The following is a 55,294-nucleotide window of genomic DNA, read 5'->3' as shown; positions in this document are numbered from 1 at the left end:
CCGGATCCCGTCGCCGTCCTGTCCCGCTCCCCCGTGCGTGCCATCGGTCATCCCGCCCTCCCCTCGCGCGCGGCCTGCGGTGGCCGGGCGCGCCCGTGGGCACCCTAACCGACCGGGCCGACGCCCGGCCGCCGGTCGCCCAACCACCGCCGGAAGCGGCCGTGCGCGGGCCGACAACCATCCTCGATCGATCGGAAGGAGACCGATCCGAAGCCGAACACACCCGGCCCCGGCCGGAGTTGTCCCGGGTGTCTCCCGGGGACCCGAGGCACACCCGGGGCACACCCGGGGCACTCACTCGGAGTCGGCCGGCACCTGCTGCCCCACCGCTTCGAACAGCAGCTTCGCCGCCACCATCGCCCCGTCGGTGCGGATGCCGCCCGCCACGGCCTCCGCCCGAGCCCGGGTCTCGGGCGCCAGGGCCGTGGTGAGGGCGGCGGAGAGCGACTCGACGGTCGGCGTGGGGTCGAGGTGGGCCGCCCCGAGGCCCAACCGGGCCACCCGGGCGGCCCAGTACGGCTGGTCGGCGATCCGGGGGACGACCACCTGCGGCACGCCCGCCGCGGCCGCGGTGGTCGTGGTGCCCGCACCGCCGTGGTGGACGACGGCGGCCACCCGGCGGAACAGCGCCTGCTGGTTCACCTCACCGACGACGTGGCAGTCCTCGCCGTCGTCGACCGCGGCGAGCCCGGCCCAGCCGCGGGCGAGGATCACACGGCGGCCGTGCGCGCGGCCAGCTTCGACGGCCACCCTCGCGATGCCCTCGGGGGCGTGCGCGGCCATGCTGCCGAAGCCCACGTACACGGGCGGCTCGCCGGCGGCGAGGAACGCCTCCAGATCGTCCGGGAGCGGGCGGTCGTCGGGCAGGATCCACGCCCCGGTCGGCAGCACGTCGAGCTCCGTCATGCCCTCCGACGGGCACAGCACCGGGTCCGCCGCCAGCCACGGCCGCGCGGTGAAGACGTGGTCGCGGACGTTCTCCACCGGCGGCAGGCCGATCGCCGCCCGGTGGCTGTTGAGCGCCTCCTGGTACAGCCCGTTCACCCGCTGGGCGTCCTGCTCCCAGAGCTTCCGGTAGTCGGTCTCGCCCTCCGGGGAGGGCGTGCCCGGCCGCCGCCCGGGCGGGAAGTGCCGCGAGGGCAGTCCGAAGATCTGGAAGCACGCCAACACGTAGGGCAGGCCGAGCTTCTCGGCGACGTCCCGGGCACCGGCCGGCATCAGACCGGTCGCCAGCACCACGTCACAGCCCTCGGCCGCCGCGGTCAGCGTCTCGAAGCGCGCGGCGACGAGCTCCGGGGCGAGCCGGAAGGCGTCCTGCGCCGTCGGCGGCTTCGGTCCGGCCACCACCGAGTGCACCGTCGGGCCGAGCGGCACCGACTGCGCCCCCGCCCGCGCCAGCACAGCAGCGAACTCCTCGTCCGGCGGCACGCACACCCGCGCCTCCGCGCCCAGCCGCCGCAGCGCCGCCGCCAGCCCCGCCAGCGGCTCGACATCCCCCCGCGATCCCCACGACGTCATCAGTACGCGCATCTCACGTCTCCCGTTTCCGCAGGTCATGGCCTTACGGCCGGGATTGTGCGCCATCCCGGGGGCCTTGCCGCAAGCCCCCGGGCACGGTATAGCTTGATAGTGGCAGGAGGATTCAGTCCTCCCGCCCTTTTCTTTGGCCGCCCGGTCCTGCTCCTTCCCCCGAACCGGCCGCATCGGCGCATTTCCCCACCCGCCGCCTCCGCGCCGGGGGTTCCGCACACCGCAGCACCCCCGGCCCCACCGCCCCGGCCTCACTCCCGCCGACGACGCATCAGCACCGCGTACAGCACCGCCGCCACCGTCATGCCCGCCGGCAGTGCGAGGTCCGCCCCGGCCAGGGCGGCGAGCGGGCCGGTGTAGAGGGTGTCGACACCGAGGGCCGCGGCCGTGACACCGCCCCCGATGGCGATGGCGCCGGCCGGGTTGACGCCGCCGCGGTACCAGAAGGCGCTGCCGGGGCTCTCGTCGCCGAGCGCGCGGCCGTCGTAGCGGTTGCGGCGCAGCAGGATGTCGGTGGCGTAGACGGCGGTGCTGGGGCCGAGGAGGACGACGGTCAGCTGGAGCACGTTGCTGACGGTGTCGAGGAAGTTGGAGACCAGCAGGGCGTACAGCGTCAGCGACACCGCGACCGCGCCGTCCAGCAGCACGCTGCGGGTGCGCCGGATGCGGATGCCGACGGCCTGGAGGGCGAGGCCGGCGCTGTAGGCGGTGAGGGCGTTGACGGCGATGGTGCCGACCACGAGGGAGAGCAGGAAGACGGGGTCGAACCACCCGGGCAGGATCTGCCGGAGCGCCGCCTGGGGGTCGGTCATGTCGACGGCGGTGGCCCCGAGCACGCCGAGGCCGCCGACCACCACGCTGGGCAGGAAGCCGCCGAGGGCAGTCCAGCCGAGGACGGCGCGGGGGGCGGTGGTGGCGGGCAGGTAGCGGGAGAAGTCCGCGCTGGTGGTGTACGAGAGCGGGCCGGAGGCGATCAGCGTGATGCCGGCCAGGACGGCCGCCCAGAGCCGGCCGCCGGTGAGCGGTTCGGGCTGGCTCCAGCCGAGGTCGGCGTGGGTGACGATGGCGTAGCCGACCACCGCGAAGGCCGCGGTGAGGGCGAGCGTGATCGGCAGGTAGAGCCGGACGATCAGGGCGTGCCCGTACACGCTGATGGCGAGGGTGAGCACGACGATCGCGATCACGATGGTGATCTTGATCGGGACGGTCGGGGAGATCCCGGCCTCCTCGGCGAGCGAGAAGGCGGCGACGGCCGCCGCGGCGAGGTTCAGCGCGAAGTAGCAGACGGAGATCATCCAGCCGGTGACGGCGTTGTTCACCCGGTTGCCCCGGATGCCGTACATGGCGCGGGTGATCACCTCGCTGGGCGCGCCGGCGGCCGGTCCGGAGACCGCGAGCAGGCCGGTGCCCAGCCAGCACAGGTTGCCGAGGACGACCACGGCGAAGGCCTGCCAGGGGCCGAGTCCGCTGAGGACCAGGGCGCCGCCGACCACCAGGTTGAGGTAGTTGACGCTCGCGGCCGCCCAGACCGGGAACAGTTCGCGGGCGCGGCCGCGCCGCTCGTCCTCCGGGATGTGGTCGATGCCGTGGACCTCGACCCGCCCGCCGCGCTCCCGCTGGAGCGCGGTGCCCGGGGGTGGCGGGAGGTCCGGTGGGGTGTGGGGGTGGTCCGGGAGCGTGGACGCCATTGGGGGCCCTCCGTGGGGGTGTCGTGCCCACCTGCTTGCTTATTGGTCGCACACTCAATAGCATCCGGCACATGTCGTCAAGCGTTCAGCGCAAACGGGTCCGCAAGTCCGCCGAGGACCGCCGGGCGGAGATCGTCGGCGCCGCGGCCGAGGTCGCCCTCACCGAGGGCCTGGAGTGCATCACCCTGCGCCGGATCGCCGACCAGCTGGCCGTCCGGCCGGGCCTGATCAGCCACTACTTCCCCGCCGTCGAGGACCTCGTCGCCGAGGCCTTCGGCAGCGCCGCCACCGCCGAGCTGGAGGCGCTGCTGCCCACCGAGCCGCAGGACGGGTCCCCCCTGCGGCACCTCGTCCGCTTCTTCGCCCGCACCACCGGCCCGGCCTACGACGACATGAGCCGGCTCTGGCTCAACGCCCGCCACCTCAGCCGCTACCGCCCCGTCCTGCGCGAGCGCGTGCTCGACCAGGAGTCCGGCTGGCGCGGCCGGCTCGGCGGCGTGATCGCCGCCGGGGTCGAACAGGGCGAGTTCCGCACCGCGGACCCGGAGCTGACGGCCGTCCGGATCCTCGTCGTGATCGACGGCCTGGCCGTCCACGCCAACACCGGCCTGCGCGACCACCCGGCCTCCGCCACCCGGCTCGCCGCCGCCACCGCCGAACGCGAACTGGGCCTGGCCGACGGCGCGTTGGACCCCACGGCCCCCACGGAGCCTACGGACCCGACGGACCCGACGGACCCCACGTAGCCCGTGGCCGCGTCCGGCACCCCGCCGGACCTCACCCCCTCCTCACCCCCACCCCCACCCCCGCAGCACCGCTGGAGCCGAAGTGCGCACCTCCCTGGTCCTCCTCTCCGCCCGCCTGCTCGACCCCGCCTCCGGCGGCTTCCTCCCACAGACCGCCCTCGCCGTCGTGGACGGCCGGATCGCCGCCCTCGGCGACGACCGCACCGTCCGCGCGCTCGCCGGTCCCACGACCACCGTGATCGACCTCAAGGGCGCCGTGGTCACCCCCGGCCTGGTGGACGGCCACCTCCACCCGGTCACCGGCGCCGAGCTCACCCACGGCCTGGACCTCTCCGGCTGCACCGACCTGGCCGGCGTCCGCGCCGCCCTCGCCGCCGAGGTCGGCCGCCTAGCCCCCGGCACCTGGCTGCACGCCTGGGGCCTGGACCCGAACGTCTTCGGTGACCGGCCGGTCGAGTCCGCCGCGCTCGCGCCCGTCCTGGACGGCGTCCCGGCGCTGCTCCAGCTCTTCGACGCCCACTCCATGCTCGCCAGCCCGCGCGCCCTGGAGCTGGCCGGCGTGGACGGCCCGCGCACCTTCGACCAGGCCGCCGAAGTGGTCTGCGACGCCGCCGGCCGCCCCACCGGCCTGCTGCTGGAGGACGCCGCCTGCGAACTGGTCGAGCGCGCCGCCCCGCAGCCCACCCGCGCGGAGCGCCGCGAGCGCCTCGCCGCCGCGCTGCGGGCCATGGCCGCCACCGGTCTCACCGGCGGTCACGCGATGGACGCCAACGGCGACAGCCTCGACCTCTACGCCGAGCTGGACGCGGCGGGCGAGCTGCCACTGAGGCTGCGCGTCGCGCCCTGGTGCCAGCCCGGCGTGGACGCGGACGGGCTGGCCGCGCTGATCGCGCTGCAGGGCCGGGGCGGTCGGCTCTGGCGGGTGGCCGGCGTCAAGCTGTTCATGGACGGCACCATCGACAACGGCACCGCCTGGCTGGAGCACCCGGACCGCCAGGGAGAGTCCACCCACGCCTTCTGGCCGGACCCTGCGCACTACACCCACGTCATCCGGGAGCTGCACCGCGCGGGGGTGCCGACGGCCACTCACGCGATCGGCGACGCCGCCGTCCGGCACGCGCTCGACTCGATCGAGCAGGCGGCACACGGCGGCACGGCCAACGGCGGAAAGGCGCACGGCGGCTCCCCCATCCGCCACCGGATCGAGCACATCGAGACCGTCCCGGACGAGGTGGTCCGGCGCTTCGCCGAGCTGGGCGTGGTCGCCTCCATGCAGCCCACCCACTGCTGCGACTTCACCCGCGCCGACCACACCGACAACTGGTCCCGCCGCCTCGGCGAGGAGCGGGCCGACCGCGCCTGGCGCTGCCGGGACCTCTGGGACGCGGGCGCCACCGTCGTGCTGGGCTCGGACTGGCCGATCGCCCCCTACCCGCCCCTGGGCGTCATGGCGGGCGCCCGCCACCGCCGCCCCACCCGTGACCTGAGCCAGGCCCCGCACAACCCCGGCCAGGCGCTGACCGGTCTGGAGGCGCTGCTGGCGATGACCGCCCACCCCGCCCATGCGGCCGGCGAGGAGCAGCTGGCGGGCCGGATCACCGTCGGCCACCGCGCGGACCTCACCGTGTTCGCCGCCGACCCGCTCACCACCCCGGACACCGAACTGGCGGACGTGCCCGTCCTGCTGACCGTCCTGGACGGCCGCCCGACCCACCGGTCCGCCGCCCTCTGAACCGACCGCCGCGGGCCCGGGACCGCCCGCACAGCGGGGTGGTGGCGGCCCCCGGTGGCCCCGGCAGGACGCCGGGCGGCCCCTGCTCGGCGGGCCCGCGCCCCGGCCCCTCCGGCCCGGGCCACCGGATCGGCCGGGGGGCACAGCCCCAGGCCGATCCGGTGGCCTGCCTCAAGGCGCCGGCACCCCCGGCGTTCGAGGATCTCCTCACCGCCCCCGCACCGAGGCCGGGTCCACCAGTCGAGGAGCACCACGCATGACCGCACCCAGCGACGGCCGCCACCGCCCCCAACCGCCACCGTCACGGCCGCCGCCGTCCCGCCAGCCGACGCACCCTGCTCGCCGCCGCCGCGGCCGCCGCGTCGAGCGCCCTGCTCGCCCCGGCGGCGCGCGCCGACCAGTCGGCGGCCCGGCCCGGGCCGCCGACGGATCGTCCACCGTGGTCCGCGAACTCAACGCGCTCGCCCACCCGTTGCTGTCCACTGAGCCCGGGGGCCGGACGGGCGACCTGCGGCCGCTGAGCGCGCTGGTCGGCGACGCCGCGGTGGTGGGGCTCGGCGAGGCCACCCACGGCACCCACGAGTTCTTCACCATGAAGCAGCGGGCGTTCCGCCACCTCGTCGCGGAGAAGGGCTTCACCACCGTCGCGCTGGAGACGAGTTGGTCCGGGGGCTGCGGATCGACGACGACGTCCAGGGCCGCACCGGCGGCGACGCCCGGCAGCTGGTGAAGGACGCGATGGGTCGGTCCCCCTGGGAGCGCCGGGAGTTCGCCGACCTGATCGACCGGATGCGCGACCACAACCGCCACCGCCCGGGGCGCCGGGTCCACTGCGTCGGCGACGACCTGGACCTCCCCGCCATCGACGACCGGCTCTTCGACCGGGTGACCGCCTACGTGCGCGAGGCCGCGCCCGGCGTACAGCTGCCGCAGCTGGAGCAGCTGTACGCCGGGCTGCGCCCGTTCGACGGCGCCATCGGCTACCTCACCAGCGTCCGCTCGCCGGGCGCCGCCGCAACGCCACCGCGGCGCAGCGGACGCTGGAGCTGGTCACCGCCGCCGCCGGCGGGAACGGCCGCGGGAACGCGGGCGGCGGCGACGAGGCGTACGCGTCGGCGGTGCAGGACGCCCGGAGCATCCATCGCCCGGACCTTCGCCTTCAGCGCGGTGGACCCTGGAGGACGCCGCCGACCTGGCCGCGGTGCAGGAGCTCCGCGACCGGGCGATGGCTGACGACGTCCTGTGGTGGCATCGCCGCACCGGCGGGAAGGTGCTGCCGTCCGCGCACGACGGCCACGTCGGATACCGCAGCAGCAGGCCGGGGCTCCACCCCGGGCCCCAGGGCGAGTACCTGCGCGACGACCTCGGCGCGGGCTGCCTCGCCATGCGGGCTGCCTTCGACCGCGGCTCGTTCCTCACCAGGGGCGCCCCGTTCGCCCCCGACTGGAAGGTGGTCACCGTCCCCCCGGCCACCGCGGGCACGAACGAGCACCTCCTCGACCGGGTCCGTCCCCGTGACTACGACGTCGACCTGCGCTCCGCCCCGCCGGCCGCCCGCGCCCGGCTGGACACCGCCCGACCGACCTACGACGCCGGGACGGAGTTCCGCAGCGACCCGCTGCCGAGGCTGGCGATCGGCCCGGCCTACGACGCGCTGGTCCACCTCCGCGCGACCACCCCGGCCCGCCCGCTTCGAGCACCGTCGGCTGCCCCGCCGTTGCGGCTCCCCCGCCCTCCCGTCGGGCGAGGCCCGGCCACGGCGGGCGGGGCCGCGCCGCTCAGCCGGTGAACCGTCCGTCCCGCGCGACCACCCGCCCCGCGCGGACGACCAGTTCCCGCGCCGGCAGGTCGATCACCACCTGCGGCAGGCACTCGCCCGTCACCAGCATGAAGTCGGCGGGCGAGCCCGGCTCCAGGGTGGCGGCCGGCAGGTCCAGCAGTCCGGCGCCGCCGTCGGCCGCCAGGGCGAAGCAGTCGGCCAGCTGCTCGTCGGTGCGGGCGTCCGTGGTCCACCCGAGCAGGTGGGCACGGTGCAGCATGTCGGCGTTGCCGTACGGGCTCCAGGAGTCGCGCACGCCGTCCGAGCCCAGCCCGACCCGCACGCCGTGCGCCCGCAGCGCGCGGAACGGCAGCACCTGGTGGGCCGAGGGCGCCACGGTGGTGAGGCCGACGCCGGACTCGGCCAGCTCGGCGGCGAGGTCGGCGAGCGAGGCGCCGGTCAGCTCGGGGACGCAGAACGCGTGGCTGACGACCACCCGCCCGGCCAGTTTGGCCGCCCTGGTCCGGGCGGCGATGTCGCGCAGCGGGCCGAGGCCGCGCTCACCCCGGTCGTGCAGGTGGATGTCGAGGCGCAGCCCGTGCTGCTCGGCCAGGCCGAACACCAGCTCCAGCTGGGCGGGCCCCTCGCCGTCGGAGCCGTCGGCCGCGGCGCCGTCGAATCCCGCCGGGTCGATCCCGCCGACGGCGTCGACCAGCCCGCTCGCCGCGGCCTGCGCGAGCAGCGCGCCCGCGCCGGGCATCCGCCGCACCCCGTGCTGCGGGAAGGCCACCAGCTGGACGTCCAGCGCGCCGGCCAGCCGCTCGCGCGCCTCGGCGAGCCCGGTCACCCCGGCCAGCCCGTACGCGGGGGCGACGTCCACGTGCGCCCGCACGGCGCGGGTGCCGCACGCCACGGCGTGGCTCAGCAGCCGGTGGGCCCGGTCCGCGAGCGGGGTGCGCTGGTGCCGGTACAGGTCGACGTCGCCCTGCACGTACTCGGGCAGCGAGGCCGCCGGGCGCCGGCTGTACCAGGGCTCGCCCCAGGTGGTCTTGTCGGGGTGGATGTGCGCGTCCACCAGGGTGGGCAGCGCGATCCGGCCGCCGCCCTCGACCACTTCCGGCACCGTCCCGTCCGGCACCCGCTCGGCCAGCAGGCCGTCCACCGAGACCAGGTCGACGACCCGGTCCGCGCCGTGCGGGCGGACGTCCCGGAAGACGGTCACGGAGGGCGTGGTCACCGGCTGCTCGCTCTCACTCCGGCGGGCGAGGCGGTCTCGCTCCGCGGACGGATGGTGTCTGACAGGCAAAACGTCCTACCTTTCTTCAACAGTCTGTTTATCATCTCCGGGTCCCCGTTCCCTGTCCGGAGTCGCTCACGCATGCCCACGCCACCGCCCGCCGCCACGCCGAGACCGCACCCGCTGCACGCCCTGCGGGCCACCGTCTTCGCCATCGGCACCCTGCTCCTGCTCGTCGGAGTGGGCGTCCTGCTCGACCAGCCCCTGCTGATCCCGCCGCTGGCCGCCAGCGCCGCACTGGTGCACGGCGCGCCCGCGCTGCCGATCTCGCAGCCGCGCAACCTGATCGGCGGTCAGCTGCTGTCGGCCCTGGTCGGCTTCGCCACCCTGGCGGTGACCGGCAGCACCGCCTGGGGTGCGGCCGTGGCCGCCGGGCTGTCGCTGGGCGCGATGATGCTCACCCACCTCTCGCACTCCCCCGCGGTGGCCACCGCCGTGGTCGTGGTCCTGCAGCCGCCGCACCCCGTGCCCTTCCTCCCGCTGCTCGTGCTGGCCACCGTGCTGCTGGTCGCCATCGGCCTGCTGCCCGGCCGGATAGGCGGGCACCCGGTCCGCTACCCGGTGTCCTGGTAGCGGTCGCGCCCCGCGTTCCACTCTGCGGCCGGCCCCCGACGGCCGGGTCATCCGATCGGACGACCCGGCCGTCATCCGTTCCGGCCCGCGACGCCGACCGCCCGGCCGACGCGCTCCGGCCCCCGGGCGGGCAGGCTGGGAGCCGTCACGCCGCCGTCCGCCCCGCAGAGGAGTTCCCGCCATGGCCGCCCGCCCGCTCTCCCCCGCCGACCAGGCCCTGCTGGACGCCGCCCACCGCGGCGACCCCGACGCCGTCCGCGCGGCCCTGACGGCGGGCGCCGACATCGAGGCCCGAGACGCCGAGGGCCGCACGCCGCTGCTGCGGGCCGCCTTCGCCGACCGGGTCGCCGTGGCCCGCCTGCTGGTCGGGGCCGGTGCGGACGTCAACGCGCAGGACACCCGGCTGAACAGCCCCTGGCTGGTCACCGGCATCACCGGCAGCGTCCCGATGCTGCGCGCCCTGCTCCCCGGCGGCCCCGACCTCGCCCGCCGCAACCGCTACGGCGGGGTGTCCCTGATCCCGGCGGCCGAACGCGGCCACGTCGCCTACGTCCGCGCGGTCCTCACCGAGACCGCCATCGACGTCGACCACGTCAACGACCTCGGCTGGACGGCCCTGCTGGAAGCCGTCCTCCTCGGCGACGGCGGCCCGGCCCACCAGGAGATCGTCGACGTCCTGCTCGCCCACGGCGCCGACCCGCACCTCGCCGACGCCGACGGCGTGAGCGCCCGCTCGCACGCCGAGCAGCGCGGCTTCCGCGCCATCGCCGACGCCCTGCGCGCAGCCGAGCACCGGGCCCGCGCCGGTGCTCCGGACGGCACCCGCTGAAGCCGTCCGGGCGGTCCGGCGGGCCCCGGCCGTCCGAGCGGAGCCACGGCCCGCGGCACGCCCGGTCGCTACTCGGTCTGCTCGGCCTGCTCGGCCAGGGACTTGAGGCCCTCCAGGGTGGCGCCCATGCCGGTGCGCAGCTCGTTCAGACGGAAGTCGACGATCCGTTCCTCCAGCTCCGGCCGGGCGTCGATGGCCAGGCTGGCGCCGCTGCGGCCCGGGCCGATCACCACCGACTGGCGCAGCCGGGTGCCGCCGTCCTCGGGGGTCACCTCGAAGCGCCACCGGGCCAGCGCCCCGGCGAGGTCGGACGTCGGTTCGCCGTAGCGGCCGTCCGCGTCCATCACGCCCCAGGCGAAGACCCGACGGCCGTCGGGCGCGGGCGGCGCCGACGCCTCGGTCAGCTCGGTGACCTCGGAGACCGTCCGCCAGTCGGGCATGCCCGCGCGGCTGTTGTGGCCCTCGAAACGGGCGCCCACCGCGGGGCCGTCCGCACCGTCCAGCCAGGCGACGCGCCGCAGTTCCGGGCTGAGCCGGGCGGGCAGGGCGATGTCCGTCACCAGTTCCCACACCCGCTCCACCGGCGCGGCGACGAACACCTCGCACCGTGCTTCCGGCCCGTCGGCGTACCGCACGCCCGTTCCCCCCTGTCGTCCTGTCACCACGCCTGGTGGTCCGTACGCCTGCTGATCGATGCGGGTCGACACCCGCCCGTGCCCCCGCGACAACGTCCGGAACGTCGGCGGAGGCAGCGGGCGGGTTGCCGCCCTGGGCCCTGGATCGATGATCGATCCTGGGGAACACCCAAGTCAATCCGCCGATTTACTGGGGTATCCCCAAGCTGTACCTTGGGTCTGCGTGACCCTTGACGACCTCCGTGTCTTCGCCGCGGTGTGCCGGGCCGGCTCGCTGAGCGCCGTCGCCCGCGAGCTGAACTGCACCCAGTCCGCCGTCAGCCAGCACGTGAAGCGGCTCGAACGGGAGGTCGGCCTCGCCCTGGTCGAGCGCCAGCCGCGCGGTGTCGTCCCGACAGCTGCGGGGAACCTGCTGCGCGCGGCGGTCACCACCGGCCTCGGCGGCATCGACCACGCGCTGCTCCGGATCGCCGAACTCGCCCGCGGCGAGGGCGGATCGGTGCGGATCACCACCGGGGCCACCAGCATCCGGCACTTCATGTCCGCGGCCGTGGTGGACTTCCGGCGGCGCTTCCCGCGGGTCAGCCTGGAGTTCCAGACCGAGGTGTCCAGCCGCAGCTGCCTGGAGTCGCTCAACGCCGGCCGGGCCGATCTCGCCTGGATCACCCTCGGCGTCCCGGCCCGGGGCATCGACCAGCAGCCGGTGGTCGAGCTGCCCTGGGTGCTCGCGGTCGCGGCCGGCGACCCGCTCACCGCCCGGTCCCGGCTCTCGCCCGCCGACCTCCGGGAGGCCCGGCTGATCGGGCTGCCGCAGAACTCCGTCTCGCGCTCCCAGGTCGAGGCCTGGCTCGGGACGTCGGGCATCCGGCCGGTCTTCGACACCAGCGTCGCGGACTGGGACACCGCGATCCTGCTCGCCGAACTCGGCCTCGGCCACGCCGTCGTGCCCGCCCTGCCCCAGTGGCAGGGCCCCGGCCATCCCGGCCTGCGGCTGCTCCCGCTGCCCGACCTGCCCGCCCTCACCGCCGGGTGGGCCGTCCGGGACTGGGAGAGGCTCGGCCCGCTCGCCCGCGCCTTCGCGGACACCGTCGCCGCCCACGTGGGCCGCGGCACCCGGCCGCCGGACGGGCCGCGGACGGCCTGACCCGCGGCCCCGGCGGGTCAGCGGCCGGAGAACGAGCAGCTGCGCCCGAGCTCCCTGAAGCCCCGGCAGGTGTACCGGCCGCGTGGCCGGTGCGGGCCGTGTACACCCAGCCGACCGTCCACAACCCGCTCGGCTGGGTGCTCACCCCGGCGCAGCGGGAGCGCACGTACCGACCGGCACAGCGCGGAGCGCTCCCCGGGACGCCGCCGGCGGGGCGCCCCCGCGCGGGGGGGGGGGCGCGGGGGCGGGGGGGGGGGGCGGGGGGGCGGGCGGGCCCGGGCGCGGGGGGGGGGGGGTGGGGCGCACGGGGGGGCGGGTTGGGGGGGGGGCGCGGCCCCCGGGGGGGGGGGGCCCCCCGCCCCCCCCGCCCCCCGGGGGGGCGCCCCCGGGGCCCCGGGGGGGGGGGCCCCCCGGGGGGGGGGGGGCCCCCCCGGGCGCCGGGGCGGGGGCACGGGGCGCGTCAGGACCTCGGCCAGGCGTCCGTGTAGTAGCCGAACAGGTCGGCGATGATGTCGGTGCTGCCGAGGTGGTTGTAGATGTCGACCTTGCCGTCCGCGCTGACCGGGGTGGTGACGTGGTTCGGCACCGTCTGGCCGGCCAGCAGGTTGAGGTTGCTGGTGCCGGGGCGCGGGGCGCCGTGGGCGTGCACCGTGAGGTAGCTGTCGTCGGTGGTGTTGGTGGACGTCACGTTGAGGACGGCCGCCCGGGCACCGGCCGGGATGCCGCCGACGACGGTGGTGCTGTCCGGGCCGGGCTTGGCGAGCGGGCTGGTGCGGGTGTCCGTCAGGCGGACGGGCACGGTCGGCGTGAACTTGGCCTGCCCGTTCGGGGCGTAGTACCCGAAGACGTCGAGGATGACGTGGGTGGAGCCGTTGTGGTTGTACACGTTGACGGTGCCGTCCGGGCCGACCGGGACGACGACCTGGTTGGACTTGTCCTTGCCGGGCTCCGGGTTCAGGTTGGAGCTGACCGGCTTGGTCCCGCCGCCCGCGAACACCTTCAGGTGGGTGTCGACGGCGGTGTCGGTGCTGGTCAGGTTCATCACCACGGACGTGGCGTCGGCCGGCACCCCGGCGACGCCCGCGACCTTCACCGCGCGCGTCTCGCCCGACCCGAGCTTGCTGCTCTCACGGGTGTCCACCAGCCGGCTCGGCGCCAGCGGGGTGAACAGGTGGCCGCCGTTGGGGCGGTAGAAGCCGACGACGTCGACGATCACCTCGGCGCGGCCGGAGTTGAGCCGGGTGCTGATCCGCTTGGCGTCGCCGATCGGCACGGTGACCAGGTTGGACGAGGTGCGCCCGGCCGCCACGTTCACGTTCGAGGTGATCGGACGGGCCTGGCCGGTCGGCCAGACGGTGAGGTGGGTGTCCTCGGTGGCGTCGGTGACGGTCACGTTCAGGACGACGGTGGTGACGTTCCCCGGCACGCCGTCGGCCCCGGGCGCGCTGCCGGTCGGGACGGTGAAGGGCACCTCGACGCCGCCCCTGAGGTCCAGGTTCGGGTCCTGGCGGGTGTCGGCGAGCCGGTACGGCTCGGTGCGCAGGAACCCGGTCGGGGCGTACGCGGCCCGGAACGGGTACGCGGCGGTGCTGGTGCGGCCCGCGGTGTCGGTGGCGGTGACGGTGACGGTGTAGTCGCCCGGCGAGGCGTACCCGTGGACGACCGGGTCCAGGGTGGTGCGGGTCTCGGCCGCGGTCCCGTCGCCGTAGTCCACCACGACCGTGGAGACCGGCCACGGCGAGGAGGTCGCCGACGGGTCGAGCCGCACGCCCAGCGGCGGGGCGTCGGACGTGTCGTACTGGTCCGGGACGACCTGCTGGACGGTGGCGCGGGCGGTCAGCGGCCCGGGGACCGTGCTGCGCACCTGCACGGCGTACCGGCCGGTGAACGGCTCGCCGCCGCCGGTGTCCACGGTGACGTTGGCGTAGAAGGTGCCGGCCTTGGTGTAGGTGTGCTTGACGACCCGGGAGCCGGAGGTGACCTCGGGGGTGCCGTCGCCGAAGTCGTAGCGGTAGGACATCACGGAGGTCGGCCAGTGGTAGTCCTCGCTGCCGGTCGTCGCCGTCAGCGTGATCTCGGTGCCGTACGGGGCCTGCTGCTGGTCGGCCGAGAGCTGGGCCGTCGTGATCGGCTCCTGGCGCTCCGTCGCCCCGCGGTCGTGGTAGCCGAGGCCGGTGCCGAGGTTCGGCCGCCCCGGGTCGTCGGCCGGGTGCGCGGCCGGGAGGAAGCCGGGCGCGGTCTCGTCCGCGGAGTCGACCACCTCGCTGTTCGTCGCCGAGCCGTCCGTCCAGCGCGTCACCACGTAGTCGTGCCCGCCTGCCCGGCCGTCCGTCGCGGCCGCGAGCTCCTCGGGCGTCTGGTACCGGGTGCCCGCCCACAGGTACGGCGTGCCGTTGCTGAAGTTCGTCCAGTACGGCGCGGTGGTGTTGTAGCCGGCCCGGGTGTCCTTCGCCGAGAGGGCGGAGACCACGATCTCCGCACCGGCCGGGTTCGGGCAGGTGTACGGAGCGGCGGGCGAGAAGTGGCCGCGCACCAGGTTGTTGAAGAGGTTGGAGCCGGAGGAGTCGCCGGCCAGCTCGATGCCGGCCGTGCAGCCGTCGGCCACCGTGTTGTTGGTGAGCGTCGTCCCGGGCGAGTCGGTGACCTTGATCCCGGACACCCCGGTGCGGACCACCGTGACCCGGCTGGAGCCGGTGACCGTGATCTCCCGTGCGCTCATCCGCCGCAGGACGACGTCGTGCACACCGGACAGCTTCAGGTCGCCCACCACGCCCTTGACGGTGATGGGCTTGCCGGGCTGGCCGGAGCCGGTGACGGTACTGGCGGCGCCGTAGGCCGTCCGGACCACGTCGACGGTCTGGCCCGGCAGCGCCGCCCTGGAGGCCGCGTCGACGGAGCAGAACGGCGTGGCCGCCGTCCCCGTGCCCGAGTCGGAGCACGCCGGGCTCCCGCCGTCGACCCTCAGCACCCCCGGGGTCTCCTCGGTGGGACCGGTGGTCGCGGCGGAAGCCGGCGTGGCGGCGGTGGGCAGGCTGCCGAGCACGGTGACGAGGCCTGCGGCGAGCAGGCCCTTGGCGCGGTTGGGGCGCACGGTGTGGTTCTCCGGGTGGGACAGGAGTCTGACCCCGCGTGGGCACGCGGGCCCGTCGGGTGGTCAGCCCGCGTGATTCGCAGGCAGACCGATTATGGCGAGTGCCCCGACGGCGGTGATCACCGCCCTCCCCCGACGCTGCCGGGCCGCGCCGCCCCCGACGGCCGCGCCTGCGCGCCTACTGCGCCGTCGCCCGGGCGAAACGGGTGCCCCAGTCCCGCAGGAGGGTGTTCAGGGCGTCCGGCGCGAGGACCCGGAACTCCGCCCCCAGCGAGCCGAGGGCCATGGCGGGCCAGTCGAGGGAGTCGGCCGTCATCCGCAGCCGGCAGCGGTCCGGGGTGACGGGTTCCACGGTGGCCCACCGGCCCAGCCGGGCGCGGACCTCCTCGGCCGGCGCCTCGACCAGCGCCTCCACCCGGTGCGGACGGGGCATGCCGTGGAGGCCGGCGCGGACGAACTGCACGGCGTCGGCGGCCGGGAGGGTCCGCGGGGCGAAGCGGGTACCGCTGCCGGACGGGGCGGTGAGGCGGTCGAGGCGGAAGCTGCGCCAGTCGGCCCGGTCGAGGTCGTACGCGACCAGGTACCAGCGGCGGTACAGCGGGACCAGCCGATGTGGCTCGACGTGCCGGTCGGTGCCGCGCCCGTCCGCGGCCGTGTACGCGAACCGCACCCGCTCGCCGTCCCGGCACGCCAGCGCCAGCACCGTCAGGACGTCCGGGTCGACGGCCGAGTCCGCCCGCGCCCCCCAGTCCACCGGGACGGTCGCCGAGCGCAGCGCCTCGACGCGTCGGCGCAGCCGGGCGGGCATCACCTGGACGACCTTGGCCAGCACCCGCACCGAGGCCTCGGCGATCCCCTCCACCGGGCTCTCGGCGGCGGCCCGGAGGCCGACCGCGAGGGCCACCGCCTCCTCGTCGTCGATCACCAGGGGCGGCAGCGCCGCGCCCGCGGCCAGCTGGTAGCCGCCGTCGACGCCGCGCCGGGCCTCCACGGGGTAGCCGAGCTCACGCAGCCGGTCGACGTCGCGGCGCAGGGTGCGGGCGGAGACGCCGAGCCGGTCGGCCAGTTCCCCGCCCGGCCAGTACCGGTGGGTCTGGAGCAGGGAGAGCAGTCGCAGCGTCCGGGTGCTGGTGTTCGCCATGCGTCGATTGTCCCGGGATTCAGGACAGGAAGTGGCCGCAATGGTCCGTAGCGTTGTTCCTGTCCGAGGGAGCAGGAACCGACCGAAAGGCCATGACGATGACCACCTCCACGACCTCCACCACCTCCACCCCCACCACCGCGACCGCCGCCGGCCTCACCGGCGAGCGCGCCGACCTCCTGGCGGCCCTGGCGAAGCAGCGCCACTTCCTGCGCTTCACCACCCGTGACCTCACCGACGAGCAGGCCGGGCTGCGGACGTGTGCGAGCGAGCTGTGCCTGGGCGGCCTGATCAAGCACGTGACCAGCGTCGAGCGGCTCTGGGCCGAGTTCATCGTGCAGGGGCCGTCCGCGATGCCCGACTTCACCACCTGGACGGAGGAGGACTTCGCCCGCCGCGCGGACGAGTTCCGGATGCTGCCCGGGGAGACGCTGGCCGGGGTGCTCGCGGCCTACGCGGAGGTGGCCCGGCGCACCGACGAGCTGGTGGCCGCCCTCCCCGACCTGGACGCCACCCAGCCGCTGCCGAAGGCCCCCTGGTTCGAGCCGGACGCCGTCTGGTCGGCCCGCCGGGTGCTGCTGCACATCGCCACCGAGACGGCGCAGCACGCCGGTCACGCCGACATCATCCGCGAGTCCCTGGACGGCGCGAAGAGCATGGGCTGAGCCCGGCCGGCGGCGCGGCCGTACCGGCGGCCGCGGCCCGGCCGGCGACGGCCGCCGGGCCCGCGCCCGCCCGCTCCGCCCGGAGCCGCCGTCAGGCCCGCCCGACGAAGGTGAACCCGGCTCCGTCGACCACGCTGCGGACCAGCGCCTCGTCCAGCGGCTGCGCGGAGGCCACGGTGACCCGGCCGCTCGGTGCGTCGGCGCTGACGTCGGTGACGCCCGGCAGCACGGCGAGCCCGGCGCTCACCGTCTTCTCGCAGTGGCCGCAGCTCATGCCGTCGACGGTGAAAACAGCGGTGGTGGACATGACGGTGCCTCCGGTGACAGGTCGGCGGGAACGGGTTCGACCCGCCCTACGACACCCGATTCCGGGGGCGGCGCCCAGGGACACGCCGCCCGGGTGACACCATCGAGCGGTTCCGGGAACCGCCCGGGCCTCCCGTCCGACCGGGGCCCGCGCCGGGTGACGCGCACCACGTCCTGAACCGCGCCCGCATCCCGCACCGTTCCTCCAGGTACCATCCTTTCGCACGACCGGGCGACGGCCCGGCCGCCGATCGGCCGCCGCGGCCCGCCGATCCCGTCCTGGAGCACCCCGCCATGCCCACCCCGGTCCCGGTCCGCACCCGCCCGGACACCCCCGCCCCGCTGCCCACCCGCGCCGCCCCGCGCGGCGGGCCCGCCCGCCGCGCCGAGGCCCTCGGCGCGCTCCGGGCCGTCCGCCAAACAGCCGGAGCGGCCCGGTGAGGGCGCCCGCCCGGCTGCGCCGGCTCCGGCCCCGGTACGCCGTGCCCGCCCTCGGGGTGGTCGCGGCGCTGACCGCCGGGCTGCTCTGGTGGCAGCCGTGGGACGACGGGGACGGCGACCGGCTGGCGTTCACCACCGCGCCCGGCGGCTCGTCCCGCTTCGGCACCGGCGAGCACCTGTACCGCTACAAGGTGCGGGTGGAGGACGGGATCGCGGAGAGCCCGGCGCAGTTCGCCGCCGAGGTGGACGCCGTCCTCGGCGACGTCCGGCGCGGCTGGGCGGCCGGCGGGGACGTCTCGTTCCAGCGGATGCCCGCCGACCCGGTGGACTTCACCGTCTACCTGGCCACCCCGAAGTCCACCGACCGGATCTGCGGCCAGTACGGGCTGGACACCGGCGGCTGGGTGAACTGCGGCGTCACCCACCAGGTGGTCGTCAACCTCAAGCGGTGGACCGAGCTGTCCGAGTTCTACCGGGGCGAGCCCGAGCAGTACCACGCGCTCGCCGTGAACCACGAGGTCGGCCACATCCTCGGCCACGGCCACGTCGACTGCCCCGGCCCGGGCGCCCCGGCACCGGTGATGATGCAGCAGATCAAGGGGCTGCACGGCTGCGTGCCGAACGGCCGGCCGTACTCCGACACCGGCACCCTGCTCACCGGGCCGCCCGTCACGGCGCCCACCGGCTCGCCCTGACGCGCCTGGGCCCGCCCCCCGTGTCGGCGCGCCTCGCGGAACCCGGATAATCCTGGTCGGACCGGACGCACCCGCACCGCGCGTCCGGTCCCGGTCGTGTCCGCAGTCGGCCCCGGCCGTGCCCCAGTCGGTGCCGGTGGAGGAGAAGCGTTGAACGGTGTGCCCGCCGGGGAGGTCCTGGACTGGCCGGTGCTGCTGGAGGCCGCCGAGGCGGCCGCCCGGGCGACCGCGGGCCGGGGGAAGGTCGCCGACTACATCCCGGCCCTCGCCAGCGCCGACCCGGAGGCCTTCGGCATGGCCGTCGCCACCGTCGAGGGGGAGCTGCACGGCGTCGGCGACTGGGAGCAGCCGTTCTCCGTCCAGAGCGTCTCCAAGCTGTTCTCGCTCGCCCTCGCGGTGGCCTACGGCGGCGACACGCTCTGGCGGGGCGTCGGCCGCGAGCCGTCCGGCAACCCCTTCAACTCCCTGGTGCAGCTGGAGACCGAGCACGGCATCCCGCGCAACCCGTTCATCAACGCGGGCGCCCTGGTCGTCACCGACCGCCTCCAGACCATGACCGGCGACGCCTCGGGGGCGGTACGGGAGTTCCTGCGCCGCGAGTCCGGCAACCCGCTGCTCGACACCGATCCGGTGGTCGCCGCCTCGGAGGCCGAGCACGGCCACCGCAACGCCGCGCTGGCGCACTTCATCGCCAGCCACGGCAACCTGGAGAACCCGGTCGAGACCGTCCTGGAGCACTACTACGCGCACTGCGCCGTCGCCACCAGCTGCCGCGACCTGGTGCTGGCCGGCTCCTTCCTGGCCCGCTACGGCGTGCGCGCGGACGGCACCCGGCTGCTGTCGCGCAGCGAGACCAAGCGGGTCAACGCCGTCCTGCTGACCTGCGGCACCTACGACGCCGCCGGCGAGTTCGCCTTCCGCGTGGGCCTGCCCGGCAAGAGCGGGGTCGGCGGCGGCATCCTCGCGATACTGCCGGGCCGCGCCGCGGTCTGCGCCTGGGGCCCGCGGCTGGACCAGGCCGGCAACTCGGTCGCCGCGGTCGCCGCCCTGGACACCCTGACCACCCTCTCCGGCTGCTCGGTGTTCTGAGGCCCGGCGGGGCCGCGACCGGGCCCCGGCCGTCCGCACGGCGAGCGGGGCCCGAGCTCCACCCGGGGGCGGGGGCGGCCGGGGGCGGCTACTCGACCGTCACGCTCTTCGCCAGGTTGCGCGGCTTGTCCACGTCCCGCCCCAGGGCGACGGCGGCGTGGTAGGCCAGCAGCTGGAGCGGGATGTTGAGCAGCAGCGGGTCCAGCTCGGGCTCGCTCTTGGGCACCAGGATGCAGTGGTCCGCGAGCTTCTCCTCGGGCCGCCGGTGGGCGACCGCGATGACCCGCCCGGAGCGGGCCTTGATCTCGCCCAGCGTGGTCAGGTTCTTGTCCAGCAGCTCGTCGTCCGGAACCAGGGCCACCGTGGGCAGTTCGGGGCTGATCAGCGCCAGCGGGCCGTGCTTGAGCTCGCTCGCCGGGTAGGCCTCGGCGTGCACGTAGGAGATCTCCTTGAGCTTCTGCGCGCCCTCGCGGGCCACCGGGTAGCCGCGCACCCGGCCGATGAACATCATGCCCGCGGAGTCGGCGTACTCGGCGGCCAGCCCGGCGATCGCCTCGCTCTGCTCCAGCACCTCGCGGATCTGGTCCGGCAGCGCCTGGAGCGCCGAGACGATCCGGCGGCCGTCGGCGGGCGACAGGTCGTGGATGCGGCCGAAGTGCAGGGCGAGCAGCGCGAAGGCGACCACGGTGGAGGTGAACGCCTTGGTCGAGGCGACCGAGACCTCCGGGCCGGCGTGCAGGTAGATGCCGCCGTCACACTCCCGGGCGATGGCGCTGCCGACGGTGTTGACGACACCGAGCACCCGGCCGCCCTTGCGCTTGACCTCCTGGACGGCGGCCAGCGTGTCGTAGGTCTCGCCGGACTGACTGACCGCCACGTACAGGGTGTCCGCCTCGATCACCGGGTTGCGGTAGCGGAACTCGGAGGCCGGCTCGCTGTGCGCGGGGATCCGGGCCAGCTCCTCGATCAGCTGGGCGCCCATCTCGCCCGCGTAGTACGCCGATCCGCAGCCGAGGATCTTCACCCGGCGGATCTCGCGCAGCTCCCGGGCGTCCAGGTTGAGGCCGCCGAGGTGCGCGGTGGCGAAGCGCTCGTCGAGCCGGCCGCTGAGGGTGCGCTCGACCGAGCCGGGCTGCTCGTGGATCTCCTTGAGCAGGTAGTGCTCGAAGCCACCGGTGTCGAAGGAGTCGACCTCCCAGTCCACGGTGGACGGCTGGCGGTGCGTGGTGCGGGCGTCCGCGGTGAAGGTGCGGAAGCCGTCGGCCCGGACGGTGGCCAGCTCGCCGTCCTCCAGGTGGACGACCTGGCGGGTGTAGCGGACCAGCGCGGAGACGTCCGAGGCGGCGAACATCTCCTTCTCGCCGATGCCCAGCACGATCGGGCTGCCGTTGCGGGCGACCACGATCCGGTCCGGCTGCTCGGCGTCGAGCACCGCGATGCCGTAGGTGCCGACCACCCGGCCGAGCGCGGCGCGCACCGCGTCCTCCAGCTCGACGCCCTCGGCGACGTTGGCGGCGACCAGGTGGGCGAGCACCTCGGTGTCGGTCTCCGAGCGGAACACCGCACCGTCGGCGGTGAGCTTGGCGCGCAGCTCGTCGGCGTTCTCGATGATGCCGTTGTGGACGACGGCGATCCGCTCGGCGCCGTCCAGGTGCGGGTGGGCGTTGGCGTCGCTGGGCACGCCGTGGGTGGCCCAGCGGGTGTGGCCGATGCCGGTGGTGCCCTTGAACCGGGCCGGCACGGCGGCGGCCAGGTCGGCGACCCGGCCCTTCACCTTGCGGAGCTTGATCCCGCCGGTGCGCCCGGTGACGGCGACGCCGGCCGAGTCGTAGCCGCGGTACTCCAGCCGTGCCAGCCCCTCCAAAAGGAAGGGGGTCGCGTCCTTGGGGCCGATGTAGGCCACGATTCCGCACATGCGTGGTCTCCTCTTGGAAGTCGTCGGGTGGTCGGGGCGATGGGTCTCCCGCGCGGGGGCGGCGGCCCGCAGGGCCGGCAGCGGCGGGCCCCGGACGCCGGGGGCAGCGGCCCGCAGGGCCGGGGACGGCGGCTCAGCCGTAGACGATCCGCCGCAGCTGGCGGGCCGACAGCTCCGGCGCCGAGACCCGGCGCTGCGGCAGCTCCTCGGCGAGCCGGGCGAAGATCCGCTCGTTGGTCAGACCGCGTGCCTGGAGCTCGGTGTGGCGGCGGCGCACGTACTCCTCGGTGCTCTCGGAGAAGTACGCCAGCACCTCCGCCACGACCCGCGCCGCCTCCCGGGGCCCGAGCGGGCTGGTCCGGGTGAGGTGGGCGAGGAGGTCTTCGTGGGGGTGGGATGAGCTCGGCACGAGTGAGGAGCCTAGGTCGGGCGGGCCGTCGAAGCCAAGGATCCTGCCCGAAATCGGGCAGACATTACGACTTTCAGACCACACCCACGCCTCCTTCACATTCGGCCGTCGAACGGCCACCTGTTCGCCCCTTTCCCGAAAGCCCCTTGAAGCGGCACCAACTCCGCACGTAGCGTGACCCCCTGAACACGAAGCGGAAGACCGGAGGCTTGCGGATGTGCGGGATCACCGGATGGGTCGCGTTCGAGCGCGACCTCAACGCCGAACGAGGCGTCCTCGACGCGATGACGGCCACCCAGGCCCGCCGCGGTCCGGACGCCGGCGGCGTCCACCTGGAGCCGCACGCCGCGCTCGGCCACCGCCGGCTCGCGGTGATCGACCTCGAAGGCGGCGTCCAACCGATGACGGTCGAGCACGACGGCCGGACGCTGGCCGTACTCACCTACAGCGGCGAGGTCTACAACCACCGCGAACTGCGCGCGGAGCTGGAGGCGGCCGGGCACCGCTTCCGCACCCGCAGCGACACCGAGGTCGTGCTGCGCGCCTACCTGGAGTGGGGCGAGCACCTGGCCGAACGGCTCAACGGCATGTTCGCCTTCGGCGTCTGGGACGTCCGGCGCGAGGAGCTGCTGCTGGTCCGCGACCGAATGGGCGTCAAACCCCTCTTCTACCACCGCACCCCGGACGGCGTGGTCTTCGGCTCCGAGGTCAAGGCGCTGTTCGCACACCCCGCCGTCCGTCCGGTGGTGGGCCTGGACGGGCTGCGCGAACTGCTCGGCTACACCCGCACCCCGGGCGTGACACCGTACCGGGACATCCACGAGGTCCGGCCCGGGCACGTGGTGCGGGTGCGCCGCGAGGGCCTCTCCTTCCGCCGCTACTGGGCGCTGGAGGCGCGCGAGCACCGCGACAGCCTGGAGGCCACCGTCGCCACCGTCCGGGCCCTGCTGGACGACATCGTGCACCGCCAGCTGGAGGCGGACGTCCCGCTCTGCTCGCTGCTCTCCGGCGGCCTGGACTCCAGCGCCGTCACCGCGCTGGCCGCCCGCACGCTGGACGCCGCCGGGGCCGGCCCGGTGCGCTCCTTCTCCGTCGGCTTCGCCGGGCAGAGCGACACCTTCCACGCCAACGACGTCCGGCAGACCCAGGACGGCCCGTTCGCCCGGATGCTCGCCGAGCACGTCGGCGCCGACCACAGCGTCGTCGAGCTGGACGCGGCCGACCTCACGGACCCGTCCCGGCGCTCCGTCGTGCTGCGCGCCCGGGACCTGCCCAACGGCGTCGGCGACATGGACACCTCGCTGCTGCTGCTCTTCCGGGGCGTGCGCCGCCACTCCACCGTCGCGCTGTCCGGCGAGTCCGCGGACGAGCTCTTCGGCGGCTACCGCTGGTTCCACGACCCGGCGGCCATCGCCGTCGAGGACTTCCCCTGGGCCCTCGGCCTGACCGGCATCGCGGGCGGCGGAGCCACCCCGCGCGAGCACCTGCTGGACGCCGACCTGCTCCGCAAGCTCGACCTGGACGGCTACCGCAGGGCCCGCTACCGCGAGGCGGTCGCCGAGGTCCCGCACCTGCCGCAGGCCGATCCGGTGGAGCGGCGGATGCGCGAGATCTCGTACCTCAACCTGACCCGCTTCGTCTGCATCCTGCTCGACCGCAAGGACCGGATGAGCATGGCCAACGGCCTGGAGGTGCGGGTGCCGTTCTGCGACCACCGGCTGGTCCAGTACGTCTTCAACGCCCCGTGGGCGATGAAGTCCTTCGACGGGCGGGAGAAGAGCCTGCTGCGCGCCGCCGTCCGGGACGTGCTGCCGACGGCGGTCGCCGAGCGGGCGAAGAGCCCCTACCCCGTCACCACCGATCCCCACTACCCGGCGAAGCTGCGCGCCGAACTGGCCCGGCTGGCCGTCGAGGGCACCTCTCCGGCCCTGGACCTGCTCGACCGCCGGCGCCTCGCCGACGCGCTCGCCCCGGACACCGACCCGCAGTCCGTCCGGCTGGCCGTCGACCTCGCGCTGGACTTCGACACCTGGCTGAGGGACTACCGGGTGACGCTGGAGCTCTGACCACCGGGCCCGGGGCCGACGGGGAGCAGCCCGGGGGCGGAGCGCGGAGCCCAAGGAGCAGGCGCCGCCACCCGAACGGCGCATGCCTCGGCGTCCGCGCCCCCATACTCCGTCCGGGTGATTGTGCGGAACCATCCCGCCGGGCCCGGAGGTCCCAGGGTGCGATAGCGTCGCCGACACCTCCCGATTGGCGGGCGAAAACGTGGAATACCGCTCACGTGCCGTCAGGATGGGAGCGAAACGTTCACCTCGATCCTCCGGGGGATCCCGTCATGCAGCCGCGAGTCTTCGCGATTCTCACCGCCCTGCTCCTGGGCGTCCTGGGCCTCGGGTCGGTGGCCGTCACCGACTGGTCGCCCGCGGCGGCCACCTCCACCCAGGCCGCCGTCGCCCCCGGGGAGCCCGCCACCGGCGCCCGGCCGGCCACGACCGGCTCCGCCACCCCGACCGGAGACCCGGCGGTGTGGACCCGCTCCACGCTGCGCAACAAGATGATGGCCGAGATGGACGCCACCGACCCCGGCGTCGCCCTGGCCGACCTCGACAAGATCACCAAGGAGAAGCCGTACACCGTGCGCTTCTGCCACCCGATCGCGCACGAGCTCGGCCACGCGGCGGTCAAGCGCTTCAACGCCGACTTCCAGAAGGTCATCTCCTTCCCGCACGAGACCTGCGCGGCCGGCTACCTGCACGGCGCGGTCGAGGAGATGCTCAACGCCTCGACCCAGCCCGAGGTGGACCTGCTCAAGCTCTGCGCGCCCAAGAACAGCGGCCCCTGCATCCACGGCGTCGGCCACGGCACGATGTTCGTCGCCAAGCAGGACGTCGCCAAGGCCCGCGACCTGTGCAACAGGTTCCCCAGCGACCAGAACCGGATCCGCTGCTCCGAGGGCCTGTTCATGCAGCTCTTCGGCCCGGACGAGGAGGACGAGCTGGCCAAGGCCAACCTGCCCGCCGACAAGCTCGCCCAGGACCCGCTCTACCCGTGCAAGGACCAGCCCTCGCTGTTCCAGTCCGCCTGCTTCTTCTACGCCCCGACCTTCTTCCTGTCCTCGCACGACTACCCGAACCACCCCGAGGTCTACGCCGAGGCCCTCAAGTGGTGCCTGAGCGGCAAGGCCAGCGGCGGGGCGGTGGACTGCAGCCGCGGGGTCGGCTCGCGCACCATGAAGTACAACCTGGACCGCGAGGACTGGGCGTCCGAGCAGTGCGCCACCTCCGCCGAGGGCTGGCAGCGCAAGGCCTGTGCCGAGGGCCTGGTCAGCTACTACACCGTCAACTACACCGACGGGGGCGCGGCCGGACGGCTCTGCGCCAAGATCACCAACAAGGAGATGCAGGGCTACTGCCGCTCGGCGAGCGGCCTGTCCAGCTCGCTGGACTGACGCTCCCGGCCCCTCCCCGCCAACCCCGGTCCCGGCACGTGGGCCCGCGCCACACCGCGCGGGCCCACGTGCGTATGATCGCCCGATCATCGCCTGATCAGGGTGCGCCAAGGATGCCGCGCCTGGCCCAGCACCTCCCCGGCCTCCCTGGAGCACGCCATGACCCCCGAGGACACCCCCGGTACCGACTTCCGCGCCGCCGCCCACGCCACCGCGGACCTCGTCTCCGACTACCTCGCCGACCTGCCCGCGCGACCGGTCTGGCAGCCCATGGACGACACCGCCCGCAAGACGCTGCTCGACGCCCCGCTGCCCGCCGAGGGCCGCCCGCTCCACGAGCTGGTCGGCGCCATCGGGCGCGACGTGCTGCCGTACCCGATGGGCAACGGCAACCCCCGCTTCTTCGGCTGGGTGAACTCCGCGCCCGCCCCCGCCGGGGTGCTCGCCACCCTCGCCGCCGCCGCGATGAACCCCAGCTCGGCCGGCGGCGACCACGCCGACGTCCACCTGGAGCGCGCCGTGGTCCGCTGGATAGCCGAGCTGGTCGGCTTCCCGCACCCGGCCGGCGGCGGCCTGCTCACCTCCGGCACCTCGATGGCGACCATCGTCTGCCTCGCCGCCGCCCGCGACCGCGCCGCGCGGCGGGCCGGCCGGGACGTCCGCGAGGAGGGCCTGGCCGGCCTGCCGCCGCTGGTCGGCTACGTCACCGGCGAGACCCACTCCTGCGTCCGCAAGGCCGCCGAGCTGCTCGGCCTCGGCAGCCGGCAGCTGCGCACCGTCGCCACCGGCCCCGAGGGCCGGCTGGACACCGCCGACCTGCGGGCGGCCGTGGAGCGCGACCGCACGGCCGGCCTGCTGCCCTTCCTGGTGGTCGCCTCGGCCGGCACCGTCGGCACCGGCGCGGTGGACGCCTTCGACCCGATCGCCGACCTCTGCGCGGAACAGGGCCTGTGGCTGCACGTGGACGGCGCGTACGGCGCCTTCGGCCGGCTCGACCCGGCCGTGGCCCACCGCTACGCCGGCCTGGAGCGGGCCGACTCGCTCGCCCTCGACCCGCACAAGTGGCTGGGCGTCCCGGTGGACTGCGGCTGCGCGCTGGTCCGCGACGCCGAGGAGCTGCGCGCCACCTTCAGCCTCGTCCCGTCCTACCTGCGCGACGAGGCGGCCGGCGCGCTCGGCTGGTTCTCCGAGTACGGCACCGAGCAGACCCGACCCTTCCGCGCCCTCAAGGTCTGGGCCACCATTGCCCACCGGGGCCGCGCCGGACTCGCCCGCGACATCGCCCGGTGCACCGCGCTGGCCCGCCGCCTCGGCGAACTCGTCGTGGCAGACGAGGAGTTGGAGCTGCTCGCCGAGGTGCAGACATCGATCGTGGCGTTCCGGCACCGCGCCCCGGGCCGGGACGCGGCCGCCCGCGACGCCCTCAACCGCGAGCTCCCGGCCGCCGTCCAGCGGCGCGGCCGGGTCTTCGTCACCGGCGCCCTCCTGGACGGCACCGAGATGCTCCGCGCCTGCCTCCTCAACGCCGCCACCACCGAGGACGACCTCCGCCTCCTGCTCGACGAGGTCAGGGCCGCGGCCGCCGAGCTGCTGCGCTAGGGCGTGGCCCCGGCGGGCCGCCGTTCAGTCCTCGGCCCCGACCTCGACGGCGGCCCGGATGTCCAGCGTGCGCCGGGCCAGCTCCTCGGGCTCGCTCCCGCCCGTCTCGTCGACGACGATGCCGACCGTGCTGCCGTCCGCCCAGGCGCAGGTGGTCTGTGAGGTGGCCGGGTACGCGAGCACTGCGCAGTCCAGCGCGCCGCCGAGCGGGCCGGCCGGGTAGTCCCGGCGCCCGACCACCGAGTCCCCGGACAGGTCCCGCATCGCCAGCCTGCCGAAGTACTTGTCCAGCTCGCGGCGGACGTCCGGGTAACTGCCGGTCAGGCCGACGACGGTCAGCGCGGTCCTGGTCGTCCCGGCCTCGCCGTAGCCCGCCACCGTCAGCTCCCGGTACGGCCGCAGGGCGGTCATCCGGCGCTCGTAGTCGGCGTGCAGGGCCAGGGTGTCGCCGTCGTCCGGGAGCCGCACCTGGTCGCCCAGCCGGTCCCCGAGCACGATCCGGTGCCGCGGCGGGGCGCCCGCCCCGGTCACCGCCGCCACGGTCAGCGCGGTCGCCAGGCCCACCAGGACCACCGCCGCCGCCACCGGCTTCGGGGACACCCGGCGGTACCAGGGCAGGGGAGCCACCGGTTCCAGGGTGTTCGCCCAGATCGCCCGGAGGCCGCCGGGCCGCTCCGGGGACTGCTCGGGTTCCATGCCGCGCGTCTCACTCTCGTATGGCCATGCGCTGGTCGAATTGACGGATGGTATGGCACGACGCCTCGACCACGCACCGGAGTTCCGGCGCCGGCCCCTTCGCCGGGCGGGTCCATGCCGGCCGTAACACGCGCCGGCGGACCTTAACCGGCAGGTGACGGCCGGTTCTCGGCCGGGAAACACCGTTCGGGCACGGTGGAGGCCATGGAGCACCCGAAGCCCTCCCGCCGCCGTGCCCACCAATGGCGCCGCGACGCCGTCGAACTCGCCGCCGTCTTCCTCTCCGTCACCGCCGCCGACCTCGTCGCCAAGCTCGTCGTCGACGGCCCGGACGGACCGGTCGTCCTGGGCACCTCCGCGCTCGCCCTGCTCGCCACCGCGCTGCTGCACAGCTGGTGGTCCCCGCATGCCCCGCCCCCGACGACCCTCTGGCGGGTCCGCACCACGGCGCTCGCGCACACCCCGGCGACCCTCGCCGACCACCGGATCACCCTGCTCTCGCTCCACCCCGAGGAGCTCTTCCTCCGCACCGAGCGCTCGGTGACCCCGACCGCCCTGACGGCGCTGCTGACCACCACCGGCCACACCGTCGAGGGCTGCCCGACCCGGATCGCCTGACCGGCTCGGGCAGCCGCCCCGCCCCGGCGGCAGGGGCCCGAGGGCCGTCCCCGCCGCCGGTGCGGGCCCGGGTCAGCCCCGGTCGGCCGGCCGCACCACGCACACCGCGTTGCCGAGCACGGCGCCGAAGCCGCCGAGCAGCGCGCTGGTGACGGCCTGGCAGGTGGCGGCCTCCTCGGCCGTCGCGGGGCCGTCGGCGACGGCCGGCTGGGCGAGGGCGAGCGGGAGGGCGAGCAGCAGGGCGCAGCAGGCCGCGGCCACTGCGGAGTTCTTGACGGACATCGGGAAGCCCCTTCGGGTCGGATCGGTTCGGCGGAGAGCCGAGCCATCCCTATCCGCAGGGGCTCCCCCGCTCACGGATCCTGGGCCGTCCGTGAGCGTGTCCGCCTCACCGGGCGCCCGTGCCCCGCTCCGCCTCCCGGATCGCGGCGGCCAGCTCGCGCCCTTGGGCCGGCCGGTGCTGCCCGAGGTGTAGATCACGTAGGCCGGCGAATCCGGTTCGACGGGCTCCTCCTCCTCCGCAGCCTCCTCCTCCGGCGGCGGGGCGTCGTCGAGGGTGACGAGCTCGGCCCCGGACGGGACCAGCGCGGCCGGCCGGTCGCGCAGGTGCGCCTGGGTCGGCACGACCCGGGTCCCGCTGTCCTTGACCTGTAAGCGGAGCCGCTCCTGCGGGTACTCGGGCGACAGCGGCGGGTAGGCGGCCCCGGCGTACAGCACGCCCCGGGCCCCGGCGACCAACTCGACGGAGGGCTCGACGTACAGGCCGACGCGGCCGTCCGGAACGGCGCCCAGCGGGCGCAGCCGCGCGGCGAGCCGGCGGGCGGCCGCGGCCGGCTCCCGGAAGGAGAGGCCGCCGCCCTCGCCGAGGACGCCCGGGGCGTCGGGCCGGGTGCGCGCCTGCCGGTCGAGCAGCCCGGTGAGCGCGGTGCCGGCCGGGGCGCGGCGGGCGTGCGGGAGGGCGGGGGTGGTGGTGCCGGGGGCACCGGAGGTGCGGGTGGTGTCGGGGGTAGGGAGGACTGACGGGGTCTTGCGCAGGGGAGAGGCCTCCGGTGCGTGGACGTACGGGCCCGGCCTCCTGCTCGCCAGGAGCGCCGGTGACTCCCCCACCGTCGGCCGCCCGCCGTCCCGGCCGCCCGAGGCACCGGCCGTGACCTGTGCCGGTGCCGTCCCCGGCCGGCCGCGCCGCCGTCCCGGGCCGGGGCCCGTGCTGTCCCACGCCGCCCGGCCGCGCCCCGGGCACTCGGGCGTTCACGATCACGTAACCGAACGGAAGCGCACCGTCGGTAGCGTCGGCGGCATGACGGCATCACGCACTCGCCCCGAACGGCTCTGGCACCGGCCCTTCCGCAGGTCCGACCGCAGGTGCGCGGCGCCCGAGGGCCAGGCCACCCGGCTGCCCGCGCTCACCGGCGGCCCGTACCGCAACGCCCGGCCGCACCCGCCCGCCGCCCGCGGCGCCGACCGGGCCCCGGAGGCCGCGTCCCGGCTGTCCCTGCCGGACGGGACGGCGCTGCTGCTGCGCCCTGCCGGTCCGGCCGACCGGGCGGCGGCGCGGGCGATGCACGACCGCTGCTCCCCCGCCGCGCTGCGGCTGCGCTACCACGGCCCGGTCCGCGACGCCGGCCGCTACCTGGACCACCTGCTGGGCCCCCGGCACGGCCGCAGCTTCGCGGTGGGCGCCCCGGACGGCCGGATCGTCGCGCTCGGGCACCTGATGTGGGACGACGACGAGGCCGAACTGGCCGTCCTGGTCGAGGACGCCTGGCAGCGGCAGGGGCTGGGCCTGGCGCTGCTGCGGCGGCTGTCGGCGACGGCCCGGGCGGCCGGCGTCCGGACGGTGTACGCGGTGACGCAGGGCGGCAACGCCGGGCTGATCGCCGCGATGCGGCGGCTGGAGGCGCCGCTGGACTTCCGGGCCGAGGACGGCACCCTGGTGATCACCGCCACGTTGGCCGCCGAGGATCCGGCCGACTGCGCCCACCGTCCGGTCCGCTGATCATTTCTTCACCAGATCCTTACCCGGGCCGCCAGGGAACCCCGCGGCCCCGGTGGGCGTCGTGAACTGGTGAAGGGTCCGTCCGTACACCGCCCTCCCCCACGGCCCGTCAGCGGCACCCGGGAGCGCGTCGCAGCAGGCGGCACGGGGTCCGGATCGTCCGGCCGGGCGACGGAGTCGGTAGGCTGACCCCCGTCCCCGCCGCCCGACGGCCCGTTATCCGGCCACGGGTGGTGCCGCAGCAAGGAGGAACCACTGAGCATGGCAGGCACCGAATCGGAGCCCACAGGCGCACGCGACGCCTCGCTGCCGGCCCGCGCCAAGATCGCGGTCACCGCCGGCCGGGTCGCCGCCGCCGTGTCGCGCAAGGCCGGGCGCGGGAGCGGCTCGGTGATCGGCGGCAAGGTCGCCCTCAAGCTCGACCCCGACCTCCTCGCCACTCTCGCCGACCACCTCGACGTCGTCCTGGTCAGCGCGACCAACGGCAAGACCACCACCACCCGCCTGATCGCCGAGGCGCTGCGCGCCGCCGGCCCGGTGGTCTCCAACGCCCTGGGCGCCAACATGCCCGCCGGCATCACCTCCGCCCTGGCCGGCGGAACGGACGCCCGCTTCGGCGTGATCGAGGTCGACGAGAAGTACCTGGCGACGGTCGCCCGCGACACCCGCCCCAAGGCGATCGCCCTGCTCAACCTCTCCCGCGACCAGCTCGACCGCGCCGCCGAGACCCGGATGATGGCCGAGAAGTGGCGCGAGGGCCTCCAGAACACCGAGGCCGTGGTCATCGCCAACGCCGACGACCCGCTGGTGACCTGGGCCGCCTCGTCCTGCAAGAAGGTGGTCTGGGTGGCCGCCGGGCAGGCCTGGAAGGAGGACGCCTGGTCCTGCCCCGCCTGCGGCGGCGTGATGCAGCGCCCCGGCGACGACTGGTTCTGCCAGGACTGCGGCTTCCGCCGGCCCAACCCGCACTGGGCGCTGCAGGGCACCCACGTGATCGACCCCCAGCGCGGCGCCTGGCCGATCCAGCTCCAGCTGCCCGGCCGGGCCAACCTGGCCAACGCCACCAGCTCGGCCGCCGTCGCCGCCGTGTTCGGCGTCGCCCCGCAGATCGCCCTGGAGCGGATGCGCTCGGTGGCCGCCGTGGCCGGCCGCTACGACGTGGTCCAGTACCAGGGCCGGGACATCCGCCTGCTGCTGGCCAAGAACCCGGCCGGCTGGCTGGAGACCTTCTCGCTGATCGACGGCCCGCCCGCCCCGGTGATCCTCTCCGTCAACGCCCTCGACGCCGACGGCACCGACACCTCCTGGCTGTGGGACGTCGACTACGAGCGCCTCGCCGGGCACCCGGTGTTCGTGATGGGCCAGCGCAAGCTGGACCTGGCCGTGCGCCTGGAGGTCGCCGGACTCCAGTTCCACGTGGTCGACACGCTGGAGCAGGCCGTCCGGATGGCCCCGCCCGGCCGGATCGAGGCCATCGCCAACTACACCGCCTTCCAGCAGCTGCGGAAGGTCGTGGCCGGCTGATGCCGCGCCCGCACACCAGTCTTTACGTGACGGAAGGCCTTCGAGGATGAGTGAGAGCAGCCTGCGCGTGGTCTGGGTCTACCCGGACCTGCTCAGCACCTACGGCGACCGGGGCAACGCCCTGGTCGTGGAGCGCCGGGCCCGCCAGCGCCACCTCAACGTGACCCGGATCGACGTCCGCTCCGACCAGGCGATCCCCACCAGCGGTGACATCTACCTGATCGGCGGCGGCGAGGACCGCCCGCAGCGCCTGGCCGCCGAGCGGCTGCGCGCCGACAGCGGCCTGGTGCGGGCCGCCGAGAACGGCGCGATCATCTTCGGCGTCTGCGCCGGCTTCCAGATCATGGGCCACGAGTTCATCAACGACCTCGGCGAGCGCGAGCCGGGCCTGGGCCTGCTCGACGTCTGGACCACCCGCGGCGAGGGCGCCCGCTGCGTCGGCGACGTGCTCGCCGACGTGGACCCCCGGCTCGGCCTGCCGCAGCTGACCGGCTTCGAGAACCACCAGGGCGTCACCCACCTCGGCCAGGGCGTGCAGCCCTTCGCCACCGTCAGCGTCGGCCGGGGCAACGGCACCGGCGACGGCACCGAGGGCGCCTGGCGGGACACCGTGTTCGGCACCTACCTGCACGGCCCGGTGCTGGCCCGCAACCCCGCCGTGGCCGACATGCTGCTCAAGCTGGCGCTGGACGTCAACGCCCTGCCGCCGGCCGACACCACCTGGTACGACGCGCTGCGCGCCGAGCGCATCGCGGCCGCGACGCGCCCCCAGTAGTCCGTCCGCACGCCCCGGCCCGGGTGCCCGCCATGCGGTCACCCGGCCCGTCGGCGGCCCGGACGTACCACAATGGGGCTGCCTACTGCACACCCTCCTCGGCAGCAGGCTGCACTTCCGCGCGGGGGCGCCGACGGCGCCGCTCCCGCGTCGGCTCCTGCCCGGCCGGACCAGGGGCCGTATGCTCGACTTCACGGCCGTTTTCGGGCCTTACGCCCGGATCGGCCGGTCCTTCACCCCTCGGCCACCTCCCCGCCACCGCGGTGTGGGAGCGCCCCGTTACGGTGACGGCTCGTCGTCCCAGCCTGTAGTCCGGCCGTTCCTCGGTTCTGCTCGGGAGTTGCAAAGTTCATGCGTATTGGAGTGCTGACCAGCGGCGGTGACTGCCCCGGCCTGAACGCGGTGATCCGGTCCGTGGTCCACCGGGGGGTGGTCGACCACGGCGACGAGATCATCGGGTTCGAGGACGGGTGGCGCGGGTTCCTGGAGGGCCACCACCGCCCCCTGACCCTGGACTCGGTGAGCGGCATCCTGGCCCAGGGCGGCACCATCCTCGGTTCCTCCCGGGTCCAGCCCAGCCACCTGCGGGACGGCGTGGAGCGGGCCAGGAAGTACTGCTCCGACCTCGGCCTGGACGCCGTCATCCCGATCGGCGGCGAGGGCACCCTGAAGGCCGCCAAGCTGATGAGCGACGCGGGCCTGCCGATCGTCGGCGTGCCGAAGACCATCGACAACGACATCGCCGCCACCGACGTGACCTTCGGCTTCGACACCGCCGTCTCGGTGGCCACCGAAGCCCTGGACCGGCTGAAGACCACCGCCGAGTCCCACCAGCGGGTCATGGTCGTCGAGGTCATGGGCCGGCACACCGGCTGGATCGCGCTGAACGCGGGCATGGCGGCGGGCGCGCACGCGATCGTCGTCCCGGAGCGCCCGTTCCACATCGACAAGCTCACCGAGGTCGTCCGCGAGCGCTTCGACCGCCAGAAGAAGTTCGCCATCGTGGTCTGCGCCGAGGGCGCCAAGCCCGAGCCCGGCACCATGCACTGGGAGGAGGGCACCAAGGACATCTACGGCCACGAGCGGTTCACCGGCATCGCCACCCAGCTCTCCCGCGAGCTGGAGCACCGGCTCGGCAAGGAGGCCCGCCCGGTGATCCTCGGCCACACCCAGCGCGGCGGCACCCCGACCGCCTACGACCGGGTGCTCGCCACCCGCTTCGGCTGGCACGCCGTCGAGGCCGTCCACAAGGGCGCCTTCGGGCACATCACCGCGCTGCAGGGCACCAACATCAACCTGGTGCCGCTGGCCGAGGCCGTCGCCGAGCTGAAGACCGTCCCGCAGGACCGCTACCTGGAGGCCGAGACGGTCATCTGACCACCTCCCGCCCCCGGGCCCCCGGAGCGTCGCCGCGACGCTCCGGGGGCCCGCGTCCGTCCCGGGCGGTTCGCCGGTCCGGCGGGCGGCCGTACGCCCCGGCCACTAGCGTGTCCGGCATGGAGATCCTCGCCTACGGGGTGCAGGCCGACGAGCGCCCGCTGCTGGAGCGGGCCTTCACCGGCCGGCACGGGTTGCGCTGCCTGGACGTGTTCCTCAACCGCGACACCGCGCCCCTGGCCGCCGGCTACCCGGCCGTCAGCAGCAGCGTCAACGCGGTCCTGGACGCCGAGACCCTCGCCGTCCTGGCCTCCGGCGGCACCAAGCTGGTCGCCCAGCGCTCCACCGGCTTCAACAACATCGACCTCGACGCCGCCGCCGACCTCGGCCTCACCGTCGCCCGCGTCTCCCACTACAGCCCGTACGCCGTCGCGGAGCACGCCTGGACGCTCGCGCTGGCCGTCAACCGCCGGCTCACCCGCGCGGCCAACCGCTCCCGCGAGTTCGACTTCCGCCTCGACGGCCTGCTCGGCCGCGACATCCACGGCATGACCGTCGGCGTCATCGGCACCGGCAAGATCGGCGAGTGCTTCGCCCGCATCGCGGCCGGCTTCGGCACCGAGCTCCTCGGCTGGGACATCGTGGAGAACCAGGCCTGCCGGGAACTCGGCATGCGCTACACCGAACTGCCCGAACTCCTCACCCACGCCGACCTGGTGAGCCTCCACGTCCCGCTCCTGCCCGCCACCCACCACCTCATCGACGCCGCCGCCCTCGCCCGGATGAAGGACGACGCCATCCTCGTCAACTCCAGCCGCGGCGGCCTCGTCGACAGCGCCGCCCTGGTCGAGACCCTGCGCGCCGGGCGCCTCTCCGGTGTCGGCCTCGACGTCTACGAGGAGGAGACCGGCATCTTCTTCACCGACCGCTCCATCCACGGCATCACCGACGACACCCTCGCCCGCCTCGTCTCCTTCCCCCAGGTCCTCGTCACCAGCCACCAGGCGTACTTCACCCGCACCGCCGTCGGCCAGATCATCGACGCCACCGCCCGCAACATCGACGACCACGCCGCCGGCCGCACCAACGAGAACACCCTCGTGCCGAGGAGCTGACCCGCCGGCGTTGCCGTGCCGGACCCCGTTTTGGCAGCCTGGCCCCATGGACGAGCAGAGGCGCGACGACGTACTGGCGGCCGTCGGGCCCCGGTTGCGGGAGCTGCGCCGCCGCGCGTCCCTGACGCTGGCCGAGGTGGCGGCCCGGACCGGGGCCAACGAGAGCACGCTCTCGCGCCTGGAGAGCGGGACGCGCAAGGCGACCCTGGAGCTCCTGCTGCCGCTCGCCGAGCTCTACGACGTCCCCCTGGACCAGCTCGTCGGCGCGCCCCGCACCGGCGACCCGCGCATCCACCTGCGCCCGGTGAGCCGCGACGGCATGACGTACGTCCCGTTGAGCCGCCCCGGCGGCGTCCAGGCGCACAAGCTGCTGATCCCGCCGACGCCGGGGCGCGAGCCGGAGCCCCGGACGCACGAGGGCTTCGAGTGGCTGTACGTGCTGGCCGGACGACTGCGCCTGGTGCTGGGCGCCCGCACCCTGGACCTCTGCGCCGGGGAGGCGGCCGAGTTCGACGCCCGCGTGCCGCACTGGCTCGGTCCGGGCGACGACCGGGTGGTGGAACTGCTGGTGCTGTTCGGGCCCCAGGGGGAACGGGCCCACCTCAGGGCCCGCAGCACCTGACGGCGCCCTTCGGCCCGCCGCCGGGGCCGGCGTCCGGCACACCGCGGCGGGCTCGCCGATCCGCGCCGGGCAGCAGCGCGCGCACCGCCCGAGGCCCCCGCGAGGATTCCGCCGCATCGGTGCGTCGATCCACCGGCGTCGGAATTCCGCCGGCGCCGTGATTCCACCGGTGCCGCCCGTGGGCCGGTGTGTCCAACACGGCGGTGCGCTCGCTACGGCAGTGCGCTCGGTACGGCGGTGCCCTCACTACGCCGGCGCGCCGTCCGCCGGGAGGGGAAGGGAAGGGACCTCCGACCCGAGCAGCCCGCGGTACCACGCGGCGGCCTCCGGGAGGCGGGCCAGCGGGCCGGGGCCCGGCGGGCAGGCGGCGAGCCGCCAGATCCGCTCGCTGCGGTACCAGTGGTCGCGGGCGATCAGGCCGAACTGCCGCTCCGAGACCAGACCGGGCGAACGGGCCAGCAGCCGGCGGCACTCGTCCCAGGGGACGGCCGGGCCGTGCGGAGCGGCCAGCAGGCCGAGGCCGTCCAGGGCCGCGAGCAGGTCCCCGCTGCGGACCGGCTCCGGGTGCGAGGCGTGGTGCACGCCCGGCGGTACGGCGCGCCCGTCCAGGGCGAGCGCGGTGATCAGCCGGGCCAGGTCCGTGCGGTCGACCATGGAGAGCCGGGTCCGGCCGCCCTCCCAGCGGACCGGCACCCGGTGGACCAGCTCGGCCAGCGCGCGCACCACCCAGCGGTCCCCGGTTCCGGTCACCAGCCCGGGGCGCAGCACGCACCCGCCGGCCGCCAGCGCGTGGCCCTCGCCGAGCAGCCGGGTGCGGCTCGCCTCGGACACCGGCGCGGGCGCCACCTCGTCCACCTCGATGCCCGCGTGCGGGCCCTCGCCGTAGACTGCCGCCGTCGAGAGGTGGACGATCCGCCGTACGCCGGCCCGGGTGGCGGCGGCCATCAGGGCGGCGGTGCCCCGGTCGTTCACCGCCTCGCACTCCTCGGTGCCGCCGTCGACCTTCGAGGCCAGGTGCACCAGCGCCCCGGCGCCCGTGCAGAGCTCGCCGAGCGCCTCCGGGTCGGCGAGGCCCCCCGGGATCCACACGGCGCCGGGTGCGGCGGCCCGCGGCGGCCTGCGGGCCAGGGCCCGCACCCGGGCGCCGCGCGCCGCGAGGGCCGCCAGCACGCCGGAGCCGATGAAGCCGGTCGCCCCGGTCAGCGCGACCGTGGGGCCGACCGGTCCGTGTTCCGTCGCCATCTCCGTGCCCTCCTCCTGACCGGTCGGCCAGTCTAGTCAGCGGGCGCCCCGGTGAGGAGACGCCCGTTCGGAGGGGGCGGGAGATACCCCGAGGTAAGGGCCGCCTAGGCTGTATGCCAAGCAAAACGGGCGAACCGGACTCCACCGGGGACCACGAGGACGGAAAGCAGGACCCGCCGATGGGCGACGGAATGTCAGGAATGCACCACCACGGCGGGATGACCCGACTAGGCCCGTTCACCTTGTCGAACGTCTGGACCTGGTCGCCGGACTGGGTGTTCCTGCTCGGTGGCCTGGCCCTCCTGGGGCTGTACGCGGCGGGCGTGGTGCGGCTGTACCGGCGCGGCGACCGCTGGCCGATCGGCCGGGCGGTCGGCTGGGCGGCGGGCGTCGCCACCATGCTGCTGGTCACCTGCACCGGGCTGAACGACTACGGCATGGCGCTGTTCAGCGCGCACATGATCCAGCACATGGTGCTCTCCATGCTGACGCCGATCCTGCTGCTGCTCGGCGCTCCGATCACCCTGGCGCTGCGGGCGCTGCGCCCGGCCGGCAAGGGCCGTCCGCGCGGGCCGCGCGAGCTGCTGGTGGCGCTGCTGCACAGCCGGTACATGCGGGTCGTCTCGCACCCGGCGTTCACCATCCCGATGTTCATCGCGAGCCTGTACGGGGTCTACTTCACCCCGCTGTTCGACTTCCTCATGCAGTACCGCCTCGGGCACATCTTCATGATGGTGCACTTCCTGCTCACCGGCCTGGCCTTCTTCTGGCCGATCATGGGCGTCGACCCGGGCCCGCACCGGCCCGGTCACGTGATGCGGATCATCGAGCTGTTCATGGGGATGCCGTTCCACGCCTTCTTCGGCGTGGCGGTGATGATGGCCGGCCACCCGCTGGTCACCACCTTCACCGTGGAGGGCGCGCCACCGGGGACGAACCTGCTGGAGGACCAGAAGCTGGCCGGTGGCATCACCTGGGCGTTCGGCGAGATCCCGACGGCCATCGTGCTGATCGCGCTGGTGTACCAGTGGATGGGCTCCGAGCAGCGGCAGGCCCGCCGCCGCGACCGCTCCGAGGAGCGCACCGGTGACGCCGAGCTGGAGGCGTACAACGCCTACCTGGCCTCGCTGCACAGGCGCGACCAGCGCGCGGGCGCCACTCCGGCGGCCCCGGCGGCGGGCGCCACCCCGGCGGCCGACGTCGGCTGAGCCCCCGGCCGCCCAGCGCGGAACCCCCGTTCCCGGGAACCCCCGTTCCACCCCCGGAACGGGGGTTCCGCCGTTTCCGGCACCGGGAACGCCCGTTCCGCCGGACTCTCCGGAACGGCGGTTCCGCCGAGCTGCGGAACGACCGTTCCGCCACATGCGTTCGAACAGGCATGCACGTCCTGCCGATCGCCGCCGCCCTGCTCTGCGGGTCCGTCCTGCTCTGGCCGCTCGGCTTCCTCCTGCTGGCGCTGTACCACCGCCGCCGGCCGGTGCCGGCCGGTGCCGACTACCTGGTGGTGCTGGGCGCCGCGTTGAAGGGCTGCGAGCCCGCTCGGCCGCTGGCGGCCCGGCTGGACGCCGCGCTGGCCCGGTTCGCCGCCGAGGAGGCCGCCGGGTACGCCCCGCTGGTCCTGGTGACCGGCGGGAAGGGCCCGCACGAGGACTGCACCGAGGCCGCCGCGATGGCCCGCTACCTGGTCGCCCGGGGCGTCCCGGCCGAGCGGATCCGGCGTGAGGAGCAGGCCGTGAACACCACCGAGAACCTGCGCTTCAGCGCCGCCCTGATGGCCGCCGAGCGCCCCGGCTACCGCTGCACGGTGGTCACCAACGGCTTCCACACCGTCCGCTCCGCCCTGGCCGCCCGCCGGGCCGGCGCCCCCGCCACCGTGCTCGGCGCGGACGGCCCGCTGGCGCACGGCCCGTACCTGCTGCTGCGCGAGGCCGTCGGCACCGCCCTCGCCCTGGTCGGCCGCGCCTGACCGGCGCTCCGGGCCCGGACAGCCCGCAGGCCCCGGGTCCGCAGGGGACCCGGGGCCTGCGTCGGCTCAGCCCGGCGGGGTTCAGCCGAGGTTGGCGAGCGCCTCGTTGAAGGTCTTCGACGGGCGCATCACGGCCGCGGCCTTGGCCGGGTCCGGCTGGTAGTAGCCGCCGAGGTCGACCGGCGAGCCCTGGACGGCGACCAGCTCCTCGACGATGGCCGACTCCTGCTCGGTCAGCGTCGCGGCCAGGCCCGCGAAGGCCTGGGCCAGCTCGGCGTCGGCGGTCTGCGCGGCCAGCTCCTGGGCCCAGTACATGGCCAGGTAGAAGTGGCTGCCGCGGTTGTCGATGCCGCCGAGGCGGCGGCTCGGCGACTTGTCCTCGTTGAGGAAGGTGCCGGTGGCGCGGTCCAGGGTGTCGGCCAGCACCTGGGCGCGGGCGTTGTCCGTGCTGCTCGCCAGGTGCTCGAAGCTGGCGGCCAGCGCGAAGAACTCGCCCAGGCTGTCCCAGCGCAGGTAGTTCTCCTTGACCAGCTGCTGGACGTGCTTCGGGGCGGAGCCGCCGGCGCCGGTCTCGAACAGGCCGCCGCCCGCCATCAGCGGGACGACCGACAGCATCTTGGCGCTGGTGCCCAGCTCCAGAATCGGGAACAGGTCGGTCAGGTAGTCGCGCAGCACGTTGCCGGTCACCGAGATGGTGTCCTCGCCGCGGCGGATGCGCTCCAGCGAGAACCTGGTGGCCTCGACCGGGGACTTGATCTCGATCTGCAGGCCGGTGGTGTCGTGCTCCGGCAGGTACTTCCTGACCTTCTCGATCAGCACCGCGTCGTGGGCGCGGTCCGCGTCCAGCCAGAACACGGCCGGGGCGCCGGTGGCGCGGGCGCGGGTGACGGCCAGCTTGACCCAGTCCTGGATCGGCAGGTCCTTGGTCTGGCAGGCGCGGAAGATGTCGCCCGGCTGGACGGCCTGCTCCAGCACCACGTTGCCCTCGGCGTCGACCAGGCGGACGGTGCCCGCGGTGGCGATCTCGAAGGTCTTGTCGTGCGAGCCGTACTCCTCGGCCTTCTGGGCCATCAGGCCGACGTTCGGCACCGAGCCGATGGTCGCCGGGTCCAGGGCGCCGTGGGCGCGGCAGTCGTCGATGACGGCCTGGTACACGCCGGAGTAGCTGCTGTCCGGCAGCACGGCGAGGGTGTCGGCCTCCTTGCCGTCCGGGCCCCACATGTGGCCGGAGGTGCGGATCATGGCCGGCATCGAGGCGTCGACGATGACGTCGCTCGGCACGTGCAGGTTGGTGATGCCCTTGTCGGAGTCGACCATCGCCAGGGCCGGGCCCTCGGCGAGCTCGGCCTCGAAGGACGCCTTGATCTCGGCGCCCAGGTGGGGCACGCCGTCGAGGCCGGCCAGGATGCCGCCGAGGCCGTTGTTCGGGTTCAGACCGGCGGCGGCCAGCGCCTCGCCGTACTTGGCGAAGGTCTTCGGGAAGAAGGCGCGGACCACGTGGCCGAAGATGATCGGGTCGGAGACCTTCATCATGGTGGCCTTGAGGTGCACCGAGAACAGCACGCCCTCGGCCTTGGCCCGGGCGACCTGCGCGGCCAGGAACTCGTTCAGGGCGGCGGCGCGCATCACCGAGGCGTCGACGACCTCCCCGGCCAGCACCGGCACCTTCTCGCGCAGCACGGTGGTGGTGCCGTCCTCGCCGAGCAGCTCGATGCGCAGCGCACCGTCGGCGGCGATCACGGCGGACTTCTCGGTGGACCGGAAGTCGTTCTCGCCCATGGTGGCGACGTTGGTCCTGGAGTCGGCCGACCAGGCGCCCATGCGGTGCGGGTGGGTCTTGGCGTAGTTCTTGACCGACTGCGGGGCGCGGCGGTCCGAGTTGCCCTCGCGCAGGACCGGGTTGACGGCGCTGCCCTTGACCTTGTCGTAGCGGGCGCGGACGTCCTCGTCCTCGGCCGTCCGCGGGTCGTCCGGGTAGTCCGGCAGGGCGTAGCCCTGGGCCTGGAGCTCGGCGATGGCGGCCTTGAGCTGCGGCACCGAGGCCGAGATGTTCGGCAGCTTGATGATGTTGGCGCTCGGGGTCTTGGCCAGCTCACCCAGCTCGGCCAGGGCGTCGCCGATCCGCTGCGCCTCGGTCAGACGCTCCGGGAAGCTCGCGATGATCCGCCCGGCCAGGGAGATGTCGCGGGTCTCCACGCGCACACCCGCCGTCGAGGCGTACGCCTGGACCACCGGCAGGAACGAGTAGGTCGCCAGGGCCGGAGCCTCGTCGGTGTGCGTATAGATGATGGTCGAGTCAGTCATCGGTACTCCGCTTCACGTCTCCAACGTCTTGACGTCAAGATATCTCGTCACGGGCCTCCGGCTCCACCTCCCCCCGCTTCCGGGCGCGCACCGGCCCGGTCCGCGGGTCCGCGGCCCCGCACCGGAGGCCGCGCGGAAGGACGCGGCAGGACACGCCGGGACGAACTCCACGGTGGTCCGGCTCGGAGCGCACGGCAAGCGGAACGCCCGACCCGCGGTTGGGGCCACCCGGGTGAGCCGGACGTCAGAAGTGCGTCAACGCGTGACCCCATTCGGTCAATGGAGCGTCAGGACGGACGCCTCCCGGGCCGGGCCGCCCTAGCGTCGAGGCAGTAGTTCCGGCAGGCACCACCACCCCAATCGGGAGCATCCGCATGGACCGCGTCGTCTGGCACGTTCCGGTCACCCCCTCCACCACCGGAGGCACCTCCGCACTCCGCCTCTTCCGCCTGCGCGACGGCCGCCGCTGCGCGGTCGGTTTCTCCAGCCCCGCAGCCCTCACCGCCCTCCTCGGGCCCGACCACGCGCACGCCGAGCTCGGCGAGCCGGCACTGCGCGCCCTCGCCGCCCCGCTCGGGATCGACACCCTGGTGCTGGATCCACGGCTGGTCGCGCCCTCCGTCAGTGCCCGTGCCCGCACCGCCCCCGCCGTGGCGGCGCCGTCGGCCGCGGTGGCCGCCGCCCCGGCCCCGACCGTCCGCCTCCAGCACCGGTGACCGCCCCGCTCCGGCTCGTCCCGGAGGGGCCGGCCGCCCCGGCGGGACGGGCCGGGCGAGCCCCGGCCGCGCTGCACGCGATCGCCCGGGTCAGCCACGGCCCGGTCCCGCTCGACTTCGACCGCCTCGCCGCGGAGTTCCCCGCCGTCCGCGGCGGCCTGGCCCTGGCCGGCGAGGCCGACCTCGAACTGCGGCTGGTCTGTACCGGCCCCGAGGAGCTCCGGACGGTCACCGCCGCCCTGCACCGCGCGGGTGCCGCCAAGGTGCACGTCGAGCTCGTCCTGCGCACCCTCACGCCGGCCCCGGTCGTCCTTCGCCCGGTGCCGTGACGGCCGGTCCGTGACCGCCCGGCCGGGCGCCCCGTCCCCTGCCTGGGGACGGGGCGCCGCCGCGCGCGCCGTCACTCCTGCCCGGGCCGCGGGTCCGGGTTGATCGCCTGGCCGTCGACGGGCTGGCCCCAGGCGTCGTCCCCGGCGGCGTCCACGCAGTAGCCGCTGCCCTCGACGTGCCCGCCCGCGCCGCGGCACTGGTCGGCGGTGACGTCCCGGCGCCCGGACGCCGCCGCTCCCGCGGTGGCGGCGACGGCCCCGGCGACGACGGTGAGCAGCAGGACGGCGGCGGTCGTGGTGGCCACCCGGGCCGGGAGTGAGCTGTTCATGCGGACCACCCCAGCACGCCGCCGGGCCGCCGGCGACCACAGGGCGCCCGCCCGGGTGGCCGCCCGAGCGCGCCGCCCTACTCCCGGGCCAGCACCGCGATCGCCCCGAGCAGCAGCGCCGAGCCCACCAGCAACCCGGCCGTCAGCGGCTCGCCGAGGAACAGCACGCCGATCGCCGCCGCCGTCGCGGGCTCCAGCAGGACGAGCACCGCGGCCGTGGTGCCCGGCACGGTGGTCAGCCCGGTGAAGTACCAGCGGTAGGCGAACAGGGTGGGCACCGTGCCGAGGAAGAGCAGCGCCACCGCGGTCACCAGCGGGTCCCCGTGCGTCGGCACGACGCCCTGGAAGCCCTGGAGGGCGAGCAGCGGGAGCAGGCAGAGCAGCCCGGTGGTGAAGGCGCCGGCACCGGCCCGGGCCGAGCCGCCGCCCCGCGCCCAGAGGGTGAGGCCGCTCTGGCCGGCCCCCGCGAGGACGGCCAGCGCGACACCGAGGGCCGGGCGGGGGCCCGCCGCCGGGGCGGCCACCAGCAGGGCGAGCCCGGCCAGGGCCAGGGCCACCGCGGCGGCCGCGCGGCGGGTCAGCCGCTCGCCGAGCAGCAGGTGGGCGCCGAGGCTGGTGAACACCGGGCCCGCGCCGATGGTGACCAGGGTCCCCAGCCCGAGGCCGGCGTACCGCACCGAGCCGAAGTAGGCGCACTGGCTGACCGCCAGGCCGAGCCCGGTCAGCACGGCGGAGCGCCGGCCGGCGCTGCCCCGGCCGGCGCGCGGCCGGCGGCCCGGCAGCAGGGCCAGGCAGAGCGCGGCGATGCCGAAGCGCCAGCAGGAGACGCCCACCGGGCCGAGCCCGCCGGTGCGCATCAGCAGCGCGGACACGGCGCCGCCCACGCCCCAGGCGACGGCGGCGGCGGAGATGGACAGGAGGCCGTGCCGGAAGGGCACGGCAGCGTACGAGGTCATGCGTCGGTACTCCACGATGGTTGCCGGTTCGGGTCCGCTGGGAACGCGGGCGGCAGTCATCGCCCCGGCTGCGGGCTGGTCCCGTCGGGCCGGAGGGGGTGGAGTGGGCCGCCCGCTAGCGGGCCGGCGGCGGAAGGATCACGAGACGCACGAGGCCAGCTTACGGGCCGCGCCCTCCCCGCGCCCGCGATCTTTCCCTCGCCCCCGAACGGCCGTAGCGTCACCCGGGCCGGGGCCCCCGGTGGCACGCCCGACGCGACGAAGGAGCGGAACACGATGGACCAGCTGACGTACGACGAGGTCGAGGCCGCCGGAGCGCGGATCGCCGGGCGGGTGCGCCCGGTCGCGGTGGCGCCGGGGGACGACGGCGGGCGGACCTGGCTGGCTCTGGAGTTCCTCCAGCACACCGGCAGCTTCAAGGCGCGCGGCGCGCAGAACTTCCTGCTCGCGCACGCCGAGGCGGGAACCCTGCCGGACACCGGGGTGACGATCGCCTCGGGCGGCAACGCCGGGCTGGCCTGCGCCTGGGCGGCCCGCGCCCTCGGCGTGCGGGCCACGGTGTTCCTGCCCGAGACGGCCTCGCCGGTGAAGCTGGCGCGGCTGCGCTCGTACGGCGCCGAGGTGCGGCTGGCGGGCCGGGAGTACGCGGAGGCGCTGAGCGCCTGTGAGCGGTTCGCGGCCGAGAGCGGGGCGCTGTCCTCGCACGCGTACGACCATCCGCTGATCGCCGCCGGGGCCGGGACGGTCCTGGCGGAGCTGTGCGCCGCGGTGCCCGGGCTGGACACGGTGGTGCTTTCGGTCGGCGGCGGCGGCTTGTTCGCCGGGGTGGCGGTGGCGGCCCGCGCGCACGGCGTGCGGGTGCTGGCCGTGGAGCCGACGGGCAGCCGGGCGCTGAACGCGGCCCTGGCCGCGGGCCGCCCGGTGGACGTCCCGGTGGACTCCGTCGCGCGGGACGCGCTCGGGGCCCGCCGCGCCACCGCCCTCGCCGTGGCCGCGGCCGCGCACGGGGGCGTCCGCTCGGTGCTGGTCGACGACGAGGAGATCGTGCGCGCCCGCCGCCGGCTCTGGGAGGAGCGCCGGATCGCCGTCGAGTACGCGGCGGCCACCGCGCTGGCCGCCCTCGACCGGGCCGAGGGCGAGCGGGTCGCCGTCCTGCTCTGCGGCGCCAACACCGACCCGTCCGATCTGGTGGACTAGCGCGGTACCGCTGTACGGCACCCACTATTCCCAGAACCGGGAAATCCGTCTATAGTGCCGCCCCACATCGCGCAGCCGAATTGCCGGGCAGATCGATCGAATACGTAACGTGCAAGCGACTGCCATGCCCCCTACCTGCAAGGACGTCCCGAAAAGAATGTAAACATTCAGTAATGAAATCTGTGCAGGGGCAGATGAAAAGTCCTACTGTGTGGCAACTCTCATCGCTCCGCCCACCTCGGGGCCCCCACCCACAGAGAGATCGTCCATGGCTTCCCTCAACCAGATCTCACCGCCCGACCAGGGCACCGGCGCCGGATCCGGCACCACCCACCGGTCACTGCGCCGCCACGTCGGGCTCATCGGCCTCATGTGGGCCTCGGTCGGCTCCATCATCGGCTCCGGCTGGCTGTTCGGCGCGAAGGAGGGCGTGATGGCGGCCGGCCCCGCCGCCGTCCTGTCCTGGGGCATCGGCACCGTCGCCATCGTGCTGCTCGCGCTCGTGCACGCCGAACTCGGCAGCATGTTCCCGGTCTCTGGCGGCACCGCACGCTACCCCCACTACGCCTTCGGCGGCCTGGCCGGCATGTCCTTCGGCTGGTTCTCCTGGCTCCAGGCGGCCACCGTCGCGCCGATCGAGGTCGAGGCGATGATCGGCTACGCCCGGCACTGGTCCTGGGCGGGCGGCCTGCTCAACGACGACAACACCCTCACCGCCAGCGGCTTCGCCGTCTCCACCGTGCTCATGGCGGTGTTCGTCGCAGTGAACTTCCTCGGTGTGCGCGTACTGGCCCGCACCAACAACATCGCCACCTGGCTGAAGATCTTCGTCCCGCTGTTCACCATCTTCGTGCTGGCCGTCACCAACTTCCACGGCTCCAACTTCACCTCGCACGGCTTCGCGCCGTTCGGCGCCCAGGGCGTGCTGGCCGCGATCAGCACCAGCGGCATCATCTTCGCCCTGCTCGGCTTCGAGCAGGCCATCCAGCTGGCCGGCGAGAGCCGCAACCCCAAGCGCGACATCCCGCGCGCCGTGCTCGGCTCGGTCGCCATCGGCAGCCTGGTCTACACCCTGCTCCAGGTCGTCTTCATCGGCGCCCTGCCCGTCAGCGCCTTCGCCAACGGCTGGGACAAGCTCGACTTCCCCGGCATCGACGGCCCCTTCGCGGGCCTCGCCACCGTGGTCGGCCTCGGCTGGCTGGCCTGGGTGCTCTACCTGGACGCCGTGATCTCCCCCGGCGGCAGCGGCCTGATCTACACCACCTCCACCTCGCGCATCTCCTACGGCCTGAGCCGCAACGGCTACGCCCCGCAGCGGTTCGAGGAGCTCGACCGCAACGGCGTGCCCTGGTTCGGCCTGGTGATCGCCTTCGTCACCGGCGTGATCTGCTTCCTGCCGTTCCCGAGCTGGCAGGAGCTGGTCGGCTTCATCACCTCCGCCAGCGTCCTGATGTACGCCGGCGCCCCGTTGGCCTTCGGCGCGATGCGCCGCCGCCTGCCCGCGCACGAGCGCCCCTACCGGCTGCCGGCCGGTCAGCTGATCTCCCCGGCCGCGTTCGTGGTCTCCAGCCTGATCATCTACTGGTCCGGCTGGCACACCCTCTCCCGCCTGGGCATCGCGATCGTGCTCGGCTACGTCCTGCTCGGCAGCTACGCCGCGTACGCGATCCGCAAGGGCCTGCCGAACGCGCCCCGGCTCAGCTGGAAGTCCGCCCAGTGGCTGCCGCCCTACCTGGTGGGCCTCGGCGTGATCTCCTGGCAGGGCAGCTTCGGGGACGGCACCGGCAACCTCCCGCTGTGGACCGACATGGCCCTGGTGTCGGCGTTCTCACTCGTCGTCTACTACTGGGCGATCCGGGTGGCCCTGCCGGCCGAGGCGATCGAGCAGGAGATCGCCGACGTCGAGGTGGTCGACGAGGGCGGCCACTGACCGGCCCCGCACCCGCGCGAGGGCCCGCCGGCCGTGCGACCGGCGGGCCCTCGCGCGTGCTCAGAGGCTCAGCACCGTCCGCAGCACCGTGGTGAGCTCGGCCGCGGCGTCCTGTGCCGGGCCGGGCGAGCGCCAGGCCACGAAGCCGTCCGGGCGGACCAGCACGGCACCCAGCGGGCCGATCCCGTGCAGGGCGGCGAAGTCCGCGCCGGGCTCCGGCGCCAGGTCGTCCTCGGGGCCGTCGCCGACCCGGTAGCCGTCCAGCGGGACGGCCAGCCGGTCGGCCGCGCGCCGGGCACCCGCCTGCCAGTCGCCGCCCTCGGGGCCGGTGAGCAGCACCATCGCCTGCTCGTACAGGTCCAGCGTGGACAGCCGCACCCCCGCCCGCAGCAGCCACTGGTGCGGGGCCCGGCTGCCCGGCTCGCCGGCCGCCTCGAACCGGTCGGGGACGACCGGGCCGGAGCGGTCCGCGCCGACCACCGCGCCCACCGGGTAGCGGTAGCCGAGCGCCACCGCCAGCACCCCGGCCTGCCGCCCCGTACCCGGCACCACGGCGTAGCCCGGGTGGCTGTGCTCGGCGGAACGCGCCGACGCCCGCTCGCCCGTCACCCGGGCGACCGGGCGGCGCTCCTGCCCGTACGTCTCCAGCAGCGCCGGGCCGGCCCAGCCGCCCAGCACGGCGGCGATCTTCCAGGCCAGGTTGTGGGCGTCCTGGATGCCGGTGTTGGAGCCGAACGCCCCGGTCGGGGACATCTCGTGGGCGGAGTCCCCGGCGAGCAGGACCCGCCCGGCGCCGTACCGCTCGGCCACCCGCTCGGCGGCGTGCCAGGGCGCCTTGCCGGTGATCTCGACGTCCAGTTCCGGCAGGCCGACGGCGGTGCGGATGTGCCGCTCGCAGCGCTCGTCGGTGAACGCCTCCAGCGGCTCGCCCAGCTCGGGGTGCCAGGGCGCGTGGAAGACCCACTCCTCCTGGTTGTCCACCGGCAGCAGCGCGCCGTCCGCCTCCGGGTTGGTCAGGTAGCAGGCGATGAAGTGGCGGTCGCCGACCACCTCGGCCAGGCGCTTGGCCCGGAAGGTGATGCTGACGTTGTGGAACAGCTCGCCCCTGCCGGACTGGCCGATGCCCAGCCGCTCGCGGACCGGGCTGCGCGGGCCGTCCGCGGCGATCAGGTACTCCGAGCGCACCACCCGCTCCTCGCCGCCCTCCCGGCTGCGCAGCAGCGACGTCACGCCGGTCGCGTCCTGCTCGAAGGAGACCAGCTCGGTGCCGAACCGCAGGTCTCCGCCGAGCTCCCGGGCCGCCCGCAGCAGCACCGGCTCCAGGTCGTTCTGGCTGCACAGGCACCAGGAGCTGGGGCTGAACCGGGCCAGCCGGCCGCCCGGGTCGATCTCCCGGAACAGCCACTCCTGCTCGGCGCCGGTCAGCGAGGGCGCCTGGAGGATGCCGTGGTTGGGGGCCAGGATCGAGGCCGCCTCGCGGATCGCCGGCTCGACCCCGGCCACCCGGTAGAGCTCCATGGTGCGGACGTTGTTGCCGCGCCCCCGGGGGTGGTGCGAGGTGTCGGCGTGCTTCTCGACCAGCAGGTGTCCGACCCCGAGGCGCCCGAGGAAGAGGGAGGCCGACAAGCCGACCAGCGAGCCGCCCACGATCAGGACCGGTACCCGGTCGTCAACCTTCGGATTCATCAATTGCTCCACCCTGTCAGGGGATTACGCGGCCGGCGGCCGCTCCCGGCGCCGCCCGCGACGACCCCGCACGGCCGGGGCCCCGCTCTTCCATCCCCCGCCGGAGGGGCCCCGTGCCGCCCCTTCGCCCGGATGGCTCGCAAATCTCGCGCCGCGCCCGGTGCGCCGCCCACGATCGACCTCAGGCCTGGCGCCGACTCGCCCGGCCGAACCGCCGTCGCACCGCCCTCCCAGGCCGGGGAGCACCCGCCGGGCACGGCCGACACGGCCCGCAGCGTGCGGCCCAGAGCAGAAAGTGGATCATGACAACTCTGTCCGAACCCCAGCCGAAGCAGCACGACGAGGCCGACACCCGGCTGCGGGTGGTGCTGATGCTGGAGATCCAGGACGGCGCCCAGCAGCGCTTCCTCGACGTGTACGAGCAGCTGCGCCACCAGGTGGCCTCCGTCCCCGGCCACGTCAGCGACCAGCTGTGCCAGTCGATCAACGACCCGCGCCAGTGGCTGATCACCAGCGAGTGGCGGGACCAGGAGACCTTCCTGGAGTGGGTGGACAGCCCGGCCCACCGGGAGATGGTCAAGCCGATGCACGGCTGCGTCAGCGACAACTTCCGCTCGCTGCGCTACGCCGTGCTGCGCGAGACCTCCGCGGCCGGCTCGACCGGCACCCGCGCCCCGATGGAGGTCCCGCCCGGGCTGCCGCGCACCGCGCCCGCCGGGCAGGTCGGCCCGCCCAAGGCCGAACCGGGCCCGGACGGGGTGGTCCGCCACGCGCTGACCTTCACCGTCAAGCCCGGCAGCGAGCCCGAGGTGGCCCGCATCCTCTCCGGCTACGCCTCCCCCCGGGCCGAGGTCGACGAGCACACCCGGCTGCGCCGCACCTCGCTGTTCATGCTGGGCAACCGGGTGGTCCGCGCCGTCGAGGTGATCGGCAACCTCGGCGACGCGCTGCGCCACGTGGCGATGCAGCCCGAGGTGCGGGCCGTCGAGGAGGCGCTCAACCCGTACCTGGAGGAGGCCCGCCAGCTGGGCGACCCGCAGGCCGCCCGGGCGTTCTTCGCCAGGGCCGCGCTGCCCGCCCGGCACCAGGCCGTCGCCGGCACCCGCGCCTCGGCCCGGCTGCACCGGCACGCCGTGCTCTACCCGGTCCGGCCGGGCCGCGGGCCGGAGGTCGCCGAGCTGCTGGCCGAGCACGACAACCTGGCCACCGCCGACCCGACCGGGCCGGTCGCGGCGGCCACCGTCTTCCAGCGCGAGGACGTCGTGGTGCGCCTGGTCGACCTGCGGGTCCCGGCCGAGGCCGACCCGGCGGCCGCCCTCGGCGTGGCCGACGACCGGCGGGCCGCGGAGCTCGCCGGGCTGCTCGACCTCGGCCCCCAGGGCGACCTGCGCACCTCCGCCGGGCTCGCCGCCTTCCTCGCCGCCCGCGCCATGAACCCGGTCACCGACCGCACGTCCGCCGACCCGGTCAACAACTGACGTTCCGCCACTCACGGGAGATCTCCATGACCACGCAGTCCCCACGGATCGTCAGCGTCCACGAGGCGCCGGAGAACCGCCGCCACGGTGCCGAGCTGCGCACCATGCTCACCCCGACCAGCTGCGGCGCGACCAGCGGCTTCATGGGCCTGGCGATCGTCAGGCCCGGCGAGCGGATCGGTGAGCACTACCACCCGTACTCCGAGGAGTTCGTGTTCGTCGTGAGCGGCGACCTGGAGGTGGACCTGGACGGCGAGCCCCATCCGCTCAAGCCGGACCAGGGCCTGATGATCCCGATCAACATGCGCCACCGCTTCCGCAACGTCGGCGACACCGAGGCCCGGATGGTCTTCCACCTCGGCCCGCTCGCCCCGCGCCCGGACCTCGGCCACGTGAGCACCGAGGGGACGGCCGCCGCCGGACCGCCGGAACAGGCCAAGGTGGTCTCGTGACCCGGCGCGTCGCCGTCACCGGAATCGGTGTGGTCGCCCCCGGCGGGGTCGGCGTCCCGGCGTTCTGGGACCTGCTGACCTCCGGCCGCACCGCGACCCGGGGCATCACGCTCTTCGACCCCACCGGGTTCCGCTCCCGGATCGCCGCCGAGGTCGACTTCGACCCGGCGGCGCACGGGCTGGGCCCGGAGGACGTCCGACGGGCCGACCGCTACGTGCAGTTCGCGATGGTCGCGGCCGACGAGGCGATCGCCGACGCCGGCCTGGACCTCTCGGTCGAGGACCCGTGGCGGATCGGCGTCTCGCTCGGCACCGCCGTCGGCGGCACCACCCGGCTGGAGCACGACTACGCCCTGGTGAGCGCGGGCGGCGCCCGGTGGGACGTCGACCACCGGCGGGCCGAACCGCAGCTGCACCGGGCCTTCGCGCCCAGCACGCTGGCCTCCGCGGTGGCCGAGCGGACCGGCGCGCACGGCCCGGTGCAGACCGTCTCCACCGGCTGCACCTCCGGTCTGGACGCGATCGGCTACGGCTTCCAGGCGGTGGAGGAGGGGCGCGCCGACATCTGCGTCGCCGGCGCCTCCGACTCCCCGATCTCGCCGATCACCGTCGCCTGCTTCGACGCCATCAAGGCCACCAGCGAACGCAACGACGACCCGGGGCACGCCTCCCGCCCCTTCGACGCCGACCGGGACGGCTTCGTGCTCGGCGAGGGCGGGGCCGTCCTGGTGCTGGAGGAGCTGGGCCACGCCCGCCGCCGCGGCGCCCGGGTCTACGGCGAGATCGGCGGCTTCGCCACCTTCGGCAACGCCTACCACATGACCGGCCTCACCAAGGAGGGGCTGGAGATGTCCCGGGCGATCGACCAGGCGCTCGACCACGCCCGGGTGGCCCCCGGCGAGGTGGACTACGTCAACGCGCACGGCTCCGGCACCAAGCAGAACGACCGGCACGAGACCGCGGCGGTCAAGCGCTCGCTCGGCGAGCACGCCTACCGGACCCCGATGAGCTCGATCAAGTCGATGGTCGGGCACTCGCTCGGCGCGATCGGCGCCATCGAGGTGGTCGCCTGCACCCTGGCACTCGCCCACGGCGTCGTGCCGCCGACCGCCAACTACGAGACTCCGGACCCGGAGTGCGACCTCGACTACGTGCCGCGAACGGCGCGCGAGCTGCCGCTGAGCCGGATCCTCTCGGTCGGCAGCGGATTCGGCGGATTCCAGTCCGCCGTCGTGCTCAACAGAACGGGGTGAGTTCCATGACGTCACGTCAGCAGGGCCGCCGGGCGGTGGTCACCGGCCTCGGCGTGGTGGCGCCGAACGGGGTCGGGGCCGACGCCTTCTGGAAGGCCACCAGGCAGGGCGTGAGCGTCCTCGACCGGATCTCCCGCGAGGGCTGCACCGGGCTCCCGCTGCGGATCGCGGGCCAGGTGAACGGCTTCGATCCGCAGGCGGCGGTCGACAACCGCTTCCTGGTGCAGACCGACCGCTTCACCCACTACGCGATGGCCGCGGCCGACCTGGCGGTGGCCGACGCCGGTTTCCGCCCCGACCCGGACCAGCCCTTCTCGGTCGGCGTGGTGACCGCGGCCGGCTCCGGCGGCGGCGAGTTCGGCCAGCGCGAGCTCCAGCAGCTCTGGGGCCAGGGGCCGCGGTTCGTCGGCCCGTACCAGTCCATCGCCTGGTTCTACGCGGCCAGCACCGGACAGATCTCCATCCGCGGCGGCTACAAGGGCCCCTGCGGCGTGGTGGCCAGCGACGAGGCCGGCGGGCTGGACGCCCTCGCGCACGCCGCCCGGGCGATCGGGCGCGGCACCGACGCGGTGGTGGTCGGCGCCGCCGAGGCCCCGCTGGCGCCGTACTCGATGGTCTGCCAGCTCGGCTACCCCGAGCTCAGCCTGGCCGACCAGGCCGACCGGGCGTACCTGCCGTTCACCGCGCGGGCCTGCGGCTTCTCCCCCGCCGAGGGCGGCGCGATGCTGCTGCTGGAGGACGAACGGGCGGCCCGGCTGCGCGGCGCCCGCGTCCGGGCCGAGCTGGTCGGCCACGGCGCCACCTTCACCGGGGCCTCCCGCTGGGCGGAGTCCCGCGCGGGGTTGGCGGCCGCGATCCGGATCGCCCTGGACGAGGCCCGCATCGCCCCCGAGGAGGTCGACGTGGTCTTCGCCGACGCCCTGGGGGTGCCGGAGGCCGACCGGGCGGAGGCCCTGGCGCTCGCCGACGCACTCGGCCCGGCCGCCGAGCGCGTCCCGGTGACCGCACCCAAGACCGGTACCGGGCGGGCCTACTGCGGCGCCCCGGTGCTCGACGTGACCGCCGCCGTGCTGGCCATGGAGGACGGCGTGCTGCCGCCCACCCCGAACGTCACCGAGGTCTGCCACGACCTCGCCCTGGTGACCGGCCGCGCCCGACCGGCCGAGCTGAACACCGCGCTGGTCGTCAGCCGCGGGCTGATGGGCTCGAACTCCGCGCTGGTGCTCCGGCGCGCACGGCCCTGAACCACCTCGTCACACCATCGAAGGGAAACCCCGTGAGCAACACCCTCAGCTATCCGGAACTCGCCGACCTGCTCCAGACCCGGGCCGGGGTCACCGTCGACCCGGGCGACCTGGCCCGCCCCGGCGCGGAGTTCGAGGCCTTCGGCATCGACTCGCTCGGCCTGCTCGGCGTGGTCGGCGAGCTGGAGAACCGGCACGGCCTCAAGGTCACCTCGGGCGCCGAGTCGGCCAAGACCCCGGCCGAGTTCCTGGAGCTGGTCAACACCTCCCTCGCCACCAAGGCTGGTGCCTGAGATGCCCGGACACACCGACAACGAGATCGTCATCGCCGCCCCGCTCGACCTGGTCTGGGAGATGACCAACGACCTGGAGAACTGGCCGCAGCTGTTCAGCGAGTACGCCTCGGTGGAGGTGCTCGACCGGCAGGGCGACCTCGTCCGGTTCCGGCTCACCATGCACCCGGACGAGAACGGCAAGGTGTGGAGCTGGGTCTCCGAGCGGGAGGCCGACCGGGACGCGCTCGCGGTGCGCGCCCGCCGGGTCGAGCCCGGCCCGTTCGAGTTCATGGAGATCCGCTGGGAGTACGCGGAGGTGCCGGCCGGCACCCGGATGCGCTGGATCCAGGACTTCGCCATGAAGCCGGCCGCCCCGGTCGACGACGAGGGCATGACCGACCACATCAACCGCAACTCGAAGATCCAGATGCAGCTGATCCGGGAGAAGGTCGAGAAGCGGGCGGCAGAGCTGTGACCGGCCTGCACCGGGCGCTGATCGTCGCCCGGATGAAGCCCGAGGCCGCGCCGGACATCGCCGAGGTGTTCGCCGAGTCCGACCGGGGCGAGCTGCCGCACCTGATCGGCGTCACCGGCCGCAGCCTCTTCCAGTTCGGCGACGTCTACCTGCACCTGATCGAGGCCGACCGCCCGCCGGGCCCGGCCGTCGCCAAGGTCGTCGGGCACCCGGAGTTCCGCACCGTCAGCGACCGCCTGACCGCCTACGTGCAGGCGTACGACCCGGCCACCTGGCGGGAGCCGAAGGACGCGATGGCGCGGGAGTTCTACCGCTGGGACCGCTGATCCGGCGGCCCCGACGAGCCCGCCCCCGGCCGTGCGCCGGGGGCGGGCTCACGCGTGCGCCGGGCGAGGCCGGGCCGGGCCGACCGGAGGTGAAACGGATTCACCCGGATCCCCCGGCCGGTCGGGTGAACACACCCGGGACTGCACCCGAAGGGCGCACGCCGCGCGCCGGTGCCGCCGCGCTCCGGTGGCAGGCGGCGGCACGGTGGATGACGGTGGATCAGGCGCACCTCCCGCGAGTCCCCTTGTCCGGCACCGTGCCGGCAGTCGCGGCCCCGCGCGCCGGAAGGATCATCCTCATGCGTTCTGCACGCACACTGCTCGCCGGGGCGGCCGTCGCCGCCCTGCTCACCGTCGGGACCCCCCTCGCCTTCGCCGACGGCGCCGACCAGGGCAAGAACCTGACCTGGCAGGAGAAGCAGGACAAGCCCGAGAAGACCTCGGACAACTCCAACTCCGCTGCCAAGGCCATCGACGACAAGAAGGGCGGCGCCGCCTCCGAGGAGCACAAGGGCGCCGACGAGCACAAGGGCGCCGACGAGCACAGGGGCACCGACGAGCACAAGGGCGCCGGCGAGCACAAGGGCATCGAAGCCAAGGGCGACGAGGACCACCGGACCCCGCACGGCGGCGTGCACACCGGCGGCGGCGGCCTGGCGCTGTCCGGCGGCGGGCTCGCCTCCGGCGCGGTGCTGCTGCTCGGCGGGCTCGGTGCGGGCGCGTACGCCCTGCGCCGCGGCCGTCGTGCCTCCGGCGCGGTCGCCTGACGCCGGCACCCTGATTCCGCCGCCTCCGGGCGCCTCCCCGCAGGGGCGGGGCGCACCGGGGGCGGCGGGCCGTTGCGGAACCGGTTGAGCGGAGGACAGGAATGACGGGCGGTCCCGCCTCTGGAATGACCCGGCTGCTGCGCGCGGGGATGGGCGCGGCAGCGGTCGGACTGCTGCTGATCTACAACTCGGTGGACACCGGGCCGGACGCCGGCGCCGAGGACGGCAGGGCCGCTCCCCCGGCGGCCGTCGGTTCGGCCGTCCCCGGGCCGGCCGGTGGCGCCTCCACGGCACCGGCCGGTGGCGCCTCCGCGGCGCCGGCCGCCGCGCCGGGCACGCCGGCGCTCAAGCGCGCCAAGCCGACCCGGCTGCGGATCCCGCAGATCGCCGTGGACGCGCCGTTCACCGAGCTGGGCCTCAGCCCGGCCGGCCAGCTCGACGCGCCGCCGCCGGACGACAAGAACCTCGTCGGCTGGTACCGGGACGGCGTCACCCCCGGCGAGCGCGGCAGCGCGGTGCTGGCCGGGCACGTGGACACCACCAAGGGCCCGGCGGTGTTCCTGCTGCTGAGCTTCCTGCTGCCGGGCAACAAGGTCGAGGTCAGCCGCGCGGACGGCACGGTCGCGGTGTTCTCGGTGGACTCGGTGGAGACGTTCGCCAAGGACGCCTTCCCCGACGCCAGGGTCTACGGCCGGACGCCGGACGCCCAGCTCCGCCTGATCACCTGCGGCGGCACGTACGACAAGAAGCGGCGGGACTACCTGGACAACGTGGTGGTCTTCGCCCACCTGGAGTCCTCCCACCCCGGCTGACCGGGCGCACGACGAGCGCCGGCCCCCGGGTTCCGGGGGCCGGCGCGCGGCGGGCGGCGGGGGGGCGGGCGCCGCCGCGCCCCGCGGCCGCGCAGGCGG

The 55,294-nt window shown here is 75.0% G+C and carries 53 protein-coding genes; 37 read left to right on the top strand and 16 right to left on the bottom strand.

The window, feature by feature from the left end; all coding sequences use genetic code 11:
* Window positions 1–294 precede the first annotated feature (294 nt).
* Window positions 295–1,530, bottom strand: a complete 1,236-nt coding sequence (locus ACH5AR_RS19575) for a glycosyltransferase (RefSeq protein WP_396302678.1) — start codon at window positions 1,528–1,530, stop codon at window positions 295–297.
* 251 nt (window positions 1,531–1,781) lie between these two features.
* The gene (locus ACH5AR_RS19570) at window positions 1,782–3,218 is read right to left on the bottom strand and encodes a purine-cytosine permease family protein (protein ID WP_396302677.1); all 1,437 of its coding nucleotides are present in this window, start codon (window positions 3,216–3,218) and stop codon (window positions 1,782–1,784) included.
* A 71-nt stretch (window positions 3,219–3,289) separates the two neighbouring features.
* Between ACH5AR_RS19570 and ACH5AR_RS19565 the strand changes: the two genes are divergently transcribed.
* The 5 genes from ACH5AR_RS19565 (at window position 3,290) to ACH5AR_RS19545 (ending at window position 7,485) form a co-directional block, all read left to right on the top strand.
* On the top strand, window positions 3,290–3,964 hold the full coding sequence (locus tag ACH5AR_RS19565) for a TetR/AcrR family transcriptional regulator (RefSeq protein WP_396302676.1): 675 nt from the start codon (window positions 3,290–3,292) through the stop codon (window positions 3,962–3,964).
* 82 nt (window positions 3,965–4,046) lie between these two features.
* Complete coding sequence (locus tag ACH5AR_RS19560) at window positions 4,047–5,696, top strand: amidohydrolase (protein WP_396302675.1); 1,650 nt, start codon at window positions 4,047–4,049, stop codon at window positions 5,694–5,696.
* A 256-nt stretch (window positions 5,697–5,952) separates the two neighbouring features.
* A complete protein-coding gene (locus tag ACH5AR_RS19555) occupies window positions 5,953–6,426 on the top strand; it encodes a hypothetical protein (RefSeq protein ID WP_396302674.1) in 474 nt (157 codons plus the stop codon).
* A complete protein-coding gene (locus ACH5AR_RS19550; protein WP_396302673.1) occupies window positions 6,357–6,929 on the top strand; it encodes an erythromycin esterase family protein in 573 nt (190 codons plus the stop codon). The genes ACH5AR_RS19555 and ACH5AR_RS19550 overlap by 70 nt, the downstream gene beginning before the upstream one ends.
* A complete protein-coding gene (locus ACH5AR_RS19545) occupies window positions 6,922–7,485 on the top strand; it encodes an erythromycin esterase family protein (RefSeq protein ID WP_396302672.1) in 564 nt (187 codons plus the stop codon). Before ACH5AR_RS19550 ends, ACH5AR_RS19545 begins: the two co-directional genes overlap by 8 nt.
* Here ACH5AR_RS19545 and ACH5AR_RS19540 read toward each other — a convergent pair.
* A complete protein-coding gene (locus ACH5AR_RS19540; protein WP_396302671.1) occupies window positions 7,475–8,692 on the bottom strand; it encodes an amidohydrolase in 1,218 nt (405 codons plus the stop codon). The genes ACH5AR_RS19545 and ACH5AR_RS19540 overlap by 11 nt on opposite strands.
* A gap of 141 nt (window positions 8,693–8,833) precedes the next feature.
* Between ACH5AR_RS19540 and ACH5AR_RS19535 the strand changes: the two genes are divergently transcribed.
* Together ACH5AR_RS19535 and ACH5AR_RS19530 are read left to right on the top strand one after the other, a co-directional pair.
* Complete coding sequence (locus ACH5AR_RS19535; RefSeq protein WP_396302670.1) at window positions 8,834–9,325, top strand: HPP family protein; 492 nt, start codon at window positions 8,834–8,836, stop codon at window positions 9,323–9,325.
* 181 nt (window positions 9,326–9,506) lie between these two features.
* A complete protein-coding gene (locus ACH5AR_RS19530) occupies window positions 9,507–10,154 on the top strand; it encodes an ankyrin repeat domain-containing protein (RefSeq protein ID WP_396302669.1) in 648 nt (215 codons plus the stop codon).
* 68 nt (window positions 10,155–10,222) lie between these two features.
* On the opposite strand, the gene ACH5AR_RS19525 is transcribed toward ACH5AR_RS19530, so the two are convergent.
* Window positions 10,223–10,789, bottom strand: a complete 567-nt coding sequence (locus ACH5AR_RS19525; protein ID WP_396302668.1) for an SRPBCC family protein — start codon at window positions 10,787–10,789, stop codon at window positions 10,223–10,225.
* Window positions 10,790–11,012: 223 nt separating this feature from the next.
* Here ACH5AR_RS19525 and ACH5AR_RS19520 point away from each other — a divergent pair, with 223 nt between their 5' ends.
* Window positions 11,013–11,933 (top strand): LysR family transcriptional regulator, encoded by a 921-nt coding sequence (locus tag ACH5AR_RS19520; protein WP_396302667.1) that lies wholly within the window; start codon window positions 11,013–11,015, stop codon window positions 11,931–11,933.
* A 460-nt stretch (window positions 11,934–12,393) separates the two neighbouring features.
* On the opposite strand, the gene ACH5AR_RS19515 is transcribed toward ACH5AR_RS19520, so the two are convergent.
* Both ACH5AR_RS19515 and ACH5AR_RS19510 read right to left on the bottom strand, forming a co-directional pair.
* Window positions 12,394–15,024 (bottom strand): PKD domain-containing protein, encoded by a 2,631-nt coding sequence (locus ACH5AR_RS19515; protein WP_396302666.1) that lies wholly within the window; start codon window positions 15,022–15,024, stop codon window positions 12,394–12,396.
* A 178-nt stretch (window positions 15,025–15,202) separates the two neighbouring features.
* Window positions 15,203–16,165, bottom strand: a complete 963-nt coding sequence (locus ACH5AR_RS19510) for a helix-turn-helix transcriptional regulator (RefSeq protein ID WP_396302665.1) — start codon at window positions 16,163–16,165, stop codon at window positions 15,203–15,205.
* A 98-nt stretch (window positions 16,166–16,263) separates the two neighbouring features.
* Here ACH5AR_RS19510 and ACH5AR_RS19505 point away from each other — a divergent pair, with 98 nt between their 5' ends.
* Entirely contained in the window at window positions 16,264–16,830 is a 567-nt protein-coding gene (locus ACH5AR_RS19505) for a DinB family protein (RefSeq protein ID WP_396302664.1), read from the top strand.
* 91 nt (window positions 16,831–16,921) lie between these two features.
* Here ACH5AR_RS19505 and ACH5AR_RS19500 read toward each other — a convergent pair whose 3' ends face one another.
* Window positions 16,922–17,137, bottom strand: coding sequence for a heavy-metal-associated domain-containing protein (locus ACH5AR_RS19500; protein WP_396302663.1), 216 nt, complete (start codon window positions 17,135–17,137; stop codon window positions 16,922–16,924).
* 293 nt (window positions 17,138–17,430) lie between these two features.
* On the opposite strand from ACH5AR_RS19500, the gene ACH5AR_RS19495 reads away from it, so the two are divergent.
* The 3 genes from ACH5AR_RS19495 to ACH5AR_RS19485 all read left to right on the top strand — a co-directional run bounded on the left by ACH5AR_RS19495 (window position 17,431) and on the right by ACH5AR_RS19485 (window position 19,361).
* The gene (locus tag ACH5AR_RS19495) at window positions 17,431–17,577 is read left to right on the top strand and encodes a hypothetical protein (RefSeq protein ID WP_396302662.1); all 147 of its coding nucleotides are present in this window, start codon (window positions 17,431–17,433) and stop codon (window positions 17,575–17,577) included.
* Complete coding sequence (locus tag ACH5AR_RS19490) at window positions 17,574–18,272, top strand: DUF3152 domain-containing protein (RefSeq protein WP_396302661.1); 699 nt, start codon at window positions 17,574–17,576, stop codon at window positions 18,270–18,272. Before ACH5AR_RS19495 ends, ACH5AR_RS19490 begins: the two co-directional genes overlap by 4 nt.
* A 177-nt stretch (window positions 18,273–18,449) precedes the next feature.
* A complete protein-coding gene (locus tag ACH5AR_RS19485; protein ID WP_396302746.1) occupies window positions 18,450–19,361 on the top strand; it encodes a glutaminase in 912 nt (303 codons plus the stop codon).
* Window positions 19,362–19,449: 88 nt separating this feature from the next.
* Here ACH5AR_RS19485 and glmS read toward each other — a convergent pair whose 3' ends face one another.
* Window positions 19,450–21,276: a glutamine--fructose-6-phosphate transaminase (isomerizing) gene (gene glmS / locus ACH5AR_RS19480; RefSeq protein WP_396302660.1), complete on the bottom strand. Its 1,827-nt coding sequence runs from the start codon at window positions 21,274–21,276 to the stop codon at window positions 19,450–19,452.
* A gap of 133 nt (window positions 21,277–21,409) precedes the next feature.
* On the bottom strand, window positions 21,410–21,685 hold the full coding sequence (locus ACH5AR_RS19475) for a hypothetical protein (protein ID WP_359817625.1): 276 nt from the start codon (window positions 21,683–21,685) through the stop codon (window positions 21,410–21,412).
* 215 nt (window positions 21,686–21,900) lie between these two features.
* Here ACH5AR_RS19475 and asnB point away from each other — a divergent pair, with 215 nt between their 5' ends.
* From asnB to ACH5AR_RS19460, 3 genes are all read left to right on the top strand, one after another.
* Window positions 21,901–23,751, top strand: a complete 1,851-nt coding sequence (gene asnB / locus ACH5AR_RS19470) for an asparagine synthase (glutamine-hydrolyzing) (protein WP_396302659.1) — start codon at window positions 21,901–21,903, stop codon at window positions 23,749–23,751.
* 272 nt (window positions 23,752–24,023) lie between these two features.
* Entirely contained in the window at window positions 24,024–25,136 is a 1,113-nt protein-coding gene (locus ACH5AR_RS19465; RefSeq protein ID WP_396302658.1) for a hypothetical protein, read from the top strand.
* A 159-nt stretch (window positions 25,137–25,295) separates the two neighbouring features.
* Window positions 25,296–26,735 (top strand): pyridoxal phosphate-dependent decarboxylase family protein, encoded by a 1,440-nt coding sequence (locus ACH5AR_RS19460; protein WP_396302657.1) that lies wholly within the window; start codon window positions 25,296–25,298, stop codon window positions 26,733–26,735.
* A 24-nt stretch (window positions 26,736–26,759) separates the two neighbouring features.
* Here ACH5AR_RS19460 and ACH5AR_RS19455 read toward each other — a convergent pair whose 3' ends face one another.
* Entirely contained in the window at window positions 26,760–27,431 is a 672-nt protein-coding gene (locus ACH5AR_RS19455; RefSeq protein ID WP_396302656.1) for a hypothetical protein, read from the bottom strand.
* A 204-nt stretch (window positions 27,432–27,635) separates the two neighbouring features.
* On the opposite strand from ACH5AR_RS19455, the gene ACH5AR_RS19450 reads away from it, so the two are divergent.
* Entirely contained in the window at window positions 27,636–28,049 is a 414-nt protein-coding gene (locus ACH5AR_RS19450; protein ID WP_396302655.1) for a hypothetical protein, read from the top strand.
* A gap of 72 nt (window positions 28,050–28,121) precedes the next feature.
* On the opposite strand, the gene ACH5AR_RS19445 is transcribed toward ACH5AR_RS19450, so the two are convergent.
* Window positions 28,122–29,156 carry an AMP-binding protein gene (locus ACH5AR_RS19445; protein WP_396302654.1) on the bottom strand — a complete coding sequence of 345 codons (1,035 nt, stop codon included), beginning with the start codon at window positions 29,154–29,156 and terminating at the stop codon, window positions 28,122–28,124.
* A 190-nt stretch (window positions 29,157–29,346) separates the two neighbouring features.
* Here ACH5AR_RS19445 and ACH5AR_RS19440 point away from each other — a divergent pair, with 190 nt between their 5' ends.
* From ACH5AR_RS19440 to ACH5AR_RS19415, 6 genes are all read left to right on the top strand, one after another.
* A complete protein-coding gene (locus tag ACH5AR_RS19440) occupies window positions 29,347–30,045 on the top strand; it encodes a GNAT family N-acetyltransferase (RefSeq protein WP_396302653.1) in 699 nt (232 codons plus the stop codon).
* A gap of 261 nt (window positions 30,046–30,306) precedes the next feature.
* Window positions 30,307–31,569: a MurT ligase domain-containing protein gene (locus tag ACH5AR_RS19435; RefSeq protein ID WP_396302652.1), complete on the top strand. Its 1,263-nt coding sequence runs from the start codon at window positions 30,307–30,309 to the stop codon at window positions 31,567–31,569.
* 46 nt (window positions 31,570–31,615) lie between these two features.
* Window positions 31,616–32,344, top strand: coding sequence for a type 1 glutamine amidotransferase (locus ACH5AR_RS19430; protein ID WP_396302651.1), 729 nt, complete (start codon window positions 31,616–31,618; stop codon window positions 32,342–32,344).
* A 351-nt stretch (window positions 32,345–32,695) separates the two neighbouring features.
* On the top strand, window positions 32,696–33,721 hold the full coding sequence (locus tag ACH5AR_RS19425; RefSeq protein ID WP_392876160.1) for a 6-phosphofructokinase: 1,026 nt from the start codon (window positions 32,696–32,698) through the stop codon (window positions 33,719–33,721).
* A 119-nt stretch (window positions 33,722–33,840) separates the two neighbouring features.
* Complete coding sequence (locus ACH5AR_RS19420) at window positions 33,841–34,836, top strand: 2-hydroxyacid dehydrogenase (protein ID WP_396302650.1); 996 nt, start codon at window positions 33,841–33,843, stop codon at window positions 34,834–34,836.
* 46 nt (window positions 34,837–34,882) lie between these two features.
* The gene (locus ACH5AR_RS19415) at window positions 34,883–35,458 is read left to right on the top strand and encodes a helix-turn-helix domain-containing protein (protein ID WP_396302649.1); all 576 of its coding nucleotides are present in this window, start codon (window positions 34,883–34,885) and stop codon (window positions 35,456–35,458) included.
* A 246-nt stretch (window positions 35,459–35,704) separates the two neighbouring features.
* Here the strand turns inward: ACH5AR_RS19415 and ACH5AR_RS19410 are convergent, their stop codons facing one another.
* On the bottom strand, window positions 35,705–36,700 hold the full coding sequence (locus ACH5AR_RS19410) for an NAD-dependent epimerase/dehydratase family protein (protein WP_396302648.1): 996 nt from the start codon (window positions 36,698–36,700) through the stop codon (window positions 35,705–35,707).
* A gap of 200 nt (window positions 36,701–36,900) precedes the next feature.
* Here ACH5AR_RS19410 and ACH5AR_RS19405 point away from each other — a divergent pair, with 200 nt between their 5' ends.
* Window positions 36,901–37,908: a cytochrome c oxidase assembly protein gene (locus tag ACH5AR_RS19405; protein ID WP_396302647.1), complete on the top strand. Its 1,008-nt coding sequence runs from the start codon at window positions 36,901–36,903 to the stop codon at window positions 37,906–37,908.
* A 170-nt stretch (window positions 37,909–38,078) separates the two neighbouring features.
* Complete coding sequence (locus tag ACH5AR_RS19400; protein WP_396302646.1) at window positions 38,079–38,666, top strand: YdcF family protein; 588 nt, start codon at window positions 38,079–38,081, stop codon at window positions 38,664–38,666.
* An 81-nt stretch (window positions 38,667–38,747) separates the two neighbouring features.
* Here ACH5AR_RS19400 and ACH5AR_RS19395 read toward each other — a convergent pair whose 3' ends face one another.
* Window positions 38,748–40,970 (bottom strand): NADP-dependent isocitrate dehydrogenase, encoded by a 2,223-nt coding sequence (locus ACH5AR_RS19395; RefSeq protein WP_396302645.1) that lies wholly within the window; start codon window positions 40,968–40,970, stop codon window positions 38,748–38,750.
* Between the two features lie 374 nt (window positions 40,971–41,344).
* On the opposite strand from ACH5AR_RS19395, the gene ACH5AR_RS19390 reads away from it, so the two are divergent.
* Window positions 41,345–41,686 carry an SAV_915 family protein gene (locus ACH5AR_RS19390; RefSeq protein WP_396302644.1) on the top strand — a complete coding sequence of 114 codons (342 nt, stop codon included), beginning with the start codon at window positions 41,345–41,347 and terminating at the stop codon, window positions 41,684–41,686.
* Complete coding sequence (locus tag ACH5AR_RS19385; RefSeq protein WP_396302643.1) at window positions 41,683–42,015, top strand: hypothetical protein; 333 nt, start codon at window positions 41,683–41,685, stop codon at window positions 42,013–42,015. The genes ACH5AR_RS19390 and ACH5AR_RS19385 overlap by 4 nt, the downstream gene beginning before the upstream one ends.
* A 71-nt stretch (window positions 42,016–42,086) precedes the next feature.
* Here ACH5AR_RS19385 and ACH5AR_RS19380 read toward each other — a convergent pair whose 3' ends face one another.
* Both ACH5AR_RS19380 and ACH5AR_RS19375 read right to left on the bottom strand, forming a co-directional pair.
* Window positions 42,087–42,344, bottom strand: a complete 258-nt coding sequence (locus ACH5AR_RS19380) for a hypothetical protein (RefSeq protein ID WP_396302642.1) — start codon at window positions 42,342–42,344, stop codon at window positions 42,087–42,089.
* Window positions 42,345–42,421: 77 nt separating this feature from the next.
* A complete protein-coding gene (locus ACH5AR_RS19375; RefSeq protein ID WP_396302641.1) occupies window positions 42,422–43,300 on the bottom strand; it encodes a DMT family transporter in 879 nt (292 codons plus the stop codon).
* 276 nt (window positions 43,301–43,576) lie between these two features.
* Here ACH5AR_RS19375 and ACH5AR_RS19370 point away from each other — a divergent pair, with 276 nt between their 5' ends.
* Both ACH5AR_RS19370 and ACH5AR_RS19365 read left to right on the top strand, forming a co-directional pair.
* On the top strand, window positions 43,577–44,497 hold the full coding sequence (locus ACH5AR_RS19370) for a serine/threonine dehydratase (RefSeq protein WP_396302640.1): 921 nt from the start codon (window positions 43,577–43,579) through the stop codon (window positions 44,495–44,497).
* A gap of 268 nt (window positions 44,498–44,765) precedes the next feature.
* Window positions 44,766–46,427 carry an APC family permease gene (locus tag ACH5AR_RS19365; RefSeq protein ID WP_396302639.1) on the top strand — a complete coding sequence of 554 codons (1,662 nt, stop codon included), beginning with the start codon at window positions 44,766–44,768 and terminating at the stop codon, window positions 46,425–46,427.
* Window positions 46,428–46,487: 60 nt separating this feature from the next.
* On the opposite strand, the gene ACH5AR_RS19360 is transcribed toward ACH5AR_RS19365, so the two are convergent.
* Window positions 46,488–48,113 (bottom strand): FAD-dependent oxidoreductase, encoded by a 1,626-nt coding sequence (locus tag ACH5AR_RS19360; protein ID WP_396302638.1) that lies wholly within the window; start codon window positions 48,111–48,113, stop codon window positions 46,488–46,490.
* A gap of 302 nt (window positions 48,114–48,415) precedes the next feature.
* Between ACH5AR_RS19360 and ACH5AR_RS19355 the strand changes: the two genes are divergently transcribed.
* From ACH5AR_RS19355 to ACH5AR_RS19315, 9 genes are all read left to right on the top strand, one after another.
* Window positions 48,416–49,591 (top strand): SchA/CurD-like domain-containing protein, encoded by a 1,176-nt coding sequence (locus ACH5AR_RS19355; RefSeq protein WP_396302637.1) that lies wholly within the window; start codon window positions 48,416–48,418, stop codon window positions 49,589–49,591.
* Window positions 49,592–49,617: 26 nt separating this feature from the next.
* A complete protein-coding gene (locus ACH5AR_RS19350) occupies window positions 49,618–50,043 on the top strand; it encodes a cupin domain-containing protein (protein ID WP_396302636.1) in 426 nt (141 codons plus the stop codon).
* Entirely contained in the window at window positions 50,040–51,296 is a 1,257-nt protein-coding gene (locus ACH5AR_RS19345) for a beta-ketoacyl-[acyl-carrier-protein] synthase family protein (RefSeq protein WP_396302635.1), read from the top strand. Before ACH5AR_RS19350 ends, ACH5AR_RS19345 begins: the two co-directional genes overlap by 4 nt.
* Window positions 51,297–51,301: 5 nt before the next feature.
* The gene (locus ACH5AR_RS19340; protein ID WP_396302634.1) at window positions 51,302–52,540 is read left to right on the top strand and encodes a beta-ketoacyl synthase N-terminal-like domain-containing protein; all 1,239 of its coding nucleotides are present in this window, start codon (window positions 51,302–51,304) and stop codon (window positions 52,538–52,540) included.
* A gap of 32 nt (window positions 52,541–52,572) precedes the next feature.
* Window positions 52,573–52,833, top strand: a complete 261-nt coding sequence (locus ACH5AR_RS19335) for an acyl carrier protein (RefSeq protein WP_396302633.1) — start codon at window positions 52,573–52,575, stop codon at window positions 52,831–52,833.
* Window position 52,834: 1 nt separating this feature from the next.
* Entirely contained in the window at window positions 52,835–53,290 is a 456-nt protein-coding gene (locus ACH5AR_RS19330) for an SRPBCC family protein (protein WP_396302632.1), read from the top strand.
* 5 nt (window positions 53,291–53,295) lie between these two features.
* Window positions 53,296–53,616 carry a TcmI family type II polyketide cyclase gene (locus ACH5AR_RS19325; protein ID WP_396302745.1) on the top strand — a complete coding sequence of 107 codons (321 nt, stop codon included), beginning with the start codon at window positions 53,296–53,298 and terminating at the stop codon, window positions 53,614–53,616.
* A 299-nt stretch (window positions 53,617–53,915) separates the two neighbouring features.
* Window positions 53,916–54,383 carry a hypothetical protein gene (locus ACH5AR_RS19320; protein WP_396302631.1) on the top strand — a complete coding sequence of 156 codons (468 nt, stop codon included), beginning with the start codon at window positions 53,916–53,918 and terminating at the stop codon, window positions 54,381–54,383.
* A 101-nt stretch (window positions 54,384–54,484) separates the two neighbouring features.
* Entirely contained in the window at window positions 54,485–55,195 is a 711-nt protein-coding gene (locus tag ACH5AR_RS19315) for a class F sortase (RefSeq protein WP_396302630.1), read from the top strand.
* Window positions 55,196–55,294 lie beyond the last annotated feature (99 nt).

Source organism: Kitasatospora sp. NPDC018619, from assembly GCF_044391605.1.
Classification (GTDB): Bacteria; Actinomycetota; Actinomycetes; order Streptomycetales; family Streptomycetaceae; genus Kitasatospora.
This window is presented reverse-complemented; position numbering and strand designations above follow the sequence as displayed.

Coding starts and splice junctions, on each gene's coding strand:
- ACH5AR_RS19575 (WP_396302678.1), bottom strand. CDS start 1,530: ATGCGCGTACTGATGACGTCGTGGGGATCGCGGGGGGATGTCGAGCCG.
- ACH5AR_RS19565 (WP_396302676.1), top strand. CDS start 3,290: ATGTCGTCAAGCGTTCAGCGCAAACGGGTCCGCAAGTCCGCCGAGGAC.
- ACH5AR_RS19390 (WP_396302644.1), top strand. CDS start 41,345: ATGGACCGCGTCGTCTGGCACGTTCCGGTCACCCCCTCCACCACCGGA.
- ACH5AR_RS19320 (WP_396302631.1), top strand. CDS start 53,916: ATGCGTTCTGCACGCACACTGCTCGCCGGGGCGGCCGTCGCCGCCCTG.
- ACH5AR_RS19450 (WP_396302655.1), top strand. CDS start 27,636: ATGGAGCACCCGAAGCCCTCCCGCCGCCGTGCCCACCAATGGCGCCGC.
- ACH5AR_RS19425 (WP_392876160.1), top strand. CDS start 32,696: ATGCGTATTGGAGTGCTGACCAGCGGCGGTGACTGCCCCGGCCTGAAC.
- ACH5AR_RS19375 (WP_396302641.1), bottom strand. CDS start 43,300: ATGACCTCGTACGCTGCCGTGCCCTTCCGGCACGGCCTCCTGTCCATC.
- ACH5AR_RS19360 (WP_396302638.1), bottom strand. CDS start 48,113: ATGAATCCGAAGGTTGACGACCGGGTACCGGTCCTGATCGTGGGCGGC.
- ACH5AR_RS19395 (WP_396302645.1), bottom strand. CDS start 40,970: ATGACTGACTCGACCATCATCTATACGCACACCGACGAGGCTCCGGCC.
- ACH5AR_RS19430 (WP_396302651.1), top strand. CDS start 31,616: ATGAGTGAGAGCAGCCTGCGCGTGGTCTGGGTCTACCCGGACCTGCTC.
- ACH5AR_RS19440 (WP_396302653.1), top strand. CDS start 29,347: ATGACGGCATCACGCACTCGCCCCGAACGGCTCTGGCACCGGCCCTTC.
- ACH5AR_RS19370 (WP_396302640.1), top strand. CDS start 43,577: ATGGACCAGCTGACGTACGACGAGGTCGAGGCCGCCGGAGCGCGGATC.
- ACH5AR_RS19460 (WP_396302657.1), top strand. CDS start 25,296: ATGACCCCCGAGGACACCCCCGGTACCGACTTCCGCGCCGCCGCCCAC.
- ACH5AR_RS19350 (WP_396302636.1), top strand. CDS start 49,618: ATGACCACGCAGTCCCCACGGATCGTCAGCGTCCACGAGGCGCCGGAG.
- ACH5AR_RS19315 (WP_396302630.1), top strand. CDS start 54,485: ATGACGGGCGGTCCCGCCTCTGGAATGACCCGGCTGCTGCGCGCGGGG.
- ACH5AR_RS19340 (WP_396302634.1), top strand. CDS start 51,302: ATGACGTCACGTCAGCAGGGCCGCCGGGCGGTGGTCACCGGCCTCGGC.
- ACH5AR_RS19570 (WP_396302677.1), bottom strand. CDS start 3,218: ATGGCGTCCACGCTCCCGGACCACCCCCACACCCCACCGGACCTCCCG.
- ACH5AR_RS19495 (WP_396302662.1), top strand. CDS start 17,431: ATGCCCACCCCGGTCCCGGTCCGCACCCGCCCGGACACCCCCGCCCCG.
- glmS (WP_396302660.1), bottom strand. CDS start 21,276: ATGTGCGGAATCGTGGCCTACATCGGCCCCAAGGACGCGACCCCCTTC.
- ACH5AR_RS19505 (WP_396302664.1), top strand. CDS start 16,264: ATGACCACCTCCACGACCTCCACCACCTCCACCCCCACCACCGCGACC.
- ACH5AR_RS19510 (WP_396302665.1), bottom strand. CDS start 16,165: ATGGCGAACACCAGCACCCGGACGCTGCGACTGCTCTCCCTGCTCCAG.
- ACH5AR_RS19405 (WP_396302647.1), top strand. CDS start 36,901: ATGCACCACCACGGCGGGATGACCCGACTAGGCCCGTTCACCTTGTCG.
- ACH5AR_RS19435 (WP_396302652.1), top strand. CDS start 30,307: ATGGCAGGCACCGAATCGGAGCCCACAGGCGCACGCGACGCCTCGCTG.
- ACH5AR_RS19365 (WP_396302639.1), top strand. CDS start 44,766: ATGGCTTCCCTCAACCAGATCTCACCGCCCGACCAGGGCACCGGCGCC.
- ACH5AR_RS19420 (WP_396302650.1), top strand. CDS start 33,841: ATGGAGATCCTCGCCTACGGGGTGCAGGCCGACGAGCGCCCGCTGCTG.
- ACH5AR_RS19555 (WP_396302674.1), top strand. CDS start 5,953: ATGACCGCACCCAGCGACGGCCGCCACCGCCCCCAACCGCCACCGTCA.
- asnB (WP_396302659.1), top strand. CDS start 21,901: ATGTGCGGGATCACCGGATGGGTCGCGTTCGAGCGCGACCTCAACGCC.
- ACH5AR_RS19530 (WP_396302669.1), top strand. CDS start 9,507: ATGGCCGCCCGCCCGCTCTCCCCCGCCGACCAGGCCCTGCTGGACGCC.
- ACH5AR_RS19415 (WP_396302649.1), top strand. CDS start 34,883: ATGGACGAGCAGAGGCGCGACGACGTACTGGCGGCCGTCGGGCCCCGG.
- ACH5AR_RS19535 (WP_396302670.1), top strand. CDS start 8,834: ATGCCCACGCCACCGCCCGCCGCCACGCCGAGACCGCACCCGCTGCAC.
- ACH5AR_RS19545 (WP_396302672.1), top strand. CDS start 6,922: ATGGCTGACGACGTCCTGTGGTGGCATCGCCGCACCGGCGGGAAGGTG.
- ACH5AR_RS19410 (WP_396302648.1), bottom strand. CDS start 36,700: ATGGCGACGGAACACGGACCGGTCGGCCCCACGGTCGCGCTGACCGGG.
- ACH5AR_RS19400 (WP_396302646.1), top strand. CDS start 38,079: ATGCACGTCCTGCCGATCGCCGCCGCCCTGCTCTGCGGGTCCGTCCTG.
- ACH5AR_RS19465 (WP_396302658.1), top strand. CDS start 24,024: ATGCAGCCGCGAGTCTTCGCGATTCTCACCGCCCTGCTCCTGGGCGTC.
- ACH5AR_RS19380 (WP_396302642.1), bottom strand. CDS start 42,344: ATGAACAGCTCACTCCCGGCCCGGGTGGCCACCACGACCGCCGCCGTC.
- ACH5AR_RS19455 (WP_396302656.1), bottom strand. CDS start 27,431: ATGGAACCCGAGCAGTCCCCGGAGCGGCCCGGCGGCCTCCGGGCGATC.
- ACH5AR_RS19500 (WP_396302663.1), bottom strand. CDS start 17,137: ATGTCCACCACCGCTGTTTTCACCGTCGACGGCATGAGCTGCGGCCAC.
- ACH5AR_RS19330 (WP_396302632.1), top strand. CDS start 52,835: ATGCCCGGACACACCGACAACGAGATCGTCATCGCCGCCCCGCTCGAC.
- ACH5AR_RS19355 (WP_396302637.1), top strand. CDS start 48,416: ATGACAACTCTGTCCGAACCCCAGCCGAAGCAGCACGACGAGGCCGAC.